Genomic DNA, 57671 nt, shown 5'->3' with positions numbered 1-57671 from the left:
CGCCCAGCCGGACTGCACGGATACCCCGCCGTAATCCCGCTTTTCCCGCATTCCTCATAACCCAGCGTCAGGCTGGACGCCGGAAACTTCGAGAAATCCGCCACCCCACCAATCTGCTCGACGAACGCCATCTGCTCGACCCTGTGCGCGGGCACACCGTCTGCCAGATCCGACGGGCAAAACAGCAACCCGGTTTCGCGATACTTCGCCCGTGCGGCCTCGTAAGCCGTTTTCTGCCGAGCATAGTGCTCGACCAGTTGCTCACGCGCTTCCACATACGGATCAGCAAGATGCTCATTACCCGCATGCAGGAAGAAATAACGCGGATCGCCCATCAACCGGTAGCGTCCGTTCTCGACCTTGAAGCCAATCCAGTTGGTGTGTACCAACCGGTTGTGCCAAGGAGTACCTTCGGTCGCCTGGCCAACGGACTCATGCTCGGTCGGCTCCAGCGGCCCGAGCATGGTCAGGTAGCCAGTCCACTCGCGGTTGACCGTACTGAGGTCAATGCCGAAAAACGGCTGCAGGTGCTCGATCAGTTCGGCCTGATCGGGCACGAAGATCATCTCTGGGTCCGGAAACGGATCCAGCCCATAAGGTGCGGTCCGGTAATCCGGCCAGTGCTTCTCAACCTCCCGAAGCACTTCCATGGCCGCCCGATCATTCGCCAGCCCGTCTTTGTAAACGGCCAGCAACGCTTGCGCCGCTTCGAAATGTTCCGGCGTCAGTTGCGCCAGGTCATCCGCATTGACGCTACAGTCGGAACACTCCCGCATCGACAGTACGATCGAGCGCAAACACCTGGCAGAAGCCCTGCGGTCATGGACGAGCACGTCCTTGTATTGGAGAAAGGGAGATTCATTCATGCGTGGTCGTCCGTAGCCCTGTTGTTCAGATGCGGACTTTACGTCCGTGGCCCTGGTCCGGCAACTTGCCAGCATGCCCGTCCTTATCAGGCCTGCCTGCCCCCGGCGGCGCTTTAACCGGACACGGCTAAAACCCGCTGCTCAAACACCTGATCTCGCCGAATCAAGCAACGCCAGACCCGCATCCTTCTTCAGCAATTCGTACACCACAGTCAGGAACACGTCCCGTGTCGACTCATCACTGAGCAGTTTCCTAGCCATGCTGGTGTGGCTCCCCAAGGCTTCGCCAATGGCCGCAATGGTCTTCGCAGGAAGATCGGCCTTCATGGCCTGCTCCATCGTGTTGTTCTGCACCTGCGCCATCACCAGCCTATCGGTTCGCAGCTTTTCCGAAACGTGCACAGCGAACGCAACCTGATCGGTATCGGTAATGTCTTTGCCGAAGGCGTTGTTGAGCTTTTCGATCAGCTCCGTGAGGTACTTCTTTTCACGGTCACGAGCATCGCGCAGTCCATTGTCGGTGATGCCGTAGAGACCTGGTGTTTCGCCAGTGGGAACTACACCACCAAGATGCTCGCCCTTCTTGATTTTGAAATGGCTGAGCTTCAGGTCGCCCAGGTCCACCTGTTCCGCGATGATTCCCTTGAGCCGCTTGCGCAGCAGACGGGCAAAACTCGAGAAGGCTTCCAGACCTGGATCGGCAAAGTCGATCAGTTGGGCAATGTACTCGTAACTGCGCACGAACTTGGTCAGGCTCTCGCTGAAGATCATCAGCTCATCGCGAGCCTTGCAGTATTCCGAGCGCCGGACATCGGCATACTCCATGTCCTTTTCATTGCCTTCGTCGTGTGCTCTCTCCCAGTCCTTTTCCCAGCGATCAATGGCATCGTTGAGGTCCTTCAATTTGCCGTTGAAGCGGTCAGTAGCCGACTGCGTCAGCGAGAACAGCCGCTGATGGGTGACCTTCGGATCGACGATGGCATCACCAAAAGCCTCCACCTCGGCCTGCTCATAAATGAACATGCCATCCAGGCGCTGCTTGATGTCATAGACAATGTTCGGATCCTGAATGTCTGCCACCTGTGCATCGCGGTGGAACGTCTTGAAGGAGGCGAGAATCTCTTCGGCCTTGTTGGCAAAGTCGATGACGAAGGTCTTGTCCTTGCCGGGGAAGGTACGGTTCAGCCGCGAGAGCGTTTGCACCGCCTCGACGCCGGAGATCTTCTTGTCCAGGTACATGGCCACCAGCTTGGGCTGGTCGAAACCGGTCTGGTATTTGTTGGCAACGATCATCACCCGATAGTCCGGTGTGTCGAACACGCGACGCATATCGCGGCCCTCCAGCCCCGGGTTCAGATTGAGCTCGTTAAACTGGTGATCAGCCGGCAGGCTCGGTTCCTCGACATCGCTGTTCGGCACATCACCGGAGAACGCCACCATGGCCTGTACGTTTTCGTAGCCTTTGCGCTTGCAGTAATCCTCCAGCGCCAAGTGGTACTTCACTGCTGCGGCCCGAGAACTGGTCACCACCATGGCCTTGGCCTGACCACCGAGCAGGTGCGCCACGTTCCTGCGGAAGTGCTCGACGATAAGCTCGACTTTCTGCCCCACGTTCACCGGGTTGAGGGAAAGCCACCTGGCCAGCTTGCGGCCTGCACTCTTCTCGTCGACGCGTTTGTCATCGACCATGTCGCTGCCGATCTTGAAGGCCACTTCGTAGCTGGTGTAGTTCTTCAGCACATCAAGAATGAAGCCTTCGTCGATCGCCTGCTGCATGGTGTAGAGGTGGAACGGTGCCGGTGGATTCTCGGTGCTCACCGGTTTGCTCGGGTCACGGGGACGACCAAAGAGGCTCAGCGTCGAATGCTTTGGCGTTGCGGTGAACGCGAAGTAGCTGGCATTGCCCGGGCGCGAGCGCGAGCTTTGCCAGACGGAAAGTCGTTCCTCTTTCGAGAGCTGCTCCCACTCCGATTCGCTCTGCCCGGTCAGCACATAGCGCAGGTCGTCAGCGATGCTACCGCCGGTTGAGCTGTGCGCCTCGTCGATGATGATGGCAAAACGACGATCGCGCAGGCTTTGCTCGCTGAGAATGGCCTTTTGTGCATGGGGGAAGGTCTGCAGGGTACAGACGATGATCGGCACCCCTTCGAGCATGGCATTGGCCAGTTGCTGGCTCTTGGGCAGGTTGGAGCGCTGGCGATCGATGGCGCAGACCACGCCGGTCTGGTGTTCGATCTGCTGGATCGCGTCCTGAAGTTGCTGATCCAGCACCTGCCGGTCGGTCACCACGATCACGCTATGGAAGTACGGATCACCCGCGGGCCGGCGCAGTCGGATCAGCGAATGTGCCGTCCAGGCAATAGTGTTGGTCTTTCCGGAGCCGGCGCTGTGCTGGATCAGATAAGGCTGGCCAGCTCCTTCCGACAGCACGGCATCGACCATCTTGGTGACGCCTTCCCATTGATGGAAACGCGGGAAGATCAGGCCTTCCTTGAAATAGGTCTTGCCGTTGACATCCTGGGCTTCCTTGCGTTCCTGCAGCACGAAGCGATGGAAGATACGCAGCCAGTTGTCTTTCTGTAGCACCCGCTCCCAGAAATAGCTCACGGGGTAGTTGCCGTTTTCGCCAGATGGATTGCCGGCGGCACCATCATTGCCCCGGTTGAATGGCAGAAAGAAAGTGGAGTCGCCGGCCAGTTTGGTGGTCATGCGAATGTCGCTGTCGCTCATGGCGAAATGCACCACCGCGCCGCGCTTGAAGGTCAGCAACGGTTCCGTACCGCCACTTCGGCGCTCGGGTTTGCGGTCCATGCAGTACTGCTGCATGGCGGCTTCGACGGACTGAGTGAAATCGGTCTTCAGCTCTACGGTCGCCACCGGCAGGCCGTTGATGAAGAAAGCCAGGTCGATTTCATCGGTCTTATCCAGCGAATAGCGCAACTGCGGCACCACGCGCAGGCGGTTGGCCGCGTAGCGAGCGATCACCGTATCGTTGCGGGTGTCCTCGGGCATCGCCTGGCTCATGGCGAGAGTTCCACCACCGGCCACGGTGAAGCCGTAGCGCAGCACGTTGATGGTGCCGCCATTTGCCTTGTTGTCGAGTTGATTGACCAGACGGTCCAGCACCACCCTTTCGGTGCCCGCTCCATTCATGGCACGGAGCCTGGCCATAGGCTCCGGTTGGCTGTCCTCCAGCCACCCTATGACATCCCCGGGAAACAGCGCCCGCCCCTTGTCATAATCGGCAGACTTGCCCAGCAGCCAACCGGCAGCTTCGAGCTGCTCGACGATATGGCGTTCCAGTTCGCATTCGTGGTGAATCTGACTCATCGTTCCCTCTTTTCCCTGTCCACGACCGGCCCCAAAGAAGCCAACCGGGTTTACTCGTCCACGGTACTCGGCGCGAGCTCTGTTAACTGTTGGTCCTGCCAGGCGGCATAAGTCTGGCCAGTGTCTTCGACGACCCAGGCAGTCCTGCCATTGGCAGAGCGCCCCGCCACGACGGCAGCCGCCGCGCTGGGGCTGTTGAAGGCGTAATCCACAGCAAAACGCAGTTGACTGGCACTGTCTGGCACCAAAACGCCTTCGACTAGCAATTGCTTGAACAACGCCTCGTACCCGCCTGGCTTACCGATCCATTCAGCGCGTGCCTGAGAGCCTTTGAGGACAAAGAACTCGCCGTCGACTTCCTGCGCATAGGCCACACCGCCCTCCTTCGGAACCGCACGGCGGAAACGCGGCGAATACTGGACAACAGCGGCATCAGGCCCTGGCCCCGGAGATGACGGCTTGGTCAATTCACGCAGGAAGTCGAAGCCCAGCACCGGCAGCACGGTGCGGATCTGCTCCAGGAAGAATGCCATGTCGGCGCGATCGGACTCGGGCAGACTGCTGCCATACTCGTGGGCAGTGCCATTGAGCAACTCGCAACGGCCCGACCTGGCGGCGATCTCAAGCAGCAAGCTCTCCAGATACTTCACATGGGCCTTGGTCAGGTTCTGGTCCTTGCTGATTACCAGACATACCCGCTCCCAGAAATCCTTGCCGCCCTGGTCTTCCAGGCGGTTGTGGGTTTTCAGGCGCTTGGCCACATCGTCCGACTCGCCGATATACACCCGCGAACGCAGGTTGTTTTCCGGGTCGGGGCCGACCAGGAAATACACCCCGGTGCGAGCGCATTCGGGGCGTTGTACCAGCTCGGCCAGCTTGCTGCGCGGGCCGGTCAGGACATGGCCGGTCCAGTTCATGATCTCGGCGGTCAGCAGGCCGTTGGGTGTGCCGTCGACGAGGAAAAGGCGGATGCTCCGGCCCTGGCTCATACGGTTTCTCGCAGGTCGATCTGGCCGGTTACGGCGGCTGTGATGAGTGCGGTGCGGCGCTCTTTCAAGAGGGCGATGCTGCGTTCGGTTTTGTCAATCAGCGCACGGAAACGTCCCAACTGACCGCTCAATGCTTCGACAATAGCTCGCTGCTCCTCAAAGGGCGGGCGAGCGATTCGAATTGCCTCGATATCCGGCATGTAAATGGTCTTGTGCGTCGACCCCATCATCAGCCTATCAAAATCCGGTTTCATGCCCAGCAGCACGTAATAGAGATATTCGTTGAAAAGCTCGCTGCCACATGTCCAAACCGCAAAGTCCTGAGAGGTCGCCATGTCGACTTCCATAATGCCTGCAAAGCCGACAGAAGCTGTCCGCGACAGAAATACAGAACCGGCTGGGAGCAATCGAGCGGAAGAGTTCTCCAGGCCAAGCTGGCTGACCTTCTCGGCTGTCTCCGACACATACTTCTGTTCGCCGCTACGAACTTGCCAGACATCTGCAAGGGTGAACCAAGGAATGGTGCAGTCAACCCAGTATTCCGGTTTTGAACGACTGGGCGTGTGACCTGACTCAAGCCGAGCGGTATGTCGTAATTGCAAAACATCCCAATGGTCCGGAACCACCCCCAACCATTCAACCCCGGAGTTTTTCATCTTTACGCTGGAGGTGAAGCCCTTGGTTACTGCGTGAGTGACTAGAGCTTGGCGTTTCTCGCGGAGCAAGTCGATAAAGCGGGTTTTCTTTCGAACCAACGTATCAATTTTTACAGTCTCACGATCGAGGTACTCCGCAATAAGTTCACGCTCAAATTGCGGAGGAACTGCTACTTGCTCAGAAAAATATTGACTAGCATCAATATTTTGAATCCCTGTTGTTTGTTTAATTGAGCGAGTATTTACACCCATAGAGTACAAGTATGCAAAGGTGTAGCAAAGCCAACGCGACTGCACCTCAGGCTTGGGTTTAATCACTGCAACGAAGTTCGAGCAAATAACGGGCTCTCTCCCTCGATACTGAACTACCACTCCAACTGTAGTTTGCTCTCCACCGCCTGACTTCTCAATCAGAAGGTCTCCAGCATAGACCTGCCGTGTGAGTCGCTGCGACTCTGGAACATTCCGCAACGTCGGGAGAGGGCCTTCAACAGTAAGGTTGTTGCGGTCGAAATCAGCGACGCGAGCACAGTGGACATCATCATCGCTACCGTCGGGATCATCACCCCAAATCCCATTTTGCGCAGAGTCAATAAGTGTCTTAGCGCGCAAGATCTCCCAATGCTTCGGCACCAACCCCAGTATCTCTGTTCCGGAATCCTTGTAGACCGGGTATGACTTATGGGTACTCACGCGGTTACCTCCCCTAGCATTGAAGCAATATCTGACTCGACCGCTTTCAAATCGTTATCGATTTCAATCAACGCACGCGGCGCCTGGTAAACATAGAAATAGCGGTTGAAGTTGATCTCGTACCCGACAATCCCGACCTGCCCATCCTTCTCGTCCGTCTTGCCGGTATCAATCCACGCATCCGCCACATGCGGCAGCACTTCACGGGCAAAGTAGTCCTCAATATCCCGGCCCAACGGCACATTCTCGAACTCCCGCAGATCAGAATCGGCCTGCTGGTTGCCCTTCTCATCCAGGACCGGCTGCGCTTTGCCATCACGCTCGCCGAAACAGGCCAGAGCCGCTTTCAAAGCCCCTTTGCCAAGCTTCTTGATGCCCGCAGCCTTGAGAAACGCCGGCAGATTATCGAACTCCCCCTGAACGGCCGCAAAGGCCTCGACCTGATCGGCCCCCTTGGTGCTCTCATAAGCCTCGAGCCTCTCCGGTGTCACAGAAAACCGCAGCCGCAACGGCCGCTCTACCGTGATACGGCGATAACCGAAATGACTGGTCGGAAAAACCTTGCTGTTCGGCCCGTCCTCGAACGCCTCGTGCAACTTGGCGATCTCGGCGATCTGCTCCTCGGAAAGGTACTTGCGCTTGCTACCCAGGCTCTTGCGCATGGGCGCATGCATGGCGGTGGCGTCGATCAACTGCACCTTACCTTTGCGCAAGGCATCCTTGTGGTTGGACAGCACCCAGATATAAGTGCCGATACCGGTGTTGTAGAACAGGTCATTGGGCAAGGCGATGATCGCTTCGAGCCAGTCGTTCTCCAGAATCCAGCGACGGATCTCCGATTCACCCGAGCCGGCGCCGCCATTGAACAGTGGCGAACCAGACAGCACGATGCCGATACGGCTGCCACCCAGGTCTACAGGTTTGCGCTTGGACAACAAGTGCATCAGGAACAGCAACGAACCATCACCCACACGCGGCAGACCCGCACCGAAACGACCTGCAAAACCTTGCTGGCTGTGCTCGTTCTGTACCTGTTTCTGCACCTTCTCCCACTTCACGCCGAACGGCGGGTTGGCCAGGCAGTAATCGAACTGCTCATGGGGCAACTGGTCGTTGGAGAGGGTGTTGCCGAGCTTGATATTGCGGGTTTCGAAGCCCTGGATAAGCTTGTCCGCCACCGAAATGGCGTAGGTTTCCGGGTTCAGCTCCTGGGCGTAAGGCACCAGACGGGCATTGCCATTCCACTCGCTCACTTGTTCGATGGCCGATGACAGGAAACCACCGGTACCCGCCGCGCAGTCATAAACGGTACGAACCACACCGTCGCCGTTGAGTGCCTCGTGGTCAGGGGCGAACACCAGCGTGGTCGCCAGGCGCACCACATCGCGCGGGGTAAAGAACTCTCCCGCAGTGTCGTTGGCGGACTCGGCGAACTTACGGATCAGATGCTCGAACACCAGACCCATTTCATGGTTGCTGATGGTGTCCGGGTGCAGGTCGATACTGGCGAACTTCTGCGTCACCAGATAAAGCAGGTTGGCAGTTTCCAACTTGGCCAGCCAGCCATCGAAGGCGAAGTGCTCGAACACCTGGCGGGCGTTCGCGGAAAACTTGGCGATGTAGTCTTCCAGATTGGCGCGGGTGCTGGTGGAGCCGACACTCGCCAGCGAGAACTGCGAAACGTTATAGAAGGTGGCACCAGCAGTGCCTGGCAAGATCAGATCCATGTCCACGCCGATGTCCTTCATCGTCTCGAACTGGCTACGCACCTTGTCGCGGGTAGGCTCGAGCACACACTCCAGACGGCGCAGCACGGTGAACGGGAGGATGATTCGACCGAACTCGGACTGTCTGAAGTCGCCGCGCAGCACGTCGGCCACGCTCCAGATGAAATCGGCGAGGTTTTGCTGGTTCACACTGTGTTCCTTCCACGGGCGCAGGGAAGGTGGCGCATCAGCGCTTCCCTGCAAGCTATGAGTAATAAGCGCCGCACCTTACCTGTTCAGGTAGCATCGAGCCAAACGATCACGGCAAATGGTCGTTTTGTTGGGTGTGGCGCACTATCGAATGGCCACACCCTATGCAAAAAGCCAGGACACGTCCACGTTGGCCATGCATACAGGTAAACAAATGGAGCAGAAGCCAGGGAGCGCCGTTGTCGACCTGCCGGAATGCAGCAGGCCGACACCGAGGCGGCAGGTTACTTGAATGAGAACTTCCGCTTCAGCTCTTCACCAATCAAGCTGATATCGAGTTCCTTGCCCGGGTGCTTGTTGCAGAAGTCCGTCAGAACCGAGATATAAGCTGCGCCCAGCCCTTTTGTCAGCGCGGCCGCCGTGGTCGCGGCGATGCTGCCACCCACCACGCTGCCCACACCAGGGACCATCTTCAGCAGCCCGGTGACTACCGCACGCCCCAGCAGGCTTGCAGCGGTTGACCCCAACGTCGAGGCCACCAATGTGGTCAGGGCAGTGGTGCTGACTTCCATACCGAAGGTGACGCCGATCTTGGCCAACATCCCTACCTGAATGGGCACCAGCACGAAGGAGTCGGAGAAAGGAATGGGCGTGGCGCCGGCCGCCGCTGCCAGACCGCTAGCGATCAGAACTTCCTTTTCGGCCTGCTCGATTTTGATTTTCATGGAAGATTGATGCCGCGAGCTCAATGCATTGGCGAATGCACGCTTTTTTGCCTCGGGGATCAACCTCGCCGACTCGTAGATCAGCTCATCTATGCCTCTGACCCCGAACTTGAGCACATTGCCTTCATCGTCTTCGATCTGCTGGGCCTCGGCGCGCACCCGCACCACGGCACAGGCATCCGGCAGCTCTTTTTTGACCGCCAAGTGGAAGTTGGAATCCTTGGCAAACATGCTTTTCGTGACGACCGCCACTACGGGGATGCCCTGGGCCGTCAACACGCGGCAAAGATCGACTTCCGCCTGTTCTACGCGATCGCCCCCTTCCTGAATGCAGATCCATGCCGCGTGGATGTGCTTGTTTTCATCATGATGCCCGGCACGCTGGTCAAGGAACGCGTTCAGATCATTGAGGATGGTCTTATAGTCCTTCAGCTCCAGGCCCTTGCTGTCGACGATGGTGATCGGGTGCCCTTCCTTGGAGATCTCTTCGATCTCCTGGGTCACCGGCGTACCTGAGCCGGTCTTGGCCAACTGTCCGCGGAACACGGTGTTGATCAGGGTGCTCTTGCCGACGCCAGTCTTGCCGGCGACGATGATATTGACCTTGCCGGAACCTCGCACAGCGTCACGAATGACGTCGTCGATAGCATCCTGCTGCCGATCAGCTAATTCCGCCATTACCTTCTCCTTGATCATTACATTGCCTGCAGCGGCTTACATGCCACCACGCTTATGTTGACGAACGCGCTTCAAGGCGCATCCGCTGGTAAACCCGGCTGCCAACAGGCAGTCAGCCTGTCTAGTCAGCACTGGCCGTTGCGTTTCATCGTGCCTCTCACGTGTCGAGTGAAAAACCCTGGTAGAACGTGCGGAACAGTTCATTGGGCGAGTACTTCGAATTGAGCAACCCGAAATGCCTGCCCACATTACGCCCCACTGCCAGCAGCGTCTTGGCGGAGTTCTCGGTACCGGCGTAACCCGCATTCAACAGATAATCGATGCGTTTCTTGCCCGTTGTCCCTGTGGCGTAGGCATTACCCGTGAGCCAGACATCCACCAGACAGACGCTGACGCGCTCATCCCCCACCGTGAAGGGCTCCAGTGCCTCGCTCGCTAGGACCGCGCGCAGCCCGCCCTTGCCACCTTCGGCAATGCGCTCAAGGGCAGCCAGCGAGCGGTCGAACAGGTCGAACTCCTGGATGGAAAAGGCAAAGCAGTAGCCCTGCGCAGAGGAACGGGAGAGCGCCTTGGTACGACCCAGTCGCTTGACCAGCCAGTCGACGAAGCACGCCTTGTTGTCGAGCCCGCCACCGCTGCGGAAGGCCACATATTCGCGAATCACCTGACTGAAAGAATGCCCCGTAGGCACCCAGCCTTTGCCGCCGGCCCTCCGGCCCGAGGCGGCGTCTTGCTGAACGGTTGCGCCGAAGCCTGGTGCGAAGGGCAAGCCGAAACAACGAAGGTCATAGCCGAGCATGAACAGGCTCGCCTCGAACGCATGACAACGCGCCGACAATGCTCCTTGCTCGGCAAACCATTTGGTCCGCTCAAGCACGGCGCGAATGATCCAGCCCAACTGCACCTGACAACGCGCCCACTCGGCATAGGTGATCGCCGAAAACTGCGGCGCGGACAAACCGTTCACGAACGCCCCGGGGTTGCGGATCTGGTCACCACGCGCCGCGCCGGATGGGAACTTCAACACGGACTTGCCACCCGACCACTGCTGGCGAAACAGCGAATGCAGCATGGCAATCGCTGCGCCCACACGGCTGTCGTAGATCGGAGATCCGGAGGTGTCGAGGACAGCGTGAATCTTGGTCAAGCCCGCGTCGAAGCGCTCGACACTGCTCGCATCGAGGTCATCGAGATCGGTTTCGCCATCCAGCGACATGAGTCGCGCCATTCTTTTCAAGTAGCTCGACAACGTCCCGTCGGCCGCCAGCCGGTGCAAGAACGGAATCGCGCCGCGCACACCGCCCCAACGCAGAATATCCAGGCACACCTGAAGCGTTTGCTCATCGTTGACGTCGAGCGCGCTGGACAACTGCTCACGCAGTTTCCCCAGAACGTCCCTGGTCTGACCCCAGTTGTCTTTCCAGTGATAGTGTCCGAGTACCTGTTCGATACCCACGACATCGGCCTCAATGCCTCCGGGTACGAACTTGCTGGACTTAAACCGCAGCTTGAATGGGAGCTTCGGCAAGTTGTCTGACAGCCAGGCAATGAAATCCCGCACTTCCGGCTCTTTCAGGAACGCATCACGCTTCATCGGGGCCCCAAGAGTAATATCGAATGGCCACACCCTAAGCAAAACGCCAGCTCCCGTCCATGTTGGCTATTTATACAGGTAAACAAATCGAGCGGATGTCGACAGGCGTTGCAAGCACCGCCCTTCACGGTCCTCGCTTGAGGTTCACAACTGTAGGAAAATAGGCCGCTTCTACCCTCCACCCCTTCCCCCAAGCAAGGACCCGCTCCCCATGAACAAAATGACAGTCAGCCCCTGGCTGATGGTCTCCCCCGAAGGCCCTCTCACCTACGCCCGCAACGGCCAGCTGATCCACCTGCGCCAGGGCGGCCTCGACGGTGCTTGCGGCCCCTATTGCGTGGTAATGGCGCTGATCACCCTGGGCGTCATGTGCTCCCACGAAGCGAGAAACATGTACCAATGGCACGGCAACAGCCGCGAGGGGCGTTTCCGTACCGAGATTCGCAACCTCGGCGCACTGGTCTCGGAAGGCACCGATAACCGCGACATGCTCAGCCTCATCGAGTGCTTCAGCGGCGTGGGCGTCGGCGCCGAATACGTCACCGGCAGCAAGAAGGAAATCGTCCAGCAAGTCCAGGATGCGATCGACGCCCAATGCATGCCGATCATTGGTGTGCGCTGGGCCGGAGGAAGCGGCCACTGGCTGATGGTGGTCGGCTACCAGGGCTTCGAGGAGGACGGGAACTATCAGATCACCCATCTGCTGTGCCTCGACCCCGGCAGCGAAACACCCCGCACAAGCCTGTGGAACGCGGTCATCGAGCTGTTCAACGACGATGGCAGTTCGGTCGCCAGCGGCCCGCTCCCCTCGATCCACTGGGGATACGACGGCCAACCAGGAAGCTGTCGCATCGAAGAAGCCATCCTGATCTGCCAGGCCTGATCGGCCCTCCGGCAATCAGCACCACGAAGCAGCACCCGGCTCTGCCCGCGCCTCATAAGCGGGCATCCTCTTTCCCACATCCAAGCCCTTTAAAGCCCTACAGCCCCAGTAGCCCGCGCCTTCTGCCAACCCGGCACACCTCTTGCTCTTGTCCAACCCGTGCAGGAGTCACCGGCCCAATCCGGTAAAAGCAGCACCACAATTCGAGAAATGGACAGCTAGGGTTCCGGCTCGCTACGGCGAGTGTCTGGTCCGAGAGCTGTCGACCTCCAGCGAGGTTACACGGCGGGATAAAAGCCCGGGAGAAGAGAGCGCCAAGCGCCCGCTCGACTCCTGCCCGCCCGATAACCGAACCGGAGGTTTCTCATGCGTACACCCCGTCTGCTTTCCCTGCTGGCCGCCGGCCTCGCCGCCGTGCTGCTGTCTCCCGGCGCGTTCGCCAAGGACCGCTTCACTATCTGCTGGACCATCTACGCCGGCTGGATGCCGTGGGAATACGGCGCCAGCGAAGGCATCGTGAAGAAATGGGCGGACAAGTACGGGATCGAGATCCAGGTCACCCAGCTCAACGACTACGTCGAATCAATCAACCAGTACACCGCCGGCCAGTTCGATGGCTGCACCATGACCAATATGGACGCGCTGACCATCCCCGCCGCCGGTGGCGTGGACAGTACGGCGCTGATTGTCGGCGACTTCTCCAACGGCAACGACGGTGTGGTGCTCAAGGGCAAGGACAAGACCCTCGCCGACCTGCGCGGTCTGCCGGTGAATCTGGTGGAGCTGTCGGTCTCTCATTACCTGCTGGCCCGCGGTCTGGAACAGGCCGGGCTGAGCGAACGCGATGTGAAGGTGGTGAACACCTCCGACGCCGACCTTGCCGCCGCGTTCAACACCCCTGAGGTGAAGGCGGTGACCACCTGGAACCCGATCCTGTCGACCGTGGCCGCTACGCCAGACACCTCGCTGGTGTTTGATTCCAGCAAGATTCCCGGCGAGATCATGGACCTGCTGGTGGTCAACAGCGACACCCTCAAGGCCCACCCGGAGCTGGGCAAGGCGCTGACCGGCGCCTGGTATGAAATCGTCGCGCTGATGCATGACAACGGCCCGCGCGGCCAGGCGGCCCTGGAGCATATGGCCAAGGCCTCCGGCACTGATCTGGCTGGCTACAAAGCGCAGCTCGATGCCACCCGCCTGTTCGCCACGCCCAGGGAGGCGGTGGACTTCGCCACCAGCCCGGCGCTGCCGGAGACCATGGACCGGGTCGCCCGCTTCAGCTTCGCCCACGGCCTGCTCGGCGAAGGCGCGCAGAGCGCCGACGCGGTGGGCATGAGCTTCGCCGGCGATGTGCTGCGCGGCGATGCCAATAACGTGCGCCTGCGCTTCGACCCGAGCTTCATGCAAATGGCCGCCGACGGCAGCCTCTGAGTCTCTGACCGGGAATTTCGCCATGCGATTGATCAACCGTCAGCCCGACCGGGCCGGGCGCCTGCTGTTGGTGCTGCTGCCCTTCGCCCTGCTGCTGTTCGCCTACTTCACCGGGTCCGCGGCGCGGCTCAGCGAAAACCCCAACGACAAGCTGCTGCCCGGCGCCGCGCAGATGGTCGAGGCCGTGCAGCGCATGGCCTTCACCGAAGACAAGCGCACCGGCGACTACCTGCTGTGGCAGGACACCGCCGCCAGCCTCACCCGCCTGGGCCTGGGCATCGGTATCGCCGCCCTGCTCGGCCTGACCCTGGGCATGCTGGCCGGCACCCTGCCGCTGTTCGGTACACCGCTGTCGCCACTGCTCACGGTGCTGTCGATGGTGCCGCCGCTGGCGATCCTGCCGGTGCTGTTCATCGTCTTCGGCCTGGGCGAGCTGTCGAAGGTGGTGCTGATCGTCATCGGCATCGCCCCGGCCATTGCCCGCGACCTCGAACAGCGCGCCCGGGAAATCCCCCGCGAATTGCTGATCAAGGCGCAGACCCTCGGCGCCAACACCTGGACCCTGCTGCTGCGGGTGGTGCTGCCGCAATTGCTGCCGCGCCTGCTGGGTTCACTGCGCCTGAGCCTGGGCGCGGCCTGGCTGTTCCTGATCGCCGCCGAGGCCATCGCCGCCACCGACGGCCTGGGCTACCGGATCTTCCTGGTCCGCCGCTACCTGGCCATGGACGTGATCCTGCCCTACGTGGTGTGGATCACCGTGCTGGCCTGGCTGATGGACCTGGGGCTGCGCCTGCTGTCGCGCCGCGCCTTCCCCTGGTACGAAGGAGCCAAGGCATGAGCGCCTTTCTCGAAGTGAAAAACGTCTGGCAGGTCTACGGCGACCAGGTGGTGCTGGAGAACCTCAGCCTGAGCGTGGCCGAAGGCGAGTTCTGCACCCTGGTCGGCACCTCCGGCTGCGGCAAGTCCACCTTCCTGCGCCTGTTGCTCGGCCAGGAGCGCCAGAGTCGCGGCAGTATCCTGCTGGACGGCCAGCCGCTGGTGGCCGAACCGGACGCCAGCCGCGGCGTGGTGTTCCAGCGCTATTCGGTGTTTCCACACCTGAGCGTGCTGGACAACGTCGCCCTCGGCCTGGAGCTGCCCAAGGCACCGCTGCTGGGCCGTCTGCTCGGCCGGCACAAGCGCGAAGCCCGCGAACAGGCCGCGCAACTGCTGGAAAAAGTCGGCCTCGGCCACGCCCTCGGCAAGTACCCGGCGCAGCTCTCCGGCGGCATGCAACAGCGCCTGGCCATCGCCCAGGCGCTGGTGATGAAACCTCGCGTCCTGCTGCTGGACGAGCCCTTCGGTGCCCTCGACCCGGGCATCCGCAAGGACATGCACGCCCTGCTCCTGGAGCTGTGGCGGGAAACCCGACTGACCGTGTTCATGGTCACCCACGACCTCAGCGAAGGCTTCAGCCTCGGCACCCGCCTGCTGGTGTTCGACAAGATCCGCCGCGAGGCCCAGGCACCCAACGCCTACGGCGCCCGTATCACCTACGACATTCCCCTGAACAGCGACCGCCGTGCCGCCCGCAGCGCCCTCGACGCCCTGCCGCCGGTCATCGCCGGCCAACTGCACGCGATCCAAGGAGCCTGACCATGACTGCCTCACTGCAACTGCGCCCCACCCTGTACGAGGAGACCGTCCCCGGTGGCGGCCACACCTCCTTCGTGCTCAAGCGCGGCCAACTGCTGCGCGTCACCGACCTCGAAGGCGGCGCCAACGCCAGCCTGCTGCTGCTCAACGCCCAGGAGAAAAGCGAGCGCCTGAACCTGCCCGACACCCTCAAGTGCCAGCACACCGCCCGCCTCACCGTCGGTCATTGCCTGTACTCGGACATGGGCCGGGTACTGGCGGCCATCACCGCCGACACCTGCGGCTGGCACGACAGCCTCGGCGGCGTGCTCAACGCCGAAGAAGTGCAGGAGAAATACAGCGAAGGCCGCTACCAGGAACTGCGCAACGGCTTCCACCGCAACGGCGTCGACAACCTGCTGGTGGAAATGGGCAAGTGGGACCTCGGCCTGGCCGACCTGCTGATGAACATCAACCTGTTCAGCCGGGTGGATGTGGACGCCGACGGCTTCCTGCACTTCGTCCCCGGCAACTCGAAGGCCGGCGACTACATCGAGCTGTACGCGCCGATGGACACTCTGGTGGTGCTCACCGCCCTGCAGCACCCGCTGGACCCGTCGCCCACCTATGCGCCCAAGCCACTGCACCTGAGCTGGCACCAGGTCCAGGGCGACAGCCTCAGCCTGCTCTGCCGCACTTCGCGCCCGGAGAACGAGCGCGGCTTCCACAACACCGAACGCCTGTACATCTGAGGACCCGCCCATGAACGCCACACCCGATATCCGCAGCGCCGAGAGCGCGGTCTTCCAGGCCACCATCGCCGCCGGCGAGCCCTTCATCTGCGAGGTCAAAGCCGGCCAGACCCTGCGCCTGCTCGACCTCGAAGGCAACCAGGCGGTGGACACCCTGTTCTTCAATGCCCGCAACCCCCGCGAGCGCTACGACCCGCAGCGCACCCTGCGCAAACAGGGCCGGGTCTACCTGAGTGAAGGCAGCGTACTCTACTCCAACCTCGGCCAGCCGATGCTGACCATCACCCGCGACCTGTGCGGCCGCCACGACACCCTAGGCGGTGCCTGCGCCCAGGAAAGCAACACCGTGCGCTACGCCCTGAGCACCCGCTACATGCACAGCTGCCGCGACAACTTCCTGCGCGCCAGCCTGCACGACGGCCGGCTGGGCAAGCGCGACATCAGCGCCAACATCAACTTCTTCATGAACGTGCCGGTCACCGCCGAAGGCGGCCTGACCTTCGAGGACGGCCTGTCGGCGCCGGGCAAATACGTCGAACTGCTGGCGCACATGGACACCCTGGTGCTGATCTCCAACTGCCCGCAACTGAACAACCCGTGCAACGCCTGGAACCCGACCCCTGCGCAGGTGCTGATATGGAACTGAAGACCCTTCGCCGCTGGCTCTACCACCTGTGCCAGAGCCGCTCCGGGCAGTGCCTGCAGGCGCCCTCGAAAAAACACTGAGTGCTTTCAGCCACGGACGACCGTGGTGCAGATGACTTCTGGCGGGACGACCCGCCCCCTCTCAGGACTGCCTCCATGTTCGAGAAGCTGCTGATCGCCAACCGTGGCGCCATTGCCTGCCGCATCCTGCGGACCCTGCGCCAGCTCGAGGTCGCGGGCGTTGCCGTGTATTCCGAAGCCGACGCCGCCAGCCTGCACCTGCAACAGGCCAGCGAGGCCATCAGCCTGGGCGAAGGCCCGGCGGCGGCCACCTACCTGGATGTCGCCAGGATCCTCGCCGCCGCCCGTGCCAGCGGCGCCCAGGCGATCCATCCCGGCTACGGTTTCCTTTCGGAAAACGCCGCCTTCGCGCAAGCCTGCGAAACCGCCGGTATCGCCTTCGTCGGCCCGACGCCGGAACAACTGCGCACCTTCGGCCTCAAGCACACCGCCCGCGCCCTGGCCAAGGCCCACGGCGTGCCGCTGCTGGAAGGCAGCGACCTGCTCGACGACCTCGCCGCCGCGCAACAGGCCGCCGCCGCCGTGGGCTACCCGGTGATGCTCAAGAGCACCGCCGGCGGTGGTGGCATCGGCATGCGCGTGTGCCGCTCCGCGGCCGAACTGGACGATGCCTTCGAGGCGGTCCGTCGCCTGGGGCAGAACAACTTCAGCGACGCCGGGGTGTTCGTCGAGAAGTACATCGAACGTGCCAGGCACCTTGAAGTGCAGGTCTTCGGCGACGGCCAGGGCGAGGTCATCGCCCTCGGCGTGCGCGACTGCTCGGTGCAGCGGCGCAACCAGAAAGTCATCGAGGAAACCCCGGCGCCGAACCTGCCGGCGGGCATGGCCGGACAACTCTGCGAGGCCGCCATCGCCCTGGCCAAGGCCGTCAACTACCGCAGCGCCGGCACCGTCGAATTCGTCTACGACAGCCTGGCCGAACGCTTTTACTTCCTTGAAGTGAACACCCGCCTGCAGGTGGAACACGGCGTCACCGAACAGGTGTGGGGCGTCGATCTGGTGCGCTGGATGATCGAGCTGGCCGCCGGCGACCTGCCGCCGCTGGCGCAACTGGTCGCGGGTCTGAAACCCCAGGGCCACGCGATCCAGGCGCGGCTCTATGCCGAAGACCCGGGCCGCCAGTTCCAGCCCTGCCCCGGCCTGCTCACCGAAGTGGCCTTCCCCGAGGCCGATGGCCGCGCGCTGCGCATCGACACCTGGGTCGAGGCCGGTTGCGAGATCCCGCCGTATTTCGACCCGATGATCGCCAAGCTGATCGCCTGGGCGCCCAGCCGCGAACAGGCCAGCCGCGCCCTCGACCAGGCACTGGGCGACACCCGCCTGTACGGCGTGGAAAGCAACCGCGACTACCTGCGGCAGATCCTCGGCTTCGCCCCGTTCGCCAGCGGCGCGCCCTGGACCCGCTGCCTGGAACAACTGAGCTACCGCGCCCACACCTTCGAAGTGCTGGGCGGCGGCACCCTCACCAGCGTCCAGGACTTCCCCGGTCGCCTTGGCTACTGGGCGGTCGGCGTGCCGCCCTCCGGGCCGATGGACAGCCGCGCCCTGCGCCACGGCAACCGCCTGCTAGGCAACCCGGAAGGCACGGCCGGCCTGGAAATCACCATGAGCGGCCCGACCCTGCGCTTCAACTGCGACGCCGTGGTGGCGGTGACCGGCGCGGCGCTGCCGGTCAGCCTCGACGGGGTCGAACAGCCCATGGACACCGCACTGCTGATTCCGGCCGGCGCCACCCTGAGCCTCGGCACCATCGCCGGCGCCGGTGCGCGCAGCTACCTGTGCCTGCGTGGCGGCCTGGAACTGCCGGATTATCTGGGCAGCAAGAGCACCTTCACCCTCGGCCAGTTCGGCGGCCACGCCGGTCGAGCGCTGCGGGCCGGCGATGTGCTGCACCTCAATCCCCTTCAAGACCGCAGCGCCGGCCAGGTCCTCGACGACAGCCTGCGCACCCGCCTCGACCCGGTGCGCACCCTGCGGGTGATCTACGGCCCCCACGGCGCGCCGGAATACTTCAGCGCCGGGTACATCGACGAATTTTTCGCCAGCGAATGGGAAGTGCACTTCAACTCCAGCCGCACCGGCGTACGCCTGATCGGGCCCAAACCGCAGTGGACCCGCGACAGCGGCGGTGAAGCCGGCCTGCACCCCTCCAATATCCACGACAACCCCTACGCCATCGGCGCGGTGGACTTCACCGGCGACATGCCGGTGATCCTCGGCCCGGACGGCCCGAGCCTGGGCGGCTTCGTCTGCCCGGTGACCATCATCCAGGACGACCTCTGGCAACTGGGGCAGCTCAAGGCCGGCGACAAGCTGCGCTTCGTTCCGGTCAGCGTCGAACAGGCCCACGCCGGCAACGCCCCGTTCGACGGCGATGCCACGCAACTGGCCAGCCCGATCGTGCTGGATCAGGGCGAGGCGGACCAACGTCTGGTCGCGCGGCTGTCCGGCGACACCCACCTGCTGCTGGAAATCGGCGCGGCGGAGCTGGACCTGGTGCTGCGCTTCCGCGGCCACGCGCTGATGCAGGCGCTGCAAGCCCGCGCCCTGCCCGGGGTGATCGACCTGACCCCGGGCATCCGCTCGCTGCAGGTGCACTATGAGCCAGGCATTCTGTCGCTACGGGAACTGCTGGCAGTGGTCAGCGACCTGTGGGACGGCGTGTGCCAGCAGCAGGACCTGCGCGTGCCCTCCCGCGTCGTCCATCTGCCGCTGTCCTGGGACGACCCGGCCTGCCAGCTGGCCATCGACAAGTACATGACCACCGTGCGCAAGGACGCCCCCTGGTGCCCGAGCAACCTGGAGTTCATCCGCCGCATCAACGACCTGCCCAACCTCGACGAGGTGCAGCGCACGGTGTTCGACGCCAGCTACCTGGTGATGGGCCTGGGCGATGTCTACCTCGGCGCGCCGGTGGCCACACCGCTGGACCCGCGACACCGGCTGGTGACCACCAAGTACAACCCGGCGCGTACCTGGACTGCTGAGAACTCGGTGGGCATCGGCGGCGCCTATATGTGCGTCTACGGCATGGAAGGCCCGGGCGGCTACCAGTTCGTCGGGCGCACCCTGCAGATGTGGAACCGCTACCGCGACGTCGCCGCATTCGGCGGCAAGCCGTGGCTGCTGCGCTTCTTCGACCGCATCCGTTTCTACCCGGTGTCGGCGGACGAGCTGCTGCGGATTCGCCGCGACTTCCCGCTGGGGCGCTACCCCTTGCAGATCGAGGACAGCGAGCTGTGCCTGGCCGACTATCAGGACTTCCTCGCCCGCGAGGCCAGTGGCATCGACGCCTTCCGTACCCAGCAACAGGCCGCGTTCAATGCCGAGCGCGAGCGCTGGATCGCCTCCGGCCAGGCCCACTTCGAAAGCGACGAAGCTGCTGCCCCGGCCACCGAGGAAGCGGCACTCGAACCCGGCCAGCACGGTGTCGACAGCCATATCGCCGGTAACCTGTGGCAGGTCGCGGTGAGCACCGGCGACAGGGTCAAGGCCGGTGAGGTACTGGTGGTGCTGGAGTCGATGAAGATGGAAATTCCGCTGCTGGCACCTCGGGATGGCCGCGTGCTGGAAGTCAGGGTGCAGCCGGGCTCTTCCGTGCGCGCCGGGCAGCGGGTGGTGGTGCTCGCCGACGACTGATCCTCGCCAACGGGCCCGTCGCCTGCAACAGGCGACGGGCCTATGCTGCCAATCTGCACCATTCCCCCCTCGAAACTTCCGTGGCCATCGGTACTACACCGCCCCCGCGCCTTTGGTAGTAAGCACTATTCACAATTGCGCGCCTGTGCTGCGCTCGCAATACTTCCGTTCGCTAAACCAGACAGTGACAACAACAATAATAATTACCGGTGGAACAAGGAGTTCTTCGATGCTTGGTTACTATGCGCAATACAGCAAGGAATACATCACCACCCTGATGATCGCGACAACCCTGTTCTTCGCCCTTCCCATCTTCATCGCCCCGCTACAGTGGGCCCGGCTCATGCGCTGGACCATTCCCGAACACGAACACCTGGCGATCTATTTCGGTCGCTGCCTCGGCGCCTTCATCCTGGTGGTGGAAGTTGCCATGTTGCGTTCGGCCACCACCGGGACAAGTTTCAGTTACGCCTTCGATATCCTGTTCGTGGTCTTTACCCTGATGTTCGTGGTGCATGTCTACGGTGCAGTAAAAAAGATCCAGCCGATTACCGAAACATTGGAAATCGGTTTCTGGATGATTCTTTTCGTACTGAACATCCTGTTCTACCCGGCCACCAGCATCACCCTCTGAACATCCCGTGAACCGCGACCGGCGTTGACCGGTCGCCGGTCGATTACCTGCAATTAGCAAGTTCTGGCGCCCCGCGTCGGCTGCTTCGTGCGCGCCGGATGCCGTTCAAGGAGTGAACATGATCCAGTCCAGGGAAGACCGTGCGCGCAGCGCGCTCAAGACACTGGTCCGCGACCTGCTCCAGCAAGCCACCGGCCTGGCCGCGACGGTGCTGCGCGATGAAGCGCCGTTCCATGAAATCGGCCTGACGTCCCTGGCGATCCTGTCCTTCAACGAGCGCATCCAGCCGTTGTTCGCCGACCTGAACAAAACCCTGCTGTTCGACTGTCGCAGCATCGCCGAGGTGGTCGAGCACCTGTTGCGCGAGCATCCCGACGCCTGTACCCGCTACCTGCAACAGCAGCAGGCCCCTCTGCAACCGGAACCGCCCACGACGCCGAACGACGTCGAGGCGACCTGGCCGCACCTCGCTCCACTTGCCCTCCGGCGGCCGTCCAGCGACGCCGGGGATATCGCCATCGTCGGCCTGCACGGGCGCTTTCCCGATGCCGACAGCCTCGACCAGCTGTGGCACAACCTGCTGCACGGCGTCGACTCGATCAGCGAGATTCCCGGCGAGCGTTGGCCGCTGGAGGGCTTTTTCCAGGCCGGCACCGAGGCCCGCGACAGCGGCCTCAGTTACGCCAAATGGGGCGGATTCCTGCGTGACATCGAGCATTTCGATGCCCAGTTCTTCGGCATTCCGCCCCGTGAAGCGGCGTGCCTCGATCCCCAGGAACGCCTGTTCCTGCAATGCGCCTGGCATGCCCTGGAAGACAGCGGCCATGTCGGCGAACGCAGCCGCCTGCTGCGGCACGCCAACGGCTCGCTGGACATCGGCGTGTTCGTCGGCATCACCAGCAACACCTGGCCGCTGCTCGGCCCCGACCTGTGGCGCGACGGCCAGACGGCCATCCCCAGCGGCCTGCCGTGGTCGGTCGCCAACCGTGTCTCTTACACCCTCGATCTGTGCGGACCGAGCCTGGCAGTGGACACCGCCTGCTCGTCGTCCCTCAGCGCCCTGCACCTGGCCATCGACAGCCTGCGCCGCGGCCAATGCCGCGGGGCGCTGGTGGGGGCGGTCAACCTGTACAGCCATCCGGCCAAGTACGTGCAGTTGTGCCAGCAGCACATGCTGTCGCCCAGCGGTCGCTGCCATGCCTTCGGCAGCGCCGCCGACGGCTTCGTCCCCGGCGAAGGGGTCGCCGCGCTGCTGCTCAAGCCGCTGGAGGCGGCGCAGCGCGACGGCGACCGGATCCTCGCCGTGCTCAAGGGCAGTGCCGTCAACCACGGCGGCCGCACCAACGGCTACACCGTCCCCAGCGCCGCATCCCAGGCCGCGCTGATTCGCCAGGCCCTGGACGACGCCCGGGTGCCGGCCGCCAGCATCAGCTACATCGAGGCCCACGGCACCGGCACCCGACTCGGCGACCCGATCGAACTGCAGGGGCTGAAACAGGCCCTCGCCAATCCCAGCAACAACACCTGCCATGTCGGCTCGATAAAGAGCAACTTCGGCCACCTGGAAGCCGCTGCAGGCATGGCCAGCCTGTGCAAGGTGGTGCTGCAGTTGCGCCATCGGCAACTGGCGCCGTCGCTGCATGCGCAGTCGCTCAACCCCGACGCCGGGCTCGACGGCAGCCCTCTGCGCATCGTCCGCGAGGCCCGCCAGTGGCAGGCCAGCGGCGTACTGCGGGCCGGCATCAGCTCCTTTGGTGCCGGTGGCGCCAATGCCCATGTCATCGTCGAACAGGCCCCCGAACCGCAACACCGTGACGGCGCCAGCGCGATGCCGGTGTTTCCGTTGTCGGCGCGCAGTGAAGCGCAACTGCGCGAGCAGGCCGCCGCCCTGCTGAACTGGCTCGACTCCCGGGACGACGAGGTGCTCGGCCCTCTCGCCCACACCCTGCAATGCTGCCGCGCGGCCTTCGATCACCGGCTTGCACTGGTCGCCGGCGGCACCCTTCAACTGCGTGACGGGCTGTCGCGCTTCCTCCAGGGCCAGCGCTGCGGCTATCAGGGCCGGGCGCGGGTCGACAGCGACGACTCGCCAGCCCCGCCGGCGGACGATCCTCACGCCGTGGCCCAGGCCTGGGTCACCGGCAAGGTCACGGACTGGAGCCGCTTCTGGCCGCAAGCCCCCGAACCCCTGTCGGCGCCGCTCTACCCCTTCGCCCGCGACGCCCATCGCCTGCCTCGCGTCAGCGCGGCAGCGGCGCAGAACATTCGCCTCGACCCGCAACAGTTCTTCCTGCGCGACCACCTTGTCCATGGCCTGCCCGTATTGCCCGCAGCGGCCTGCGCCGACCTCTGCCTGGACATCGCCCGCCAGCAGGGATTCGACCTGCCACTGGAACTGCGGGCCCTGACCTGGGCCACACCAGTGCGCTTCGATACCCCGCAGCCACGCCACCTGGAGTGCCGTCACCCGCGCCATGGCGAAGGCCTGCGCCTGAGCCTGTGCAGCGGCGACGACACCCACTTTCGCGGTGAGTGCCGGCCACTGGCCCGCAGCACCCGACCGACCGCCGACCTTGCCCGGCTGCGCCAGGCATGCAGCGAGCCGCTGGACCTTGGCGCTTTCTACCCAACCCTGGCCCGGCTCGGCATCGCCTATGGGCCGACCTTCCAGTGCCTGGTCGCCGCCTGGCGCGGCCCGCAGCGGGCGCTGACCGAGGTTCGCCTGCGTCCGCGCGCCGGCGAGCCCCTGACCCGCCTCGACCCGGCCCTGCTCGACGCGGTGCTGCAAAGCGCCTTTGTCAGCGCCGGCGAGGTCGACGCCACCTTCGTGCCCTACGCCTGTGAATCGCTGCGCTGCCACACCGCCCTGAGCGAACACCTGTTCGTGGAAGTGCAGCCACGATACGCCCGCCAACCCGCCATGCGCCACTACGACTTCCGCGTGTTCAGCGACACCGGCGCGTTGCTGCTGGAGATCGACGGTTTCGCCTTCCGCCAGTACCGGTCTGCCGCCGAACCCTCCGTGCACCTGCTCGAACACTGCTGGCTGCCAGCACCCGAGCCATCGGCGGCAAGCACCGGCACCACCCTGCTCTACCGCGCCAACCCCGACGCGGCGCTGCCCGCCTCGCTGCTGGAACACAGTTGGCAACTGCGCGCCGCCGGCGACTTCCTGTACCAGGCACCACGCCAGGTCGAGCTCGACCCCGCCGACCCTCGCCATGCCGACCTGCTGCTGCGTCTGCTCGCCGACCAGGCATTGAAACCCGAGCGACTGCTGATGGACCTGCGCAGGCCGCCCGCCAGTGCCGAGCCGCAGGGCGACGGGCTAGATGCCGTACTGCTCGCCACCGACCTGCTGCGGCACCTGTGCCAGGGCCTTGGCACACCGCGGTTGCAAGTGCAGGTGCTGACCGACACCGGTCTTGCCAGCGCCATCGACGGGCTGTTGCGCTCGGTGGTGCAGGAACTGCCGAGCCTGAGCGCCAGGCTGATCGAGGTGACCGACCCGTACGATGCCGCCAGTCTCGAACGGGAACTGCACAGCAGCGTACCGGCCGGCGTACAGCGCGTCCGCCTTGCCGACGGCCAGCGCCAGCTCGCCGCGCTGCGCTTCGTCACGACCGCTACCGCCGGCCAGGACATCGGCCTGGACAGCGGCGACACCCTGCTCATCAGCGGCGGCCTGGGCGCCGTCGGTCGTGCCCTGGGCAACGTACTGGCGCAACGGGGCGGGCTGAACCTGGCGATCCTCGGTCGCCGCGAAGCCGATGCCGATACCGAGCAATGGCTGGATCAGCTCCGTCAAGCGGGCGCAGCCGATGCCGCGTACTGGCAAGCCGACTGTGCCGACGCCGCCTCGCTGGCAATGGCACTGGCCACGATCCGCCAGCGCTTCGGCGCCTGCCACGGCGTGATCCACTGTGCCGGCGCCTTGCACGACGGCTACTTCCTTCGCCAGCCGGCCAGCGAACGCCAGGCCGTGCTGCGCGGCAAGACCCTCGCCGCGCAGCACCTGGACCAGGCGACCCGCAGCGATCCCCTGAAGCTGTTCATGGTCTGCTCGTCCCTCGCCGGCACCTACGGCAACGCCGGCCAGAGCGCCTACGCGCTGGCCAACGCCTGGCTCGACCGCTTCGTCGAGCTGCGCCGGCTATCGCCAGCCCCAGGCCGCTCGCTGTCCATCGCCTGGCCGCTGTGGCAGACCGAACACGGCATGCAGGCGCCCGAGCCGGTACGCCAGTGGCTGGCCCGCAATGGCCTGGCGCTGCTGCCGCAAGACCAGGGCGCCGAGGTGTTCCTCAAGTGCCTGGCGCTACCGCAGAGCGTGCTGGTGCCCGTGTGCGGCGAGCGCGAGGCGGTGGCGAAGCTGTTCGGCATTGCCGCCGCTGCAGCGGCGCCTCAGCCCACGGCCCTCGATACCTTCGGTGGCGGCGCCTCGCTGCTGGACTACCTGACCGGACAACTGGCAGAGGTGACCGCCACACCGCCAGAACGGATCGACCCGGACACCTCGCTGGAAGTCTTCGGCCTCGACTCGATCCTGGTCATGGAACTGAACGGCCGCCTGGAGCGGCACTTCCCCGACCTCTCCAAGACCGTGCTGTTCGAAGTGCGCAGCCTGCGGGAACTGGCGGCCCTGCTGGAGCGCGAACACGCCGACGCGGCCGCTCGCCTGGCGCCCTCGACGCCCCAGGCGGCGCCCGCACCGGCAGCGATAACCGACACCCCAGCTGACGACCGTCAGGACATCGCCATCATCGGCCTCGCCGGCCGCTACCCCGGCGCCCGCGACGCCCAGACGCTGTGGCAGCACCTGGCGGCCGGCGACGATCTGGTCAGCGAAATCGTCCAGCGCTGGCCTGACAGCACCGGCGACGACGGCCTGTACGCCCGCTGGGGCGGACTGCTGGAAGACGTCGACTGTTTCGATCCGCTGTTCTTCGGCATCTCGCCCCGCGACGCCGAGCGTATGGACCCCCAGGAGCGGCTGTTCCTGCAGACCGCCTGGCATGCCGTCGAAGATGCCGGCTACACCCCGCGCAGCCTGTCCGGCCCGCGTCTGCCCGGCGTGCCGCGGCGGCGGGTGGCCGTGATCGCCGGGGTGATGTACGGCGAGTACCAGTTCTACGGCGCCAGCGCCTGGCCGCAGAAACCGGCGACCCTGACCAACTCGTCCTACGCCTCGATCGCCAACCGGGTGTCGTTCTGCCTCGACCTGGAAGGCCCGTCGTTCGCGGTCGACAGCATGTGCTCGTCATCGCTGACCAGCCTGCACCTGGCCTGCGAGCTGATCCGTGGCGGCAGTTGCGAATTGGCCCTGGCCGGTGGCGTCAACCTGTCGCTGCACCCGTACAAGTACCGCACGTTGTGCGAACTGAACTTCGCCTCCCACGACGGCAAGTGCCGCAGTTTCGGCGCCGGCGGCGACGGCTACGTGCCCGGCGAAGGCGTCGGCGTGGTCCTGCTCAAACCACTGGCCCAGGCCCTGCGCGACGGCGATCATATCAACGGGGTGATCCGCGGCAGTGACCTGAACCACGGCGGCCGCACCTCCGGCTACACCGTGCCCAACGCCGAGGCCCAGGCCCAGGTGATCGCCGGAGCCCTCGACCGCTCCGGGCTGTCGGCGACGCGGCTGGGCTACATCGAGGCCCACGGCACCGGCACCAGCCTTGGCGATCCGATCGAGATCCGCGGCCTGGGCAAGGCCCTCGCCGAGCGCGTGCCCGCCGGCTGGCAGTGCCCGATCGGCTCGGTGAAGGCCAACCTCGGCCACCTCGAATCCGCTGCCGGCATGGCGGCGCTGACCAAGGTGCTGCTGCAGTTCAAGCACCGGCAACTGGCGCCGTCGATTCATGCCGAGCCGCTGAACCCGAACATCGACTTCAGCCGCACGCCGTTCGTGGTGCAGCAGCACCTGGCAGCCTGGCCCGAGCCAGCCGACGGCCTGCCGCGGGTGGCGGCCATCAGTTCGTTCGGTGCCGGCGGCGCCAATGCCCATGTGCTGGTGGAAGACGCGCCGGCCACCGCGCTGGCGCCTGTGACCGGCGCCCAGGTGTTCGTCTTCAGCGCCCGTGGCCAGGTGCAACTGCGCGAGTACCTGCAACGTTTCGTCGACCACCTGGAGCACGAGCGCGCCCTGGCACCCGCCCAGGCGCAAGCCCGCCTGGGCCGCGCCGGTTTCACCACCGCCGACGTGGCCTGGACCCTGCGCGAGGGCCGGCACTGCTTCGACGAGGTACGCCTGGCGGTGGTGGCAGCGGACTTCGACGAACTGCGCCATCTGCTCGGCGAATGGCTGCTGGAAAGCGTCGCCGAGCAGACGCGAAGCGTGCTCGGCAGCCGCGGTGAACTGCACGATGAAGCCCTGCGCTGGCTGGAGGGAACCCCCGCCGGCTCCGCGCCTGCACCGGGCCGCAAGGTGCCCTTGCCGGGTTATGCCTTCCTGCGCCGGCGTTACTGGGTCGAGGAACAACCCCCGGTGCACCCGAGCCTGCCCGTCAAGGAACGTCCGGCAGCCCCCGCACCGGCCCAGACACCGCAGCAGATCCTCGACCGCCTGGCCCGCCAGGAAATCACCGCCGACCAGGCCCGCAGCCTGCTCAAGGCCATGCTCTGACCCATCGACCGCCCAGGGAGGCAACCCAATGCAGCAGCCGACAATCGCCGTGATCGGCGCCGGGGCCAGTGGCCTGGGCGTGGCCAAGGCCCTCAAGGAAGCCGGGCTGGCCTTCGAGATCATCGAGGCCACCTCGCGCTTCGGCGGCAACTGGCAGCCGGACGGGCCGGCCTCGAAGATGTACGCCTCGGTGCATCTGATCAGCTCGCGGCGCAACACCCAGTTCGCCGACTTTCCCATGCCCGCCGACTACCCGGACTACCCACGCCACGACCAGGTCTTCGCCTACCTCACGCAACTGGCGGCTCACTACGGGCTGGACGCCCACACCCGGTTCGATACCCGGGTCACCGGCATGACTCGCGAACCACAGGGCTGGCGTCTGGCCTTCGGCGATGGCAGTTCCTCCCGCTACGAGGCGGTGGTGGTGTGCAACGGCCTGCTCGGGGTGCCTCAGATCCCCTGCTACCCCGGCACCTTCAGCGGCATCAGCCTGCATGCCCGCGACTACCGCAGCACCGAGCAGTTGCGCGGCAAGCGGGTGCTGGTGGTGGGCGGCGGCAATTCCGGCTGCGACATCGCCGTGGACGCCGCCCAGAGCGCCGCCCGGGCGCTGCACTCGACCCGCCGCGGCTACCACTACATGCCCAAGTTCATCGACGGCCAGCCCACCCAGGAATGGCTGATGGACCAGGCGCCGAAGTTCAGCGACGACGATGCCTACTGGGAACACGTAGAGCGCAGCTTCAAGTTCGCCGGTTTCGATGGCCGCGACTACGGCCTGCCGGCACCGGACCACAGCATTCGCGAGTGCCACCCGATCCTCAACTCGCAGATCCTCTACTACCTCGGCCACGGCGACCTTCACGCCAGGCCCGACATCGAGCGCTTCGACGGCCAGCAGGTGCACTTCACCGACGGCAGCTTCGAAACCATCGACCTGATCGTCTGGGCCACCGGCTACGGCATCGACCTGCCGTTCCTGCCCACCGAAGTGTTCGACTGGCAGCGGGATTTCGACTCGCTGTTCATGCGCATGCTGCCGGCGCAGCACGATGACCTGATGTTCGTCGGCTACCTCAACACCCCGTCGGGCATCGGCAACCTCGCCAACATGACCGGCCGCTTCATCGCCGCCTGCCTGAAGGCCCGCGCCGCAGACAGCCCGGCATGGCGCCGGCTGTGCCGGATCAAGCAGCAACCGCAGCGGCTCGACCTCGGCCAGCAGCGCTTCATGCAGACCCAGCGTCACGCCCACGAAGTGGACCTGTGGAAGTTCATCCGCTCGATGAACTTCCTCACTGCCCGCCTGCAACCCCTGGCCCACAGCGCCTGACGCTTTCGCGAGGTCCGACCATGAATGCTTCCGCCCACCTGTCTGCCCCCCTCAGCGCCCTGGATGCCCTGCGCCTGCTGGACCACCTCGACGCCCCACCGGCCCTGGAGCCGCGGCTGCTGGACGACCTGCGGGAACTGCTGCTGGGGGTGCTGAAAATCGCCGCCGAAGACTTCTCGCCCGACCGGCCACTGATGGACTACGGCCTGGACTCCATCGCGTCCACCGAGATCGGCACCCTGTTCACCGCGCGCTATGGCATCACCGTGCCGCCCACGGTGTTTTTCGAATTCCAGGACCTGCGCAGCTTCTGCGGCTACCTGCTGGCCAACCATCGCGCCTCCCTGCAAGCGCACTATGGCCTGGCCGAACAGTCTCTGGCACCCAAGCCTGTACCTACCGCGCCCGCCCCCGACACCTTCCCCGACAGGAACGAGCCGGCTCGCGAAAAGGCCCAGCCGCCCGAGCCCACCAGCAACCTGCTCTCGATCGAAGAGCTCTGGGAAGAAGAGCAGCCTCAGCAGGAGCCCTCCCAAGCCCTGCTCGACCAGCACCTGCTCACCTGCCAGCGCGCCACCCGCATCCAGTTCCGGCGCCCCGCCGCCCCGCGCCTGGAATGCGCCACCTACGGCAGCGGCCGGCCGGTGCTGCTGCTTGGCGGCCTGGTGATGCAGTACGACGTGATGTGGCGGCTGCAGATGGAGGCTCTGGGCGAGCGCCACCGGCTGATCATGTTCCACCTGCCCGGCTGCGGCGACGCCGAACTGCCTGCGCAGTTCGACATCGACCACCTGGTGGCCGACCTCGCCGACCTCCTCGATCAGCTCGGCCTCGACGAGCCGCTGCCGGTGATCGGCTACTCCTTCGGCGGCGTGCTGGCCCAGGCCTTCGCCCTCGCCCACCCGCAGCGCTGCGCCAGGCTGTGTGTCACCGTCAGTTCCCCGTTCAGCGAGGGGGCCTCGAACTTCCCGGTACTGATGGGCGAGCTGCAGAAAAGCCCGCGCTTCATGACCCTCAACCGTGGCTGGAACATGCCGGCGTTGCCGGCGTACCAGCAGGTGATCGGCGATTTCGACCTGCGCCCGCGCCTCGCCGCCCTGGAATGCCCGTGCCGGCTGATCTGCGGCAGCGACGACGCCTACCAGCCGCCGGCCTACTCGCGGCTGATCGCGGCAGCCGTGCCCCAGGCCGAACTGATCGAAGTGGAAGGCGCCGGCCATCTGCTGGGTTTCACCCACTTCGAACACTACAACCGCCTGCTGCTGGACTTCCTCGACGCCACGCCGAGCGCGCCGACACCACCAGAACGGCGCACCACGGTGTTCCAGCCCGCCAGCGCCACCACCCTGGAAACCCTCGCCGACTATGTGCAACAGGGTGAGCAAGGCCACTGCGCGATTCTTTCGGCGCCTGCGGCGCAGACCGCCCTGCTGCTCAACCACCTGGCCCGGCGCGGCAAGCGCGAGGCCGGCGGCTACCGCAGCTACTTCCTGACCTCGCAGGAAGAAGCCCTCGACGCCGCCCTGCGCCTGGCCCGCCACCACGCCCGCAACCGCACCCCGGACGGCGGTGGCGGCCTGTTGCTGATCGACGCCAGCGGCTATTGGGCGCGCTACGTCAACCCGCTGAAGGCCGCTGATGAAGACGCCCTGATCCCCGGCGTGGAAGTGGTCGCCAGCCTCGCCGAGGCACGCACGCGCCTTGCCGCCAGCAGCCCGGCGCAACTGGCTGCAGTCGCCGTGATCGAGGCTGCCGACGCCACGCCCGAACAGTGTGACGCGCTGATCGCCAGCCTCACCGGCAGCGGCACCCTCAGCCTGGTGCTGGAGCACGGCCATGGCGAGCAGCGCTTGTCCCGCCTGCGTGAAAGTGCCGACTTGGTGGTGTTCGGCGAGGGCCTCGGCGGCTTCCAGGCGCCGCTGGGGGCCTGCCTGGTTCACGAGCGGGTGAAGAACCCCTGGCTGATGACGCCCAACGAAAGCTACGTGCGCCACGTCATGAGCAATTTCGGCCTGCCGCTGCGGCTGGCCGTGGAGCACCTGATGCAGCAACTGGCCGGCGAACTGCCCGCCGATTTGCTGCGCCAGTTGCGACGTGTGGCGTCGAGCAGCGAAGCGACGTTCCAGGCTCATCTGCAACACGGCAACAGCGGCTACGCCCGGATTGCCCGTATGCACGGCTTCGACGGGCGCTTCCAGGAAGGCTACGGCGTGCGCTCGCGGCTGCGGGTCGATGGCCAGCCGTCGCGGGAGATCATCGACTGCTTCGTCAACGTCGGTACCTGTCCGCGGGGCCTGAATCCGCAGGATGTGATCACGCAGGTCGCCGGGCAGCACGACACCCGGCACGACTACTGGGACGCGCTGTGCCAGGTGCTGGCCCGGGAAACCGCACTGCCCCTGGCGCTGCCGGCCTCCAGCAACGTCACGGCGGTGGAAGCGGCGCTGACCCTGGGCCTGCTCGCGGCCCGCGGCGAGCGACGCAAGCTGCTGTGCTTCAGCGGCGGCCTGGGTTTCTCGATGCTCAGCGCCGCTTCATCGCGCAACGAAGACTTCGATATTTTCCGCCAGCCATTCGAACCGCTGCACCGTCATACGGTGTTCGTCGACCCACAGGCGGAGGATGCCGAGGCACAGTTGCTGGACCACCTGCAAAGCGGCGAAATCGCCCTGGTCTGGCTGGAAACGATCCAGGTCGACGCCAACGCCTCGCGCCCGATTCCAGCGGCGCTGGTGCGCCTGATCGAACACCACCGCGAGGCCGGCGGCTACCTCGTCGGCGTGGATGAAACCCAGACCAACCTGATCACCGGCCGCTTCCTGCACAGCCAGCCGCAGATCCCCCAGCCGGACATCGTCGCCCTCGGCAGTGCCCTGTGCGACAGCCTGCTGCCGATGGGCGTGGTGCTCTACCGCGAGGAACTGGCGCAGCAGGCGGGCCAACGCCACCCCGAGCGCCTGTACGACCTGCAACGGCGTGGCATCAGCCAGTTGAGCGCGCACCTGGCGCTGAACTGCCTGCAGGCCATCGAGCGCGATGCCGGCCTGCAACAGGCCCGCGACCAGGGCGAGTACTTCCGCCAGGGGCTGCTGGCCTTGCAACGGGCGTTTCCGCTGATCAGGGAGGTGCGCGGCGAAGGCGTGCTGCTCACCCTCGAACTCGACCTGCGCGGGATGCCGGCGTTCGTCGAGCGCAGCTTCGGCTACCTGCTCTGGGGCCGCCTGCTGCGCGACCGCGAAGGCGGTGTCGCGGCCGCCGTGTGCCCGATCTACAACAACTGCCTGCGTTACCTGCCACCGCTGGATATCGACCGCGACGCCATCGACCTGATCCTCGCCAACCTGCGCCGGGCCCTGGCCCGAGGCGTCGCCGGGGTACTCGAAGACTGCGCCGCGTACAACCGGCAACTGGGCGACACCCGCACTGCCGACTTTCTCGCCGGGCTGATACCGGCAACCACGCAAGGAGCCACGCTGTGACCGAGCACACTCGCATCAACCCGTCGCGTCTCGCCGATTCCGGCGCGGCCCCTGTCCGTCCGCTGTCGTCCCATGGCCCGACGGTGTGCATCGTCGGCGCCGGCGTCGGCGGCCTGTGCATGGCCCGGGCGCTCAAGCGCAAGGGCATCGCCTTCGACTGCTTCGATCGGCGCGAGCGGATCGGCGGCATCTGGGCCTTCGACCACAGCGGCCGGCACACCTCGGTGTGGCACAGCATGAACATGAACACGCCCAAGGGGCTGTACCAGTTCAGCGACTTCCCGATGCCCCGGCACTACCCGGACTTCCCCTCCCATCGCCAGGTCCACGCCTACCTGGAGAGCTTCGTCGAGCATTTCGAGCTGGCCGACTCGATCCACCTCGACTGCCCGGTGGAACGCACCGAGCGCCTGCCCGACGGTGTCTGGCGGGTGACCCTCGGCTCCGGGGAAGTTCGCCACTACGACGCCCTGGTGATCGCCAACGGGCACCACAACACGCCCAACTTCCCCGACTACGCCGCCGATGCCAGCGTCGACGCCATCCACTCGCAGCAGTACCGCTACCGCCACGGCTACCAGGACAAGCAGGTGATGGTGGTGGGCGTCGGCAACAGCGGCGCGCAGATTGCCGTGGACGTCAGCCACGACGCGCGCATGACCTACCTGTCGCTGCGCCGTGGCGTCTACGTGCTACCCCATTACCTGTTCGGCATCCGCATCGACAAGGTGATGGGCTGCCTCAACGACTGGTGGGTGAAGAAGATCCTGCCCTACCCGCTCACCGGCCTGATGTTCACCGGCCTGTACAAGGCCCTGATCGCCAAGCGCAAGCAACTGGGCATGCCCAAGCCCGATCACCTGATGATGTCGAGCCTGCCGACGCTGTCGGAAAACTTCGCCAACCGGGTCGGCGACGGCAAGCTCAAGGTGGTGCCACAGGTGCAGCGCATCGACGGCAACACCGTGCACTTCGTCGACGGCAGCCAGCTGGAAGTCGACGCGGTGATCTACGCCACCGGCTACCACACCGACTTCCCGTTCCTGCCCACGGAACTGCTGAAGATCGAAGACAACCGCATCCCGCTGTTCCAGCGGATCTTCCTGCCGGACATGCCGAACCTGGCCTTCATCGGCCTGTTCCAGGCGGTGACCTGGGGCTTCCTCGACATGATGGAGCGCCAGGCCGACCTCACCGCCGACTATTTCGCCGGCGACTACCTGCGCCCGGACACCGCCGCCGAACGTCGCCACATCGAGGCCGAACGCAAGGTGATCGAGCGGGAATTCCTGGCCACCCCACGCAACAACTACGAGATGCACGGCCCCACCTACATGCATGGCCTGGCCCGGGAACTGCGCCAGGGCCACGAGCGCGCCAGGGCCACCGGCAATATCGGCCCGCTGCAGGCCCAGGCCCGTCAATACGAAGCGATGACAGCCCTGTGCCAGCGTCAGCCGGACGTCGTCGAGGGAAACGCGTGAGCGCCGCCGGCCCGGCCCTGGCGGTAGTCGGAATGTCCGGACGCTTTCCCGGCGCCCCGGACCTGCGCGCCTTCTGGCACCTGCTGCGCGACGGCACCGACGCCGTGCGCCAGGTTCCGGCCGAGCGCTGGGACTGGCGCGCCTACGACAGCGAACGCAATGCCGGCGACGACACCAGCTACTGCCAGCGCGGAGGATTCATCGAGCAGGTCGACCGCTTCGACCCCCGTTTCTTCGGCATTCTGCCCCGCGAGGCACAGGGCATGGACCCGCAGCAGCGGCTGTTCCTGCAATGCGCCTGGGCCGCCCTGGAGGATGCCGGCTACCCGCCGGCACAGCTGGCGAAACGCCGGGTCGGGGTGTTCGTGGGTGTCGGCCACGCCGACTACCCGACCCTGCTGCGCCGCGACGGTGTACCCAGCGACGCCTGGCGCGGCACAGGCATCGCCCTGACAGCCATTGCCAACCGGGTGTCCTACTGCCTGGACCTGCACGGCCCCAGTGAAAGCATCGACACCGCCTGCTCCAGCTCGCTGGTGGCGCTGCACCGCGCCCGTCAGGCACTGCTGTCCGGCGAATGCGAGCTGGCGATCGTCGGCGGGGTCAACCTGCTGCTCGGCCCGGAGCTGTTTATCGCCTTCGCCAAGGCCGGCATGCTCAGCCATGCCGGGCACTGCCAGACCTTCTGCGCCGGCGCCGACGGTTATGTCCGCGGCGAGGGCGTGGCCGCGCTGGTGCTGACCACCCTGGACGCCGCCCTGGCCAATGGCGACTTCATCCATGGCCAGGTGCTGGGCAGCGCGCAGAACCACGGTGGCCGCGCCCACAGCTTTACCGCGCCCAACCCCAAGGCGCAGAGCGAGGTCATCCGCCAGGCCTGGCAACAGGCCGGGCACTCGCCGCGCCAGGCCTGCCTGATCGAGACCCACGGCACCGGCACACCGCTGGGCGACCCGATCGAAATCAACGCCCTGAAAAAAGTCATGTCGGCCAGCGATGGCGCGCCTGTCGTGCTCGGTGCGTTGAAGAGTCAGATCGGCCACCTGGAAGCTGCCGCCGGGATCGCCTCGGTGGTCAAGACCCTGCTCTGCCTGCAACATCGCCAGCAGGTGGGCAATCTGCACCACCGCCAGCTCAACCCGCAGATCTGTCTGGATGACAGCCCGCTGCGCCTCGCCGAAGGCAATGCGCCGCTCGCACAACATGACGGCGAGCCGCTGCTGGCCGGGGTCAGCGCCTTTGGCTTTGGCGGCGTCAATGCCCATGTGGTGCTGCAGGCTGCCGCCAACCTGGCACCGGTGACCGCCGCGGCGCAACCGCGGCTGATCCTGCTGTCGGCGCGGGACGACGCCGGCTTGCGGGCGCGCGCCCGGCAACTGCTGTCAGCCTTCGGCGAAGCGCTGCCAGGCGGCGGTGCAGCCTTGCGCCAGACACTCTTGCAGCAGTTGCGCGAACGCCTCGGCCTGCCTGCCGACGCCGCTAGCCCAGTGCGGCTCGCCACCCTGGACATCGATCCCGGTCGCTTCGTCGCCAGCCTGGAGCAGGTGCTCGACGAACTGCGCCTGGACGTACCCCTCGACGCCTGGCGCGGCGCGGTCAGCCTGGAGGAAGTGGTCGAACGCTGGGTGGCCGAAGCCCGGCCGGCCGATGCCGACGAGCCGCGACAGGAAAGCTTCACGGCACTGCCCGAGGCGCTGCTGGCCGAAGCGAGCCTCGCCAGCATCGCCCGCACCTTGCAGGAAGGCCGTGATGCCATGGCCAGGCGCCTGGCCTTCGTCACCGACAGCCGCGCCGGCTTGTTCCAGCGCTTGCGGGACTATCTGACTGACGACAGTGCCGGCCTGTACCTCAGCGGCACTATTGCACCGGCAAACGAACCGCCACCTGCCGGGCAACTCCTGGCCTGGGCCGCGTACTGGGCCGGCGGCAAGCAGCCCAGCCCGGATTGGGCCGCCGTCTACGGCGACCAGCCGCGCCCGGGCAAGTTGCCCTTGCCCGGCTATCCGTGGCGCCTGGAGCGGGTCTGGTACACCCCGGCCACGGTCGCTGCCCGCCCCGCGCCAAGCCTGGGCCAGGCCTGGCGCGAGTGCTGGGAGGCCGACGCGGCCCCGCCCGGTTCGGTGATGGCACTGCCCGCGCTGATCGGCCAGTGGCTGCAGCAGGCGCCGGGCACGCCGCTGGCCCTGAGCGACCTGCGCTTCGGCCCGCCGCTGGCGCTGGGCACCAACGAATCCCTGGCCTTCGCGTGCGCAGATCGGCACTGGCAAGTCAGCCTTGGCGAGCAGGTGCTGCTGCAGGTGCGCGCCGACGAGCCGGGGGCACCGCCCGCAGCGCTCGCCGAGGCCGCGGCCGCGGATGCCAGGCCGCTGGCGCATTACCCCGGGGGCGCCCCTGGCCGTAACCTGCGGGACCTGCACCACACCGCAGACAGCCTGCACGCCCATCTCGCCCACCCCGGCAAAGACGCCCGGGACCCGGAGCTGTGGGCGGCACTGCTGAGCAACCTGAGCCTCGCCCCGACCCTGCTGCAGCACGCACCGGCCCCGCGCCTGCCGTTTCGCATCCGCCAGTTGCACCTCGACCCGGCGGCCCTGGCGGGCGCACGGCAACTGGTGATCGCCCGTCACGGCAGTGAACTGGCGCTGAGCCTGAGCGCCGCCGACGGTCGCTGCGCCCTGCGTCTGGACGGCCTGGAGATGCGCGACCTGCCGCGGGCGCAACACGAGGTGACCCCATGAAGGCCTGGCTGTTCCAGGGCCAGGGCAGCCAGCGCAAGGGCATGGGCGCCGAGCTGTTCCCGCGCTTCCCGGCGCTGGTACGCGAAGCCGACGCCGTGCTCGGCTACTCCATCGAACGGCTGTGCCTGGACGATCCGGACCAGCACCTGAACCAGACCCGCTACACCCAGCCCGCCATCTACGTGGTGTCCTGGCTGGGCTGGCTGGCGGCGCGGGAAGATGGCGCCCGGGCCGACTTCGCCGCCGGTCACAGCGTTGGCGAATACGCTGCGCTGACCGCTGCCGGGGTCATGGACTTCAACCTGGGCCTGCGTATCGTCAACGAGCGCGCACGGCTGATGGCCTCGGTCGAAGGCGGTGGCCTGGCGGCGGTACTCGGCCAGGACGAGCAGCAGGTCCGGCAATTGCTCGCCGAATTGCCGGACAGTGGCCTGGCCATCGCCAATATCAACAGTCCGCGACAGATCATCGTCGGTGGCGAGCACCAACCACTCGAGCAGTTGCTGGGCCTGTGTGCCCGCCAGTCGATCCGCGCCCTGCTGCTGAAAGTCAGCGGGCCGTTCCACACGCCCTGGATGGCGCCGGTGGAGGCCGGTTTCCGCGCTTTCCTGCACAGCGTCAGCGCGCAGTTCCGCGAGCCGGCCTTCCCGGTGATCGCCAATATCGACGCCCGCCCCCATCGCCGCGAGCGACTGGTGGATGCGCTGTCGCGCCACCTGACCCACCCCGTGCAATGGCAACAGGGGATGCAGCGGCTGCTGGCCGAGGGTGTCGAGCAGTTCATCGAAGTCGGCCAGCCGCCGATCTTCGCCGGCATGCTCAAGGACATCCGCGAGCATGCTCCGGCTCTCGCGGCAGCGCCTGCGCCACGGGGGCGGCCGTTGCTGGCGGCGGCCCTGGCCCCGGCGCTGGGCGGCGAGGCCCTGCTGCTGGAACTGGCCCGCCACGGCGCCATGGGCCTGCTGGACAGCCACGACCTGGACGACCAGCAGCTGCACGACACCCTGCAACGCTACAACGCCAATCCACAGCTGCGCGGGCGTTTCGGCGTGAGCCTCGACGGTGCGCAACGCCTGGCGCACGTCGCCGACGCGGGCATCCGCTGCATCGAGATCGGCGCCCATCGCCTTACGCCGCAACTGCGCGAGCGCTGGCCGGCGGTGCACTGGCTGGTCCGGCTGGAACGAGAGGCGGATCTCGACGCTGCCCTCGCCCACGCCGACGCCCTGCTGATCGCCGTCGATCAGCACCTGCCGCTGCTGCTGGAAGCCCTGGCCCGCCGCGAGCGCCTGCTGCGCCGGCCACTGATCGGCGCCGGCGGGCTGATCGGCAGCGCCGCCAGCGCCCAGGCCATGTTCGACCTGGGCGTGGAGTTCGTCGCACCGGGAGCGGTATGGCTGCTCGCCGCCGAGGCCGCCCTGCCCATTCAGCGCCAGCAACAGCTGGCGCGCCTGGGCCGCGCGGACCACCAGTGGCTGGCGGACTGGCGCTACCCCGAGCTGCACAGCCGCAGCCAGGGCTATGTGCTGGACCACCAGGCCCAACGCCACAGCGAGGCGCAGCAGGCGTTCTACCTCAGCGACGGCTGCCGTCCCGGCGACGAGCGCCAGGCCCTGTGTCAGCGCATGCGTGATGCGCAGGCCACAACGCAAGTGCCCGGCGATGCCTCGCTGTGGCTGTTCAACCGCTGGCGCCGCCAGCACGCCCCCGACTTGCCGATTCCCTTGCCCACGGCGCAGTTGCTCGACCTGCTGTGCCCCGATGCCCCACCGAGGAAAAGCCCATGAGCCTGATCGAGACCCTGCAAACCCACATCAGTGAATTCATCTGCCGGGAGACCGACCTGCCGCCGGACGAGATCGACCTGCATACCCCGCTGGGCGCCCTGGGCGTCGGCTCGCTGGTGGGCACCCGGCTGATCGGCAGCCTTGAAGAACGCTTCGGCGTGCGCCTGTCACCGACCCTGGTGTTCGAACACCCGAGCATCATCGAGCTGGCCGAAGCCATCGCCGCACTCGCCGGCAGCGCCGGGCAAACCCGACAACAGGAGCCGGAGCATGTTTGACAAGACCTGCCTGAACCCCCAGGAACTGGCCTCGGCCACCGGCAGCCTGGCGATCCACGACTGCCTTGGCCTGCGCGCCCGGCTGCACCCGGACAAGGTGCTGTTCACCCTGCTCGATGACGACGGTGCCGAGCAGCAGCGCCTGACCTACGGCCAGCTGTACGGCCGCGCCAGCGCCATCGCCCGCCAGTTGCACAGCCACAGCCGGCCGGGCGACCGCGTCGCGCTGTTCTTTCCCCAGGGGCTGGAGTTCATCGCCAGCTTTCTCGGCTGCCTGCTGGCCGGGCGCATTGCCGTGCCGGTCAACCTGCCGACCCGGCGCCGCGTCGAACGCTGCCTGAAGATCCTCGACGACAGCGGCAGCCGCCTGTTGCTGGTGGCCGAGAGCGAACGCCCGGCCTTGCGCGAGGCGTTCGCCCGCAGCAGCGCCGAAGGGCTCGCCCTGCTCAGCCCGACCAGCGAGTGCGACGCCGAAGCAAGCTGGAGCCGACCGGAGGACAACGACCCGCAGCGCACCGCCTTCCTGCAGTACACCTCGGGATCGACCTCGGCACCCAAGGGCGTGATCGTCAGCCACGCCAACATCAGCGCCAACCTGCGCATGATGCGCGACGCCTGGGCACTGGATCACACCAGCGATTTCGTCACCTGGCAGCCGCACCACCACGACATGGGGCTGATCCTCGGCCAATTGCTGCCCATCGTACTGGGCAACCACACGGTGATCCTGTCGCCAGCCACCTTCGTTCGCCAGCCACTGGTCTGGCTGCAGGCCATCGCCCGTTACCGCGCACGCCTGGCCGGCGGCCCGAACTTCGCCTACAACCTCGCCGTGGAACGCTACGACGCCCGCCGCCTGGAAGGCCTGGACCTGTCCTGCTGGACCCACGCCCTCAACGGCGCCGACGTGGTGCGTCCGGCCAGCCTGACGCGCTTCGCCGAGTGCTATGGCGCCCATGGTTTTGCCGCCAGCGCCTTCCTACCCTGCTACGGCCTGGCCGAGGCGACCCTGTTCGTGTCCGGTGGCCCCCATGGGCGACCGGTACGCACCCTCAGTGCCGACCCGCAGGCGCTGGCACTGGAACAGCGCTTGCGCCGGCCCGTCGACCCGGCCAATGCGCAGGTGCTGGTGGGCTGTGGCGAGCCTTCGTGGGAGGTGCAGGTAGCGATCGTCGACCCCGCCACACGGCAACGTTGCGAAATCGGGCAGATCGGCGAGATCTGGCTGCGCGGCCCGGCCATCGCTCGCGGTTACTGGCAGAACCCGGAGGCCACCGAGGCAGGCTTTCGCGCGCGCCTCGACGACGGCAGCGAACACCACTGGCTGCGCACCGGCGACCTGGGCTTCGTCGAGGAACAGGACCGCCAGCTCTACATCGGCGGCCGCCTGAAGGACCTGATCATCTGCGAGGGCCGCAACCTGCACCCGGAAGACATCGAGCACACGGTGATCGAGGCGCTGCGCGATGCAAGGGCACAAAGCTGCGCCGTGTTCAGCCACGACAACGAACAACAGCGCCAGACCCTGGTCGCCGCCATCGAGCTGAACCGCGAGCTCAAGCGCTGGCTGCGCGACGATCCGCGCCAGCTCAAGGCCACCGTGCGCGGCGCGGTGACGGACAGCCACGGCGTGACCCTGAATCGCATCGTGTTCGTCCAGCCCACCAGCATCCACAAGACCACCAGCGGCAAGATCCAGCGCGGCAGGATGCGCCAGCTCTACCTGGCGGCCCAACTGGAACTGCTCGATGACGCCTGAGACGGGCCTGGTGCAGTGGCTGGCCGACGACGCGGCGCCGGTCAGCCTGGTGTGCTTTCACTGCGCCGGCGGCAGTGCACAGGGGTTCTTCCCGTGGAAAAAAGCCGTGGCCGGCCGCTGCGAACTGTATGCGGTGGAACTGCCCGGCCGTACCCGGCGACTGCGCGAGCCCTTCGCCCGCTCGCTGGCGGAGCTGGCCGGGCACTTCGCCGAGCAGTGCCAGCGGCTGCCGGACAAACCGCTGGTGCTGTTCGGCCACAGCCTGGGGGCCCTGCTCGCCTACGAAACCGCCCGCCACCTGCTGGCCGCGGGCGCCCGGCGACCCTCGCGGCTGCTGGTGGCGTCACGGCAAAGCCCGGACTGGCTGCCAGTCTGCGCCGGCCTGCCGCCGCTGACCGACCGCGCCCTGCGCGACTACCTCGCCGACCTCGCCGGCACGCCCAGGGAAGTGCTGGACAACCCGGCGATGATGGACCTCACCGTACCGATCCTGCAGGCCGACCTTGAACTGATCCTCGACTACCGCCATCGGTACCAGCAGCCGCTGGAGATCCCCGTGGTGGCTTTCGGGGCGCTGGAGGACCGCCAGGTGAGCTACGAGTCGCTGCTGGCCTGGCGTCGGGTCAGCGGTGCCGGGTTCTCCCTGCGCATGAGCGACGGCGGGCACTTTGCGGTGATGGGGCAAATCGAAAGCGTGCTGCGGGCCCTGGGCTGACGCCCGGGGCTGGCCCTGCGCCGCTCTATCCCGTACCATCGCGCCCCGCCGGTTTCCGAAAGGAATTAATAGGGAATCCGTGCGCGCCGCCCACCGGCGCGAAAACGGAACTGCCCCCGCAACTGTAGGCGCCGAGCCTGCTCCTCATCGAACGCCACTGGGCCACGCCCGGGAAGGCTGGAGCAGTGCCAGGACGCGCCAGTCAGGAGACCTGCCGGCCAGCAGCATCACAAACCCACCGGCGGGGTGTCCGGAAAGGGCATCCCGTCTGCGCACGGCAACCGTCTTCACGGCTGCCCGGCGTGCGTCCGCGTGTTTTTCCGGGGTGTGTTTTCCAGACCTGTGCCGTGTCACCGCACACGTTCGAATGGAGATCGCATCCGCATGTCACCGTCCCGTCTCGCCCTAGCCCTGCTCGCCAGCCTCGGCCTGAACCACGCCGCTGTCGCCGCGCCTACCCAGTACCCGCTCACCGTGGACAACTGCGGCATGAAGCTGACCTTCGACCAGGCGCCCGCCCGCGCCGTGACCATCGGCCAGTCCGGTACCGAGATGTTCTATGCCCTGGGCCTGGAACAGAAGCTGGCCGGCACCTCGCTGTGGTTCAGCGATGTCCCCGAACGCTTCAAGGCGCAGAACGCGAAGGTCGAGCGTCTGGCCGACAACGACCCCAGCTTCGAGGCGGTGATCGGCAAGCGGCCCGGCCTGGTGGCGGTGCAGTTCGAGTGGATGGTCGGACCGCAAGGCGTGGTCGGCACCCGCGAGCAGTTCGCCGACCTCAAGGTGCCGACCTACCTGATGCCGTCCGACTGCGAAGGCAAGGACAACCTCAGCGGCGCCGACGGCACCCGCCTGCAACCGTTCCAGATCGACAGCCTGTACAAGAGCATCGAGCAACTGGCGCAGATCATGGACGTGAGCGAGCGCGGCGATGCCGTGGTCAACGACCTCAAGGCGCGTCTGGCCAAGGTCACCGCCAGCGCCGGCCAGCGCCGCGAAGAAAACCAGTCGGCGGTGTTCTGGTTCTCCAGCGCCGACCTCGACATCGACCCCTACGTGGCCGGGCGCAAGGGTATTCCCGACTTCATGCTCAACACCCTGGGCATGCGTAACGTCATCGAGTCCGATGAGGAATGGCCGACCGTGGGCTGGGAAACCATCGCCAAGGCCAACCCGACCTTCCTGGTGATCGCCCGCATGGACCGCCGCCGCTTCCCCGCCGACGATTACCTGAAGAAACTCGAGTTCCTCAAGAACGATCCGGTCACCCGCAACATGGACGCAGTGAAAAACGACCGCATCGTCATCATCGACGCCAACTCGATGCAGGCCAGCCTGACCCTGATCGATGGCATCGAAGCCCTGGCCGCCGCCAGCCAGAAGGCCCGTTGATGCTCCACGCCCTTGCCCGTCTCGCCCTGCGCTCGCTGGGCCATGCACTGTGGGTCGGCGCCCTGCTGGCCCTGGCGGTGATCGCCGCGGCCAGCATCGGCGAAACGCGCCTCGGGCTGTCCGTGGTGCTGGACGTGCTGGGCAACAAGTTGTGGAGTGCCGGGCATCTGCTCGACCCCATCGACGAAGGCATCATCTGGAACTATCGCCTGCCCCGCGCCCTGGTGGCCGGCGCCTGCGGGGCCGGTCTGGCCATGGCCGGCGTGGTATTGCAGGCGCTGCTGCGCAACCCGCTGGCCGACCCCTACCTGCTGGGGATTTCCGCCGGAGCGTCCACAGGCGCGGTGCTGGTGGCGATCATCGGGGTCGGCGCCGGAGCCTTGTCGATGTCCGCCGGCGCGTTCGTCGGCGCCCTCGCCGCCTTCGCCCTGGTGGCGCTGCTGGCCCGGGGCGCACGGGGAGCCGGCAGTGCCGGACAGATCATCCTCGCCGGTATCGCCGGTTCGCAGTTGTTCAACGCCCTCACCTCGTTCCTGATCACCGCCTCGGCCAGCGCCGAACAGGCCCGCGGCCTGATGTTCTGGCTGCTGGGCAACCTCAGCGGAGTGCGCTGGCCGGCGGTGTGGCTGGCGCTGCCGGTGGTGCTGGCAGGCTTGCTGCTGTGCCTGTGGCACCGCCGCGCACTGGACGCCTTCACCTTCGGCAGCGATGCCGCGGCGGCGCTGGGCATTCCGGTGCGCCGGGTACAGGTGCTGCTGGTGACCTGCTCGGCGCTGATGACCGCCGTGCTGGTCTCCCTCGTCGGCTCCATCGGCTTCGTCGGCCTGGTGATTCCCCATGCCGTGCGCCTGCTCGCCGGCCCGCGGCACACCCGCCTGCTACCGCTGAGCGCACTGTGCGGGGCATTGTTCCTGATCGCCGCCGATGTGCTGTCGCGCACCCTGCTCAAGGGGCAGGTGCTGCCCATCGGCGTGATCACAGCGCTGGTCGGCGCACCGGTGTTCGCCCTGATCCTGATCCGGGGGCAGCGCCTGCGATGAACGCCTTCAACGATGCGCAACGCTGTGCCGCCCTCGCCTGCAACGGCCTGGGCTATCGGATCAAGGACACGCCGCTGCTGGCGGAAGTGAGCTTGCAGGCGGTTCCCGGCGAAACCCTCGGCATCGTCGGCCCCAACGGTTCGGGCAAATCCACCCTGCTGCGGCTGCTGGCCGGTCTGCTCAAACCTTGCGCCGGTGAGGTACTGCTCAACGCGCAACCGCTGTCGCGCCTGCGCCGCAGCGACATCGCCCGGCAACTGGCGGTGGTGGAACAACAGGCCAGCACCGATGACGCCATCAGCGTGCGCGACGCCGTGGAACTGGGCCGCACGCCTTGGCTGTCGGCGCTGTCACCGTGGAACGCAGCCGACGATGCCATCGTCGCCGACGCTCTACGGGCGGTGGGCATGCAGCACCTGGCGACACGAGCCTGGCACAGCCTGTCCGGCGGCGAGCGCCAGCGCGTGCACATCGCCCGCGCCCTGGCCCAGCAGCCGCGCGTGCTGCTGCTGGACGAGCCGACCAACCACCTGGATATCCAGCAGCAACTGAGCATCCTGCACCTGGTGCGGGCACTGCCGGTGACCACCCTGATCGCCCTGCACGACCTCAACCAGGCCCTGGACTGCGACCGCCTGGCAGTCATGCAGCAGGGCCGGCTGGTGGCCCTCGGACCGCCGCTGGAGGTACTGACCCCGCAACGCCTGCGCGACACCTTCGGCGTGCACGGCCATTTCATCGACGACCCGCTGGACGGCAGCCGTTTCCTGCGCCTGCGTCCGCTCTGACCCTGTTTCGAGGATTCTGCAATGAAACGCTTTTCCGCCCTGGCGCTGTCGGCCCTGCTGCTCAGCAGCACCGCCGTGGCCGAGGTCCATGAAGTGAAGATGCTCAACCGTGGTGCCAGCGGCGCCATGGTCTACGAACCGGACTTCCTGCGCCTGCAGCCCGGCGACAGCGTGCGCTTCGTCGCCACCCACAGCAGCCACAACGCCGCCAGCATCGAAGGCCTGCTGCCGGCCGGCGCCGCGCCATTCAAAAGCAAGATCAACCAGCCGCTGGAAGTAACGTTCGACGTCCCCGGCTTCTACGGCATCCAGTGCAGCCCCCATGTCTCGATGGGCATGGTCATGGCGATCCAGGTCGGCGAGCCCGGCGCTGCCGCCCCGGTGATACCCGCCAACCTCAACCCCCGTGCCGGCCAACGCCTGGCGAGCATCATCCAGCGCGAACTGCCACCGCGCTGATTCCCGATTTCGTCTGTTACGCAAGGAACGCCCGTGATCAAGCTCCACCCTTTCGCCCTGGCCCTCGCGGCGCCAGCGCTGGCCCATGCCGAATCGGCCCAGGAACAGGCCAACGGCTTTATCGACGACAGCACCTGGCTGCTGCTCAACCGCAGCGTCTTCGATCAGCGCGACTACCGCCACGACGCCCGCAGCAACGGCGCGCGCAACGCCTACAAACCCCGCAACCAACGCAGCGACCAGTCGCTGGAATGGGCCTATGGCCTGATGGGCACCCTGCAATCGGGCTTCACCCAGGGCACCGTCGGCGTGGGTGTCGATGCCCACCTGTATTACGCCCGGCAACTGGACAGCGGCGGCGGCCGGGCCGGCAAGGCGCGGCTGCTGGGGCTGGATAACGAAGGCCACCCCAAAAGCGATGCGTCGCGGGGTGGTGCGGCCCTGAAGGTTCGTACCGCCAACACGACCCTGAGCTACGGCGAGCAGCGGGTGAAGACCCCGGTATTCAGCTCGTCCGACAGCCGTCTGCTGCCGGAAACCGCCACCGGTTTCTTCCTCGACAGCCGGGAAATCCCTGGTTTAAAGCTGGTGGCCGGCCACTTCAACGAAAGCACCGACCGCAACGCCTCCAGCCATGACCGCGGCTTCGTGGTGAACTACTCCAATGGCAAACAGGGCAACAGCTTCGACCTTGCCGGCGCGGTCTACAGCGGCTTGCCGGGCCTCACCGCCAGCCTCTACAGCTCGGTCTACGAAGACACCTGGCGCCAGCACTACCTGGGCGCCAGCTACCTCAAGCCGCTGGCGGGCGACCGTTCGCTGGGGCTGGACCTCCATCTCTATCGCACCACCGATACCGGCAAGGCGCTGTCCGGCCGGATCGACAACACCACCTGGAGCCTGACGCCGAGCTACCGCACTGGCGCCCACACCTTCAGCCTCGGCTATCAGCAGGTGGATGGCGACACCCCGTTCGACTACGTCACCCGCGGCGCCATCTTCATCGGCAACGCGGTGCAACTGTCCGACTTCAATGCGCCCAACGAACGCTCCTGGCAGGCACGTTACGACCTGGCGATGCAGTCTTTCGGCGTGCCGGGGCTGGTGTTCAGCGCGCTGTACGTGCGCGGCAGCGGCATCGACGGCAGCCATGTCGATCCGCGAGGTGGCTACGCCTGGCTGGGCTACGGCAAGGGTGGCCGGCACTGGGAACGGGACCTGGAAGCACGCTATGTGGTCCAGGACGGACCGGCGAAAAACCTCGCGCTGTCGCTGCGCTACAACGTGCATCGGGGCAACACGGCGCAGGCCGAGACAGATACCGATCAGGTGAGGTTCGCGGTGGAATACCCATTGGGCGGGAAACTGCGCTAGGCGCTGGACGCAGCGCATCCGGACTCGCCCCTAGCGTGTCGAAAGCAGGCTCGGACCCTTGACTGACACCCCGTCAACCCAGCGCCCTCGCCTGCTTGCGTGCGCCTACGCGCCGACAGTCACCGCTGCGCTGCCGTCAACGCCGAATAGCTATTCATCAGGTTGCGGTAGTTAGGCAAGCGCTGGGACAGCAGGTTGCCCAGCCCCTCGATGTCGTTCCTCCAGTCGCGGTGCAGCTCACAGGCCACCGAGAACCAGTTCATCATCTGTGCACCGGCGGCGGTCATGCGGGCCCAGGCAGCCTGCTGCACGGTTTCGTTGAAGGTGCCGGAGGCATCGGTCACGACGAACACCTGGTAACCCTCGGCCAGCGCCGACAGGGTCGGGAAGGCCACGCACACATCGGTCACCACACCGGCGATGATCAGTTGCTTGCGCCCGGTGGCCTTGATCGCCTGGACGAAGTCGGCGTTGTCCCAGGCGTTGATCTGGCCCGGGCGGGCAATGTACGGCGCGTCCGGGAACTGTTCCTTCAACTCCGGTACCAGCGGGCCGTTGGGGCCTTGCTCGAAGCTGGTGGTGAGGATGGTCGGCAGGCCGAAGAATTTCGCCAGGTCGCCCAGGGCCAGGACGTTGTTCTTGAATTCGTTGGGCGAGAAGTCCTGCACCAGCGAAATCAGACCGGTCTGGTGATCCACCAGCAACACCACGGCATCGTCTTTGTTCAAGCGTTTGTAGTCAGTGCTCATTACAGGACTCCATTGGTTTGAATGACGCGGGAGTGGCGCGGGCCACAGCCCGCGCCGGGGTGAAACTCAGAAGGCGAAGCAGGAACAGCCGAAGGCGCCCCAGAAGCCCTGGAAGTCGCTGACCGGGACGTTGGACATCCGCGCCCGCTCATGGCCGTGGGCATGCACCGCGCATGGGCCGCTGCACTGGTGTACCTGGGCCTGCAATGGCGAACCCGGACGCCAGTGACCCGGCACCTTGACCACCGGCGACCAGTCCGGCAGCACCGGAACGTCCAGCGGGCCGAGGTTGCGGAAGTCGTCGGCACCGTAGACCACCTTGCCGCCGACCACGGTCAGCACCGATTCGATCCACTTGATCGCCTCTTCATCGACGCTGAAGAAGTCGGCGCTGAGCACCGCCACGTCCGCCAGTTGGCCGACCTTGATCTGGCCCTTCTTGCCCTGCTCCGAGGAGAACCAGGCGCTGCCGTGGGTGAACAGTTCCAGCGCGGTCAGGCGTGGCAGGCCTTCCTGGTGCAAGGCCAGGCCACCGACCGTGCGGCCGCTGACCATCCAGTACAGCGAGGTCCATGGGTTGTAGCTGGACACACGGGTGGCGTCGGTACCGGCGCCGACCGGCACGCCTTCGGCGAGCATGCGCTTGATCGGCGGCGTCGCCTCGGCGGCCTTGGCGCCGTAGCGATCGACGAAATATTCACCCTGGAAGGCCATGCGGTCCTGGATCGCGATGCCGCCGCCCAGCGCCCGAACCCGCTCGATATTGCGCGGGCTGATGGTCTCGGCGTGGTCGAAGAACCACGGGATGCCGTTGAACGGAATGTCGCGGTTGACCTTCTCGAACACATCGAGCATGCGGCTGATGGACTCGTCGTAGGTGGCATGCAGGCGGAACGGCCAGCGGTTTTCCACCAGGTGGCGCACCACGGGTTCCAGGTCCTGCTCCATGCCTGGCGGCAGGTCCGGACGCGGTTCGAGGAAGTCCTCGAAGTCGGCGGCGGAGAACACCAGCATCTCGCCAGCGCCGTTGTGACGCAGCATGTCATCGCCCTGGTGCAGCTTGACGCTGCCGGTCCAGTTCTTGAAGTCGGCCAGCTCTTCCTTGGGCTTCTGGGTGAACAGGTTGTAGGCGATGCGCACGGTCAACTGGTCTTCCTTGGCCAGGTGCTCGATCACCTCGTAGTCGTCCGGGTAGTTCTGGAAGCCACCGCCGGCATCGATGGCGCTGGTCAGGCCCAGGCGGTTCAGCTCGCGCATGAACTGACGGGTCGAGTTGATCTGGTATTCCAGCGGCAGCTTCGGCCCCTTGGCCAGGGTCGAGTAGAGGATCATCGCGTTGGGCCGCGCCACCAGCATGCCGGTAGGCTCGCCCTTGCTGTCGCGGACAATCTCGCCGCCCGGCGGGTTCGGCGTGTCCTTGGTATAGCCGGCAACCCGCAGCGCGGCACGGTTGAGCAAGGCGCGGTCGTACAGGTGCAGAACGAACACCGGGGTGTCCGGCGCGGCCTGGTTGAGTTCTTCAAGGGTCGGCAGGCGTTTTTCGGCGAACTGGAATTCGTTCCAGCCCCCCACCACCCGCACCCACTGCGGGGTCGGCGTACGGGCGGCCTGGTCCTTGAGCATGCGCAGGGCATCAGCCAGCGACGGCACGCCTTCCCAGCGCAGTTCGAGGTTGTAGTTGAGGCCACCACGGATCAGGTGCAGGTGCGAGTCGTTCAGGCCGGGGATGGCGCAGCGGCCCTTGAGGTCGATGACCTGGGTGCCGGTGCTGCGTGCGGCCATGACCTGGGCGTCGCTGCCAACGGCGACGAACCGCCCGTCCTTGATCGCCACCGCGGTGGCCTCGGGGTTTTCCCGGTCCACGGTGTGGAAGCGGCCGTTGAACAGAATCAGATCGGCATTCATTGCAGGTCCTTGGTCTGGAGAGTTGGCGCCGAACGACAGCCGTGGCAACAGGGCCACGGCGGCGGTCAGCAGAGAGCCGGCCAGCAGGTGGCGGCGAGTGGGATCAGTGCGGTCGGCCTCATCAGTCATGCCACGCTCCCGGTCGGTGAGTGATCCACAGGATTCTTCGGCGTAGCGCCGTGCTTGTAGAGTTAAACGTTGTTAATTATCTCCCTGGGCCGCGTGGGGTTTTGCCCGCGTTCCCCTGCGCAGCCGTACAAGCGTAGACGGGGAATGCCCGGCAACCGGACAGCCCGTCATTGCGTTGCCGGCCGAACCTGCCCACCATGCTGCAAAGCCACGGAGCAGAGCGCTCCAGAAGGCCCTTGCCAATAGTCGGATCAGTGTCAGGAGCAGTGTGTGAACCCAAACAGCGAACAGGCCGTGCAGTTCGGTCCCTACCGGGTGTTTCCCGGCCAGCGCCTGATCGCCGAGAACGACCGGCCGCTGCGCCTCGGCCGGCGTGCCATGGATATCCTGCTCGCACTACTGGCAAAGCCCGGCGAGGTGGTCAGCAAGCAGCACCTGATGGCGCGGGTCTGGCCCGATACCGTGGTCGAGGAAATCAGCCTGCGGGTGCATATCGCCGCCCTGCGCAAGGCCCTGGGCGATGGCCAGGGCGGGCAGCGCTACATCGTCACGGTGGCCCAGCGCGGCTACAGCTTCGTCGCGCCGCTGATCGCCCAGGCGGAGCCTGCGCCCGCGCCGGCCAGCAGTGACCGGCGGCACAACCTGCCGCTGCGCCGCACCCGCCTGATCGGCCGGCAGATGCTGGTCAACCAGGTGCTCGGCCAACTGGCCCGCCAGCGCCTGCTCACTCTTTCCGGCCCCGGAGGCATCGGCAAGACCACCGTGGCACTGCGTATTGCCGAACAGTTGCTCGGCCACTATCCCGATGGTGTTCACCTGCTCGATCTCGGCCCGTTGCACAGCCCCTCGATGATCATCAGCAACCTGGCCGGCGTGCTCGACGTTGCCCTGCCCGACCAGGCGCCGCTGGATGCCCTCTGCGCGCACCTGCGCGAGCGCCACCTGCTGCTGGTGATCGATAACGCCGAGCACCTGGTCGATTCGGTGGCCAGCCTCTGCGAGCACCTGCTGCGCAGTGCGCCGCAGTTGCAGATCCTGGTCACCAGCCGCGAAAGCCTGCGCGCCGAGGGCGAGTACCTGCAACGGCTGGACGCACTGGAGTGCCCGCCTGCCGACGGCCCATGCGATCCTGCCGAGGCGCTGCGCTACGGCGCGGTACAGCTGTTCGTCGAGCGCGCCATCGCCCGCCATGAAAGCTTCGACCTGACGGCGGACAACCTGGCGGCGGTCTGCGCCCTCTGCCGCCATCTGGACGGTATCCCGCTGGCCCTGGAACTGGCAGCGGCGCAACTGGGCAGCCTGGGGGTCGAGGGCCTGCTGGCCGACCTGCGCAAGCACCTGGTCCCGGTGCCGGCCGAAGACAATCGCCAGCACCTGCTTGGCGCCACCCTCGAATGGAGCTTCCAGTTGCTGGACGACCGCGAGCGCACCTGCCTGCGCCGCCTCAGCGTCCTGCGCGGCAGCTTCACCCTGGCCTCGGCGCTGGCACTGGTGACCGACGAGCGCCTGGACCGTGAGGCGGTACTGGACGCAGTGAGCCAGCTGGTGACCAAGTCACTGCTCAATGTCGATGTCGGCGACGAAGAAGTGTTTTACCGCATGCTCGACACCACCCGCAGCTACGCCATGGCCAAGCTGCAGCGGGCCGGCGAGTTGCCCGCCGCCCTCAAGCGCCATGCCGAGCGCTACCTGGCGATCATGCAACAGGCCGAGCGCGAGTGGCCCGGCACCCGGGCCGAGCCGTGGCTGGAGCGTTACTCGCGGGCCCTGGACGACCTGCGGGCGGCCCTGGAATGGAGCTTCGCCCGCAGCGACGCCGGCCTGCTCGGCCCGCGCCTGACCGCCGCCTCGGCGCCCCTGTGGCAGGAGCTGTCGCTGCTCTCGGAACACGGTCGCTATATCCGCAAGGCGCTGCGCCTGCTGGACAACGAAGCCCACCCCGGCGGGCAACTGCACATCAACCTGAAGCTGGCCATGGGCACCTTCAGCTACCACGGCGATGGCGGCAGCCCGCAGACCCTCGAAGCCTTCGCCAGTGCCAGGGAACTGGCCGAGCGCCATGGCGACCTTTCCGGCCAGTTGCGCGCCATTTCCGGACACATGGCGGTCAACCTCAGCCGTGGCGAATACCACGAGGCGCTGCAACTGAGCCGCGATTTCGACCAGCGCGGCATCAGCCACGATCCGCAACTGGCCCTCAGCGCCCAGCGCCTGCGCGGTCTTGGCCTGCACTTCTGCGGTGACCAGGGCGCTGCCCGCCGCGAAGCCGAAGATGCCCTGCAACGCATGGCCCACAGCGGTCGTCTCAACCGCTTCACCCATGGCTTCGGCGTGCAGTACGACCAGAGCGTCGCCGCCCTCACCCTGCACGCCCGCATCCTCTGGCTGCAGGGCCTGCCGGACCAGGCGGCGTGCACCGCCGACCAGGCGCTGGAACTGGCCCGGCAGATCAACCACGGCACCACGCTGTGCTACACCCTGGCCCTGAGTGGCTGCCTGATACCCTGGTACAACGGCGAACCGGAGCAGGTGCGCGAGCGCATCGCGGCGTTGCGCGAAGCCGCGGCGCGGCACTCCTGCGGGTTGTTCCAGCGATGGGCAGACGCCTACGCCCAGGCCTTGCGCAACGCGGCGGCAGCACCTGTGGGCGGGCTGATCGACGACCTGCTGGCCACGCTGGTGCCGGGCCGGGTCGATGCCACGCTGCTGGCCCGCGCGCAGGACGGCAGCGCCGGCTGGGCCAGCGCGGCCCTGCTCTGTGCCCGTGCCGAACACCTGCTGGCCGAACCGCAGACAACACAGCGCCAGGACGCCGAAACCCTGCTGCTCAAGGCCATCGGTATCGCCCGGCGCCAGCAGGCGCTGGCCTGGGAACTGCGCGCTGCCACGGCACTGGCCGGGCTGTGGCTGGATCAGAGCCGGCCCGGGCCGGCACGGCAACTGCTGGAGCCGGTGCTGGCCCGCTTCAGCGAGGGTTTCGACACCGTCCCCTTGCAGCGGGCACGCCAGCTACTGGAGCGGCTGCCGGCGCGCCGCAGTGCCGGCAATCGCTACGATGAAAGCAGCCGAGCCTGAGTCGGGTCGGCCTGCTGCTCCACATACCAGCGCGTACTGTTCAGTACCCGGTAACGCTGTGACCCGTATTGCAGGCTGAGCAGCGACGTGGCCGCCAGCCGCTCCACGGCCCTCACCGCCTGCAGGGGGCCGATTCCGATGCCGGCGACATGGGCCACCGCCTGTTCCAGGTCGAAGGCCCGACTGAGGGACGCCAGCCGCCGCAGCACCTGCTGCTCGATCGCCGGCAGGCGCTGGAAACTCCAGTCCAGTGCCGCTTTCAACGACTGGTGACGGGCCTGGGCGGTACGCCGGCCGCGGTTGAGCACCTGCAGCCCCTCACTCAGTTGCGCCCGCAGGCCGACCAGGGCGAATACATCGATCTGCGCCGCCGCCAGTTCCAGCGCCAGCGGCAGACCGTCCAGTTGCCGGCAGATTTCCCACACGGCCCTGAGGTCCTGCGGCCGCAGGCAGAAATCCGCCTGCCGCGCCTGGGCATAACTGACGAACAGACGTACCGCCGCATAGCTCATGAACTGCTCGACACTGTGGGCATCGCTGCTCGGTGGCACCGCCAGTGGCAGCACCGGCAGCAGGGTTTCGCCGCGAATGCGCAGCGGCTCGCGGCTGACCGCCAGGAGCGTCACCCCCGGGGCCAGCGCCAGCAGCGCTTCGGCCAGACGCCGGCTGCCCTGCAGCAGCGCTTCGCAGTGATCCAGCACCAGCAGCGCGCGGCGCTCCAGCAGATGCCCCGGCAGGCCCGCCAGCGGACAGTCCTCGCGCGGTGCCAGGCCCTGGGCGCGCAGCAGGTCGACGGCCGCTTCCCGCGGGCATCGCGCCTGGGCGAAGTCGATCAGCCACACGCCATCACGTCGGTACGGCTTCTGCGCTTCGGCGGCGCTCAGGGCCAGGGCGCTCTTGCCCACGCCCACCGGGCCGCCGAGGGTCACCAGCCGGCGCTGCGCCAGTAGCAACTGCAGCGCCGCCAGTTCTTCGTCACGGCCGATGAGGCGGCTCAAGCGGGTCGGCAGGTTATGCAGCGCCGCGGCCTCGAGCGGACCGTCGTACTCGACGGGCGCGACGAAGCTGTAGCCCTGCCCCGGCACATTGACGATGAACCGCTGGCCATCGCGTCCATCGCCCAGCACCCGGCGCAGCGCGGCGATGTGCACCCGCAGGTTGATGTCCTCGACCACGGTGTCGGGCCAGATGCGGGCGATCAGGGACTGCTTGTCTACCACTGAACCTGCCCGCTCCAGCAGCACCTGGAGAATATCCAGGGCCCGGCCGCCAATGCGCAGCGGCTGGCCGTCGGCGAGGATCAGCCGCTGCCCCGCATGCACGGCATAGCGGCCAAACCGCACGACCTCGTCTTGACTGGAAACCCTGGCGAGCGCGCCCAAACCCTTCACCTCCTGCCGAAATGGTTTTCGCGCTTAATAGTGGCAGGCCAGCCGTTGGCGACAACCGCGAGAGGGGGCGCCAGGCAGCCAAGAGGGTGTGTGATACGGACAAGCGCAGGGACGCACGTTCCAGTATGAAACCGGACGCGCTCCCCCCATTCCTGCGGAAAGTGGATAGAACACCCTCCGGCTTCTGACCAACACTAACCCCGACGGCACCGGCCATCGGCCCGGTCGCCGGCCTTCGAGTGCCTCCCAACTACCCGCTAGAGGTTTGCATGAACACCCCCGCGCATCAGCTGGCCACCTGGCTGAAGCAACACCAGATCACCGAAGTCGAATGCATTGTCAGTGACCTCACCGGCATTGCCCGCGGCAAGATTTCCCCCACCAACAAGTTCCTCGGCGAAGGCGGCATGCGCCTGCCGGAAAGCGTGTTGCTGCAGACCGTGACCGGCGATTTCGTCGAGGACGATGTCTATTACGACCTGCTGGACGAGGCTGATATCGACATGGTTTGCCGCCCCGATGCGGACGCGGTGTTCCTGGTGCCCTGGGCCATCGAGCCCACCGCGATGGTGATCCATGACACCTGCGACAAGCAGGGCAACCCGGTGGAACTGTCGCCACGCAACGTGCTCAAGCGCGTGCTCAAGCTGTACCAGGACAAGGGCTGGACACCGATCGTCGCACCGGAAATGGAGTTCTACCTGACCAAGCGCAGCAGCGACCCGGACTTCCCGCTGGAAGCACCGATCGGCCGCTCCGGGCGCCCGGAAAGCGGCCGCCAGAGCTTCTCCATCGACGCCACCAACGAATTCGACCCGCTGTTCGAGGACGTCTACGACTGGTGCGAAGCCCAGGGCCTGGACCTCGACACGCTGATCCACGAAGACGGCCCGGCGCAGATGGAGATCAACTTCCGCCACGGCGACGCGTTGTCGCTGGCCGACCAGATCACCGTGTTCAAGCGCACCATGCGCGAGGCGGCGCTCAAGCACAATGTGGCGGCGACCTTCATGGCCAAGCCGATCACCGACGAGCCGGGCAGCGCCATGCACATCCACCAGAGCGTGGTGGACAGCGGCAGCGGCCGCAATATCTTCGTCAACGACGACGGCTCGATGAGTACGCTGTTCCTCCACTACATCGGCGGCCTGCAGAAATACATTCCCAAAGTCCTGCCGATGTTCGCGCCCAACGTCAACTCGTTCCGCCGCTTCCTGCCCGACACGTCGGCACCGGTGAACGTCGAGTGGGGCGAAGAAAACCGCACCGCCGGCCTGCGTGTTCCGCCCTCCTCGCCGGATGCCATGCGCGTGGAAAACCGCCTGCCGGGGGCCGACGCCAACCCTTACCTGGCGATCGCCGCCAGCCTGCTGTGCGGTTACCTGGGCATGGTCGAAAGCATCGAGCCAAGCGCGCCGGTGCAGGGGCGCGCCTACGAGCGGCGCAACCTGCGCCTGCCGATCACCATTGAGGATGCCCTGGCGGCCATGGAAGAGTGCCAGGTGCTGGAACAGTACCTGGGCCGCAAGTTCGTTCGCGGCTATGTCGCGGTCAAGCGCACCGAGCACGAGAACTTCAAGCGCGTGATCAGCTCCTGGGAACGGGAGTTCCTGCTGCTCAGCGTGTAGCCGCCCGACGCCGATTCGAAAAAAACAACAGGATGGACAGGAGCCGATATGAACGTGCTGAAACGCCTTGCCCCCTTCGCTTTGCTGGCGATGCCCTTGCTGGCCGCCGCGCAGCCGAGCGTCAGTATCTACAACTGGACCGACTACATCGCCCCGGACACCCTGACCGCGTTCCAGGCCGCCACCGGAATCAAGCCGGTGTACGACGTGTTCGACTCCAACGAGACCCTGGAAGGCAAGCTGCTGGCGGGCAAGACCGGCTATGACGTGGTGGTGCCCTCCAACCACTTCCTGACCCGTCAGGTGGATGCAGGGGTGTTCCTGGAACTGGACCGCAGCAAGCTGCCCAACTGGAAGCACATGGACCCGGCGCTGCTCAGCCTGCTGGAGCGCAACGATCCCGGCAACCGCCATTCGGTGCCGTACCTGTGGGGCACCAACGGCATCGGCTACAACGTCGAGAAGGTCAGGCAGGTGCTGGGCATCGATCATATCGACTCCTGGTCCGTCCTCTACGAACCCGAGAACCTGAAAAAGCTGCAGCAATGCGGTGTGGCCTTCATGGACTCGGCCGACGAGCTGATTCCGTCGATCCTCAACTACCTGGGCCTGGACCCCAACAGCACGAATCCCGCCGACTACGCCAAGGCCGAGAAACGCCTGCTGGAACTGCGGCCCTACGTCACCTACTTCCATTCCTCCAAGTACATCTCGGACCTGGCCAACGGCAACATCTGCGTGGCCTTCGGCTTCTCCGGCGACGTGCTCCAGGCCGCGAACCGGGCCAGGGAAGCGAACAACGGCATCCAGATCGCCTACAGCATTCCCAGGGAAGGCAGCAACCTGTGGTTCGACCTGATCGCCATTCCCGCCGACGCGAAAAACCCTGAGCAGGCCCACGCCTTCATCAACTACCTGCTCGACCCGCAGGTGATTGCCAAGGTCAGCGACTACGTGGGTTATCCCAACGCCAACACCGACGCCAAAGCCTTCATCGATCCCGAGACCCTGAACAACCCCGAGGTCTACCCGCCGCAGGCGGTGCTCGACAAGCTGTACATCTCCAACGCGCCATCGCCGAAGATCATGCGGCTGATGACCCGCAGCTGGAGCAAGGTCAAGTTCAACCAATGAGTCGGGAAAGACTGATGAATCGTACCGGCGAACACACCGCGTCGTACTACGCCGCCACGGCGCGCGACCGTCACACCTACCCGGCCCTGGAGGGCGAGGTCCGCGCCGACGTCTGCGTCATCGGTGGCGGCCTCACCGGGGTCAATACCGCACTGGAACTGGCGCTGCGCGGCCACTCGGTGGTGCTGCTGGAAGGCCGGCGCATCGGTTGGGGCGCCAGCGGGCGCAATGGCGGACAGTTGATCCGCGGCATCGGCCACGATGTCAGCGGTTTCGCCCGATACGTCGGCGAAGACGGCGTGCGCTATCTGCAACGGGCCGGGGAAGACTCGGTGACGCTGGTGGCCGAGCGCATCGCCGAGTTCGCCATCGACTGCGACCTGCGCTGGGGTTTCTGCGAACTGGCCAACACCCCGGCGCAGTTCGTTGCCATGGCCGCCGAGCAGGAGGCCTTGCGCGCCTCGGGCTATGCCCACCCCACCGAGCTGGTGGGGCCGGAGCGGATGAACGAGGTGGTGGCCAGTGATCGCTACGCTGGCGGCCTGATCGACATGGGCTCCGGGCATCTGCACCCGCTGGACCTGGTCACCGGCGAAGCCCGGGCAGCCAGCCGGCTCGGGGTGCAGGTGTTCGAGCAAAGCCCGGTGCTGCGCATCGAGCATGGCCACCAGGTCACGGTGCATTGCGCCCGTGGCCGGGTGCGGGCCGACAGCCTGGTGCTGGGTTGCAATGCCCATCTGGACGAACTGGAACCGAAGCTCAGCGGCAAGGTGCTGCCAGCGGGCAGCTACGTGATCGTCACCGAACCGCTTGGCGAAGCGCTGGCGGCCGAACTGATCCCGCGCAACCTGGCGCTGTGCGACCAGAAAGTCGGGCTGGACTACTACCGCCTCACGGCCGACCGGCGCCTGCTGTTCGGCGGTGCCTGTCACTACTCCGGGGTCGATCCCAGGGACATCGGCGCCTACATGCGGCCGAAGATGCTCAAGGTATTCCCGCAACTGGCCGGGGTGCGCATCGACTACGACTGGGGCGGCATGATCGGCATCACCGCCAACCGTTTCCCGCAGGTCGGCCGGCTGGCGCAGCACCCGAATGTGTATTTCGCCCAGGGTTATTCGGGGCACGGACTCAACGTCACGCACTGGACGGCGAAACTGCTGGCGGAGGGCATCTCGCTGGGGCACAGCACCGGGCTGGACGTCTTCAGCGCAGTGCCGCACCTGACCTTCCCCGGCGGCAAGCGCTTGAGGTCGCCGCTGCTGGCGGCCGGCATGCTGTGG

At 66.1% G+C, this 57671-nt stretch carries 36 protein-coding genes and 2 riboswitches (2 of these 38 running past the window's edge); of the genes, 26 read left to right on the top strand and 10 right to left on the bottom strand.

The window, feature by feature from the left end:
• The 7 genes from AC05QJ_RS14245 to AC05QJ_RS14215 form a co-directional block, all read right to left on the bottom strand.
• Positions 1-866, bottom strand: partial view of a hypothetical protein gene (locus AC05QJ_RS14245; protein ID WP_476747461.1) — the 5' portion only. It extends 151 nt beyond the left edge of the window; the window shows 866 of its 1017 coding nt (coding positions 1-866); its start codon is at positions 864-866; its stop codon lies off the left edge, out of view.
• Positions 867-1007: 141 nt separating this feature from the next.
• A complete protein-coding gene (locus AC05QJ_RS14240; protein ID WP_476747460.1) occupies positions 1008-4196 on the bottom strand; it encodes a type I restriction endonuclease subunit R in 3189 nt (1062 codons plus the stop codon).
• A gap of 50 nt (positions 4197-4246) precedes the next feature.
• Complete coding sequence (locus AC05QJ_RS14235) at positions 4247-5185, bottom strand: GIY-YIG nuclease family protein (RefSeq protein WP_476747459.1); 939 nt, start codon at positions 5183-5185, stop codon at positions 4247-4249.
• Positions 5182-6534 (bottom strand): restriction endonuclease subunit S, encoded by a 1353-nt coding sequence (locus AC05QJ_RS14230; protein ID WP_476747458.1) that lies wholly within the window; start codon positions 6532-6534, stop codon positions 5182-5184. Before AC05QJ_RS14230 ends, AC05QJ_RS14235 begins: the two co-directional genes overlap by 4 nt.
• Entirely contained in the window at positions 6531-8450 is a 1920-nt protein-coding gene (locus tag AC05QJ_RS14225; protein WP_476747457.1) for a type I restriction-modification system subunit M, read from the bottom strand. Before AC05QJ_RS14225 ends, AC05QJ_RS14230 begins: the two co-directional genes overlap by 4 nt.
• A 284-nt stretch (positions 8451-8734) precedes the next feature.
• On the bottom strand, positions 8735-9871 hold the full coding sequence (locus AC05QJ_RS14220; RefSeq protein WP_476747456.1) for a GTPase: 1137 nt from the start codon (positions 9869-9871) through the stop codon (positions 8735-8737).
• Between the two features lie 139 nt (positions 9872-10010).
• Positions 10011-11447 (bottom strand): hypothetical protein, encoded by a 1437-nt coding sequence (locus AC05QJ_RS14215; RefSeq protein ID WP_476747455.1) that lies wholly within the window; start codon positions 11445-11447, stop codon positions 10011-10013.
• Positions 11448-11658: 211 nt separating this feature from the next.
• Here AC05QJ_RS14215 and AC05QJ_RS14210 point away from each other — a divergent pair, with 211 nt between their 5' ends.
• The 22 genes from AC05QJ_RS14210 (at position 11659) to AC05QJ_RS14105 (ending at position 46377) form a co-directional block, all read left to right on the top strand.
• Positions 11659-12330 (top strand): hypothetical protein, encoded by a 672-nt coding sequence (locus tag AC05QJ_RS14210; RefSeq protein ID WP_476747454.1) that lies wholly within the window; start codon positions 11659-11661, stop codon positions 12328-12330.
• Between the two features lie 207 nt (positions 12331-12537).
• A riboswitch (guanidine-I (ykkC/yxkD leader) is annotated at positions 12538-12637 on the top strand.
• A 59-nt stretch (positions 12638-12696) separates the two neighbouring features.
• A complete protein-coding gene (locus AC05QJ_RS14205) occupies positions 12697-13761 on the top strand; it encodes a putative urea ABC transporter substrate-binding protein (protein WP_476747453.1) in 1065 nt (354 codons plus the stop codon).
• 22 nt (positions 13762-13783) lie between these two features.
• Positions 13784-14599: an ABC transporter permease gene (locus AC05QJ_RS14200; RefSeq protein ID WP_476747452.1), complete on the top strand. Its 816-nt coding sequence runs from the start codon at positions 13784-13786 to the stop codon at positions 14597-14599.
• Positions 14596-15396, top strand: a complete 801-nt coding sequence (locus AC05QJ_RS14195; RefSeq protein WP_476747451.1) for an ABC transporter ATP-binding protein — start codon at positions 14596-14598, stop codon at positions 15394-15396. The genes AC05QJ_RS14200 and AC05QJ_RS14195 overlap by 4 nt, the downstream gene beginning before the upstream one ends.
• A gap of 2 nt (positions 15397-15398) precedes the next feature.
• Positions 15399-16127, top strand: a complete 729-nt coding sequence (locus AC05QJ_RS14190; protein WP_476747450.1) for an urea amidolyase associated protein UAAP1 — start codon at positions 15399-15401, stop codon at positions 16125-16127.
• 10 nt (positions 16128-16137) lie between these two features.
• The gene (locus AC05QJ_RS14185; RefSeq protein WP_476747449.1) at positions 16138-16773 is read left to right on the top strand and encodes an urea amidolyase associated protein UAAP2; all 636 of its coding nucleotides are present in this window, start codon (positions 16138-16140) and stop codon (positions 16771-16773) included.
• 155 nt (positions 16774-16928) lie between these two features.
• Positions 16929-20492, top strand: coding sequence for an urea carboxylase (gene uca / locus AC05QJ_RS14180; protein ID WP_476747448.1), 3564 nt, complete (start codon positions 16929-16931; stop codon positions 20490-20492).
• Positions 20493-20721: 229 nt separating this feature from the next.
• The gene (locus AC05QJ_RS14175) at positions 20722-21126 is read left to right on the top strand and encodes a hypothetical protein (RefSeq protein WP_476747447.1); all 405 of its coding nucleotides are present in this window, start codon (positions 20722-20724) and stop codon (positions 21124-21126) included.
• A gap of 118 nt (positions 21127-21244) precedes the next feature.
• The gene (locus tag AC05QJ_RS14170; RefSeq protein WP_476747446.1) at positions 21245-27748 is read left to right on the top strand and encodes an SDR family NAD(P)-dependent oxidoreductase; all 6504 of its coding nucleotides are present in this window, start codon (positions 21245-21247) and stop codon (positions 27746-27748) included.
• A 28-nt stretch (positions 27749-27776) separates the two neighbouring features.
• Positions 27777-29084, top strand: coding sequence for a flavin-containing monooxygenase (locus AC05QJ_RS14165; protein WP_476747445.1), 1308 nt, complete (start codon positions 27777-27779; stop codon positions 29082-29084).
• A 20-nt stretch (positions 29085-29104) separates the two neighbouring features.
• On the top strand, positions 29105-32563 hold the full coding sequence (locus tag AC05QJ_RS14160) for an alpha/beta fold hydrolase (protein ID WP_476747444.1): 3459 nt from the start codon (positions 29105-29107) through the stop codon (positions 32561-32563).
• Positions 32560-34047 (top strand): flavin-containing monooxygenase, encoded by a 1488-nt coding sequence (locus AC05QJ_RS14155; RefSeq protein WP_476747443.1) that lies wholly within the window; start codon positions 32560-32562, stop codon positions 34045-34047. Before AC05QJ_RS14160 ends, AC05QJ_RS14155 begins: the two co-directional genes overlap by 4 nt.
• Entirely contained in the window at positions 34044-36785 is a 2742-nt protein-coding gene (locus tag AC05QJ_RS14150; RefSeq protein WP_476747442.1) for a beta-ketoacyl [acyl carrier protein] synthase domain-containing protein, read from the top strand. The genes AC05QJ_RS14155 and AC05QJ_RS14150 overlap by 4 nt, the downstream gene beginning before the upstream one ends.
• Positions 36782-38572 carry an ACP S-malonyltransferase gene (fabD, locus tag AC05QJ_RS14145; protein ID WP_476747441.1) on the top strand — a complete coding sequence of 597 codons (1791 nt, stop codon included), beginning with the start codon at positions 36782-36784 and terminating at the stop codon, positions 38570-38572. The genes AC05QJ_RS14150 and fabD overlap by 4 nt, the downstream gene beginning before the upstream one ends.
• A complete protein-coding gene (locus tag AC05QJ_RS14140; RefSeq protein WP_476747440.1) occupies positions 38569-38850 on the top strand; it encodes an acyl carrier protein in 282 nt (93 codons plus the stop codon). Before fabD ends, AC05QJ_RS14140 begins: the two co-directional genes overlap by 4 nt.
• Positions 38843-40609 (top strand): fatty acyl-AMP ligase, encoded by a 1767-nt coding sequence (locus tag AC05QJ_RS14135; protein ID WP_476747439.1) that lies wholly within the window; start codon positions 38843-38845, stop codon positions 40607-40609. The genes AC05QJ_RS14140 and AC05QJ_RS14135 overlap by 8 nt, the downstream gene beginning before the upstream one ends.
• The gene (locus AC05QJ_RS14130) at positions 40599-41324 is read left to right on the top strand and encodes a thioesterase II family protein (protein ID WP_476747438.1); all 726 of its coding nucleotides are present in this window, start codon (positions 40599-40601) and stop codon (positions 41322-41324) included. Before AC05QJ_RS14135 ends, AC05QJ_RS14130 begins: the two co-directional genes overlap by 11 nt.
• A gap of 32 nt (positions 41325-41356) precedes the next feature.
• Positions 41357-41557: riboswitch (cobalamin riboswitch) on the top strand.
• A gap of 151 nt (positions 41558-41708) precedes the next feature.
• Positions 41709-42716: an ABC transporter substrate-binding protein gene (locus tag AC05QJ_RS14125; protein WP_476747437.1), complete on the top strand. Its 1008-nt coding sequence runs from the start codon at positions 41709-41711 to the stop codon at positions 42714-42716.
• Complete coding sequence (locus tag AC05QJ_RS14120; RefSeq protein WP_476747436.1) at positions 42716-43756, top strand: FecCD family ABC transporter permease; 1041 nt, start codon at positions 42716-42718, stop codon at positions 43754-43756. The genes AC05QJ_RS14125 and AC05QJ_RS14120 overlap by 1 nt, the downstream gene beginning before the upstream one ends.
• Positions 43753-44544, top strand: coding sequence for an ABC transporter ATP-binding protein (locus tag AC05QJ_RS14115; RefSeq protein ID WP_476747435.1), 792 nt, complete (start codon positions 43753-43755; stop codon positions 44542-44544). The genes AC05QJ_RS14120 and AC05QJ_RS14115 overlap by 4 nt, the downstream gene beginning before the upstream one ends.
• 21 nt (positions 44545-44565) lie before the next feature.
• Positions 44566-45003: a pseudoazurin gene (locus AC05QJ_RS14110; RefSeq protein ID WP_476747434.1), complete on the top strand. Its 438-nt coding sequence runs from the start codon at positions 44566-44568 to the stop codon at positions 45001-45003.
• 36 nt (positions 45004-45039) lie between these two features.
• On the top strand, positions 45040-46377 hold the full coding sequence (locus tag AC05QJ_RS14105; protein WP_476747943.1) for an OprD family porin: 1338 nt from the start codon (positions 45040-45042) through the stop codon (positions 46375-46377).
• A gap of 119 nt (positions 46378-46496) precedes the next feature.
• Here the strand turns inward: AC05QJ_RS14105 and ycaC are convergent, their stop codons facing one another.
• Both ycaC and AC05QJ_RS14095 read right to left on the bottom strand, forming a co-directional pair.
• Entirely contained in the window at positions 46497-47126 is a 630-nt protein-coding gene (gene ycaC / locus AC05QJ_RS14100; RefSeq protein WP_476747433.1) for an isochorismate family cysteine hydrolase YcaC, read from the bottom strand.
• Positions 47127-47192: 66 nt separating this feature from the next.
• Positions 47193-49031, bottom strand: coding sequence for an amidohydrolase (locus AC05QJ_RS14095; protein ID WP_476747942.1), 1839 nt, complete (start codon positions 49029-49031; stop codon positions 47193-47195).
• 399 nt (positions 49032-49430) lie between these two features.
• Between AC05QJ_RS14095 and AC05QJ_RS14090 the strand changes: the two genes are divergently transcribed.
• Complete coding sequence (locus AC05QJ_RS14090) at positions 49431-52235, top strand: ATP-binding protein (protein WP_476747432.1); 2805 nt, start codon at positions 49431-49433, stop codon at positions 52233-52235.
• Here the strand turns inward: AC05QJ_RS14090 and AC05QJ_RS14085 are convergent.
• Entirely contained in the window at positions 52211-53617 is a 1407-nt protein-coding gene (locus AC05QJ_RS14085) for an ATP-binding protein (RefSeq protein ID WP_476747431.1), read from the bottom strand. The two genes, AC05QJ_RS14090 and AC05QJ_RS14085, sit on opposite strands and share 25 nt — an antisense overlap.
• Before the next feature lie 278 nt (positions 53618-53895).
• Between AC05QJ_RS14085 and AC05QJ_RS14080 the strand changes: the two genes are divergently transcribed.
• The 3 genes in view from AC05QJ_RS14080 to AC05QJ_RS14070 are tightly spaced (at most 48 nt apart) and all read left to right on the top strand, a layout consistent with a single transcriptional unit that may run on beyond the window.
• On the top strand, positions 53896-55254 hold the full coding sequence (locus AC05QJ_RS14080; protein WP_476747430.1) for a glutamine synthetase family protein: 1359 nt from the start codon (positions 53896-53898) through the stop codon (positions 55252-55254).
• Between the two features lie 48 nt (positions 55255-55302).
• On the top strand, positions 55303-56388 hold the full coding sequence (locus AC05QJ_RS14075; RefSeq protein WP_476747429.1) for a polyamine ABC transporter substrate-binding protein: 1086 nt from the start codon (positions 55303-55305) through the stop codon (positions 56386-56388).
• 14 nt (positions 56389-56402) lie between these two features.
• Positions 56403-57671: the 5' portion of an NAD(P)/FAD-dependent oxidoreductase gene (locus AC05QJ_RS14070; protein ID WP_476747428.1), read on the top strand. Its footprint extends 27 nt past the window's final position; 1269 of the gene's 1296 nt are visible here — the first part of the coding sequence; the start codon lies at positions 56403-56405; its stop codon lies off the right edge, out of view.

This window comes from Pseudomonas sp. TUM25319, from assembly GCF_056388475.1.
The sequence above is the reverse complement of the archived record's forward strand: the minus strand, read 5'-3'. Positions and strand labels throughout refer to the sequence as shown.

Bases quoted from the DNA above. Each gene is read 5' to 3' on its own strand.
- AC05QJ_RS14240 (WP_476747460.1), bottom strand. From the start codon at position 4,196: ATGAGTCAGATTCACCACGAATGCGAACTGGAACGCCATATCGTCGAG.
- AC05QJ_RS14235 (WP_476747459.1), bottom strand. From the start codon at position 5,185: ATGAGCCAGGGCCGGAGCATCCGCCTTTTCCTCGTCGACGGCACACCC.
- AC05QJ_RS14220 (WP_476747456.1), bottom strand. From the start codon at position 9,871: ATGATCAAGGAGAAGGTAATGGCGGAATTAGCTGATCGGCAGCAGGAT.
- AC05QJ_RS14215 (WP_476747455.1), bottom strand. From the start codon at position 11,447: ATGAAGCGTGATGCGTTCCTGAAAGAGCCGGAAGTGCGGGATTTCATT.
- AC05QJ_RS14210 (WP_476747454.1), top strand. From the start codon at position 11,659: ATGAACAAAATGACAGTCAGCCCCTGGCTGATGGTCTCCCCCGAAGGC.
- AC05QJ_RS14205 (WP_476747453.1), top strand. From the start codon at position 12,697: ATGCGTACACCCCGTCTGCTTTCCCTGCTGGCCGCCGGCCTCGCCGCC.
- AC05QJ_RS14200 (WP_476747452.1), top strand. From the start codon at position 13,784: ATGCGATTGATCAACCGTCAGCCCGACCGGGCCGGGCGCCTGCTGTTG.
- AC05QJ_RS14195 (WP_476747451.1), top strand. From the start codon at position 14,596: ATGAGCGCCTTTCTCGAAGTGAAAAACGTCTGGCAGGTCTACGGCGAC.
- AC05QJ_RS14190 (WP_476747450.1), top strand. From the start codon at position 15,399: ATGACTGCCTCACTGCAACTGCGCCCCACCCTGTACGAGGAGACCGTC.
- AC05QJ_RS14185 (WP_476747449.1), top strand. From the start codon at position 16,138: ATGAACGCCACACCCGATATCCGCAGCGCCGAGAGCGCGGTCTTCCAG.
- uca (WP_476747448.1), top strand. From the start codon at position 16,929: ATGTTCGAGAAGCTGCTGATCGCCAACCGTGGCGCCATTGCCTGCCGC.
- AC05QJ_RS14175 (WP_476747447.1), top strand. From the start codon at position 20,722: ATGCTTGGTTACTATGCGCAATACAGCAAGGAATACATCACCACCCTG.
- AC05QJ_RS14170 (WP_476747446.1), top strand. From the start codon at position 21,245: ATGATCCAGTCCAGGGAAGACCGTGCGCGCAGCGCGCTCAAGACACTG.
- AC05QJ_RS14165 (WP_476747445.1), top strand. From the start codon at position 27,777: ATGCAGCAGCCGACAATCGCCGTGATCGGCGCCGGGGCCAGTGGCCTG.
- AC05QJ_RS14160 (WP_476747444.1), top strand. From the start codon at position 29,105: ATGAATGCTTCCGCCCACCTGTCTGCCCCCCTCAGCGCCCTGGATGCC.
- fabD (WP_476747441.1), top strand. From the start codon at position 36,782: ATGAAGGCCTGGCTGTTCCAGGGCCAGGGCAGCCAGCGCAAGGGCATG.
- AC05QJ_RS14140 (WP_476747440.1), top strand. From the start codon at position 38,569: ATGAGCCTGATCGAGACCCTGCAAACCCACATCAGTGAATTCATCTGC.
- AC05QJ_RS14135 (WP_476747439.1), top strand. From the start codon at position 38,843: ATGTTTGACAAGACCTGCCTGAACCCCCAGGAACTGGCCTCGGCCACC.
- AC05QJ_RS14130 (WP_476747438.1), top strand. From the start codon at position 40,599: ATGACGCCTGAGACGGGCCTGGTGCAGTGGCTGGCCGACGACGCGGCG.
- AC05QJ_RS14125 (WP_476747437.1), top strand. From the start codon at position 41,709: ATGTCACCGTCCCGTCTCGCCCTAGCCCTGCTCGCCAGCCTCGGCCTG.
- AC05QJ_RS14120 (WP_476747436.1), top strand. From the start codon at position 42,716: ATGCTCCACGCCCTTGCCCGTCTCGCCCTGCGCTCGCTGGGCCATGCA.
- AC05QJ_RS14115 (WP_476747435.1), top strand. From the start codon at position 43,753: ATGAACGCCTTCAACGATGCGCAACGCTGTGCCGCCCTCGCCTGCAAC.
- AC05QJ_RS14110 (WP_476747434.1), top strand. From the start codon at position 44,566: ATGAAACGCTTTTCCGCCCTGGCGCTGTCGGCCCTGCTGCTCAGCAGC.
- ycaC (WP_476747433.1), bottom strand. From the start codon at position 47,126: ATGAGCACTGACTACAAACGCTTGAACAAAGACGATGCCGTGGTGTTG.
- AC05QJ_RS14095 (WP_476747942.1), bottom strand. From the start codon at position 49,031: ATGAATGCCGATCTGATTCTGTTCAACGGCCGCTTCCACACCGTGGAC.
- AC05QJ_RS14080 (WP_476747430.1), top strand. From the start codon at position 53,896: ATGAACACCCCCGCGCATCAGCTGGCCACCTGGCTGAAGCAACACCAG.
- AC05QJ_RS14075 (WP_476747429.1), top strand. From the start codon at position 55,303: ATGAACGTGCTGAAACGCCTTGCCCCCTTCGCTTTGCTGGCGATGCCC.